We start from the raw sequence: 55,843 nt of genomic DNA, 5'->3' as shown, positions 1-55,843 counted from the left end.
TATTCCGTGCCGCATCAGTTGATCGGCAAAATGATCACCGTGCGCCTGACGCATCGGATGGTCGAAATATTCTTCAACCATAAGCGCGTCGCGTCCCATCGCCGCCGTTCCGAGCGCAACGGACACGTCACGGTGAAAGAACATATGCCCAAATCCCATCAGCGGCATGCCGGAATGAGCGCGGCAAGCCTGATCCGGCAGGCCAACGGCATCAGCACCAATACAGGAATTTTTGTCGAACGGGTCATCCGCGACAAACCACATCCGGAACAGGGATATCGCGCAGCGCTTGGCATCCTCTCCCTTGCCCGACGCTATGAACACGACCGCCTTGATGCCGCCTGCGAGCGGGCGCTTGTCATCAATGCGCTGACGTATACGTCGGTTCGTTCCATTCTTCAGTCCGGGCTCGACCGGGCGGGCACGGTCATGGAAACCGGCAAGCCGCTGCCCACTCATTCCAACATTCGCGGTCGCGGCTATTACCATTGAAATCGCTGGCAATAACGCTGGCGTCCTGCCTGAAGCCCCTGAGGCGCTACGCAATGTGGAAAGCTTCTCGCCCCAGGGGCCTCAGGCTTCATCGATCGAGCTGACAGCACGAAACGAAGTCTGTCAGCATCGCCAACCCACAGAAAGAAGGAATGACAATGTTGACCAATCCAACGCTTGACCACATGTACACGCTCGGTTTGTCAGGCATGGCAGCCGCCTGGCGAGAATTGGCGGAGCAACCCGAAGCCCGGGCGATGGAGAAGGAAGAGTGGCTGGGCCTCATGCTCGACCGGGAGATCGCCGTGCGCGCCGATAAACGGCTGACGGCGCGTCTGGTGGCGGCAAAGCTGCGCTTTCCGGAAGCCAGTGTTGAAGATATCGACTTCCATGCGGCCCGTAATCTCGACCGACGGGCGACAATGGCGCTGGCGCAGGGACAATGGCTTAAGAACCATGAGAATTTGATCGTTACAGGGAAGACTGGCACTGGCAAGTCGTGGCTGGCCTGTGCGCTGGGACGTCAGGCTGCCCGACACGACCACACGGTTCTCTATGTTCGTGCGCCCCGTCTCTTCGAAGACCTCGCCATGGCCAAGCTGGACGGTCGCTATCCAAGGCTCATGAACCGTCTGATGAAGGTCCAGTTGCTGATACTTGACCACTTCGCCACCCACACGCTCAACGATCAGCAGCGTTTCCATCTCTTTGAAATCATCGAAGAGCGATACCAACGAAGGTCGACACTCATCACCGCTCAAGTTCCTGTGAATACCTGGCACGACCTGATTGGGGATGCGACGGTCGCCGATGCGATACTGGACCGCGTCGTCCACAATGCTCATCGCATCAATTTAGAGGGGGATAGCATGCGAAAGGCAAAATCCGGCATTGACGCCGCGCCAGGCTTCAATCACGAAAACAACTGACAATGATCAAAGGACAGGCCTGAAAACGAGACGCCAAAAACTGTCCGCACTTTAGTGAAATCGCAACACGCGATTTAATGAAATCACTGTCCGTGTTCAGTGAAATACGCACTGATCATGAAAATGCGCGTGGCCGAGGTTCGCAACGAGCCGGGTGACGTGCGCGTCCTGGCGTTGCGTCATCCCCGCCGTTCCCTATTGCCCAGCTTTGCGCCGGGCGCGCATGTCGATGTGCACCTGCCCGATAGACGTGTCCGGCAATATTCGCTCTTCGGCGATCCTCAAGACCGGTCGCGATACTTGATCGCCGTGAAGCGCGAGAGCGGCGGGCGCGGAGGATCGAACTGGCTCCACGACAATGTCGTCATCGGGCAGGAACTGCCCGTATCGGCGCCGCGCCAACATTTCGGCCTGTCGTCGGAGGCGGACTCCCATATCCTGATGGCCGGCGGGATTGGAATAACGCCGTTGCTGGCGATGGCTCGTTCATTGCATTCGGCCGGACACAAGTTCGAGCTGCACTATTTCACGCGCAGCCGCTCACTGGCCCCCCTGCGTGACGACTGCCTTCCGACGCTGTGCATCTGCATATCGACGACGAACCGGAGACGCGCGCCGACCTGACGGGTCTGCTCGCCACACCGCGCCTGAAGGCCCATCTCTACTACTGCGGCCCGCCTGGCTTCATGGACGCCATCCGCACCGCCACCGTCGGATGGCGCGAAGGCACTGTGCATTATGAAGCATTCCAGCGGGCCTATGACGAGAACTTCGTGCCGCAGCCCTTTTCGCTGAAGCTCCGCTCGACCGGTCAAGTGCTCGAAGTGCCGGCTGATGCTTCAGCGCTCACTGTGCTGCGCGAAGCGGGTGTCCCCCTATCGGCGTCGTGCGAAAGCGGCGTTTGCGGAACCTGTGAGTGCGGCTATATCGATGGCGAGCCCATCCACCTGGACGCCGTGCTGAGCCCGGATGCTCAGCGCAATCGTTTCATTCCTTGCGTCTCGCGAGCGAAAGACCTGCTCACCCTGGATCTCTAGCGACGCCAAGGCTGCAGTCGCCCGCGCCGTGCCGTAGGGTCGAGCTATAACCTCGCGCGCACTTCGCTGCGCCAGCACCAGCCCGAGAGGCTCTGTTTCTAATCCGGCTTCTTGGCATAGAACTCGACGAACATCCGCATTGGCGTCGTTTCCGGTGAAACCTCATGCGGTTGACCAGGCCGAACGACCCCCGGCGTCCCCGGCTCAAGCACCACCTCGCTCGGCGGATCATAGATGCGATAGGTGAGCCGCCCTACAAGAACGTGGATTAGCGCCCAGGTTCACGGCTTGGTGCTGTGCTGCCGGCGCAGCGCCGACGGCAATGTACCCTGATCGAATTCAGGCGAGCGGCTATACGCCACGACATCCGATGGAAAGTCGCTCATGCCCGAAGCAGCCCCATGTCAGATCGATCCCACGTAATGCTTCTTTGGCCCTTAATCGCAAGATGTCGGCAGGTGTCCTTACCGCGCCAAGCCTTCCTTGACCGCAGACACGCCTTCAGACCTTCGGTTTCGACACTGCTTCAGCAGGCTTTCTAGATAAAGCCTGACTTCGGCTGTGCCCTGCATCGTGTAGCGCGCTGCCGTCGGCCCCTGCGGATTCACCCTGATCGATATGCCGCCCATTCCATTGACGACTTCGAATCCGCTTTCATCGGGCGCATCGTCGCCGATGAACAGAGGAACACGACCACGAAAAGGCGCGACGTTCATCAGTGCTTCAATTGCCTTTCCCTTCAGGGCACGCTTCGGCGCCAACTCGCAAACCCGATGGCCGATAATGACCATATAGTCGTCCCCTGCGACCGGCAGAGCCGCTGCAAGCGCTTGTTCGACATCGGGTTTAGCGGCAAGAGCAAACCGTGTATCCACGGCGAACACCGCGCCTTTCGGCTGAAAGATCAGACCGGCATGGGTCTTGAGGCGTTCTATCACCTCATGCGTAGCGGCCGGGAGGCTTGGCGGCGTGCTCGAAATCTCATTCGTCCCATGTCGGGCGACGCGACGCTCGAGGCCGAAAAGGCCGAATGTCGGAAGTTCCAGATCCCCGAAAATCTCATCGACCTGTCGCAATGAGCGGCCCGTAACCAGGCAAAGCGCTCCATCCACCGCGTCGTGAAGATCGCCCACCAACCCGCGCAAGCCGTCATCGACAACCACTACTTCGGCGCTGGTAACGCTGTCCATAAGGGTTCCGTCGATGTCCAACAGGACGGCAACATTACTGTCAGGAAGCTTTATTCCCGCCAAATCCGTGTCCTTGCATGCATAGTCGAGATCGGGACGGCCAGTATCTGCGACGATGCTGCGACGCGCCCATTCGAACAATGCGCGTTAAACCGGCCGGTCAGGAGAACCGGTTGCGAGAAGACGGCTGGGCCGCACATGTCTCAGGTGTCCGCAATCAGTCGAGGATATCGGCCATGGTGGCGAGCAACCGATCGCAATCCGGCCGGCTTCCGATGCTGATGCGCAGATAATTGCCCGTCCGCACGCCCGGAAAGTGACGGACAACGGCGCCTCGGGACTTCAACGCCGCGGCAAGCTCGGCTCCGTCCCGCTTCGGATGTCGGGCGAAGAGAAAATTGGCAGCGGAAGAAAGCACTTCGAACCCGGCCTCCCGCAGCGCCGAGCCGAGATACTCCCGGTTCTCGATGATCAGGTCCCGGTGCCGCTCGAACCACTCCCGGTCCTCCCAGGCCGCGACGGCACCGGCCTGCGCCAGCCGATCGACCGGATAGGAGTTGAAGCTGTCCCTGACCCGTTCAAGCGCCTGGATCAGCGGCGCCTGTCCGACCGCGAAGCCGACGCGAAGCCCTGCCAGGCCATGCGATTTCGACAGTGTCTGGACCACCAGCAGATTGGGACAGGTTCGTGTTAGAGGGATCGCGCTCTCGGCACCGAACGCCACATAGGCCTCGTCGATCACCACGACCTGGTCGCCATGTTCCGAGCACAGGGTTTCGATATCCGCGAGCGGCATAGCGATCCCCGTCGGTGTATTGGGGTTCGCAAGAATGATCGCGCCGCAGGGGCGCCTGAAACCCTCGACCCTGATCCGGAAATCCCGATCGAGCGGCACTTCGACGAAGGCGATGCCATAAAGCGCGCAATAGGTGCGATAGAAGCTGTAGGTGATGTCCGGAAACAGCAGCGGGCGTTGGTGATTGAGCAGCGCCTGAAACGTATGCGCCAACACCTCGTCGGAGCCGTTTCCGACGAAGACCTCTGCCGGATCGACGCCGTGATGCTGCGCCACAGCCAAGCGAAACCGCATGGCGGTCGGCTCGGGGTAGAGGCCCAGGGATTGATCAAGCGCCAGCGCAATCGCTGCAATCGCACGCGGCGAAGGCCCGTAGGGGTTCTCGTTGGTGTTCAGCTTCAGCACATCGGGATCGGCCGGCTGCTCGCCGGCCTTATAGGGCGTCAACGTCGCGACGTGCGGACTCCAGAAGCGGCTCATTGCGTTACTCCGCAGCCAGCACGCTGTCCGCTCCCTGCCGCAGGGCCTTGCAGGCGGCCTCGATCCGCGTGCAGGCGTTGATGATCTCCTTGCCGGTAATGATAAGGGGCGGCGCAAATCGAACGACGTTGTCACGCGCGGCAAGCGCAATCAGGCCCTCGTTGCGAAGCGCGGTGACGAATTGCCCCGCGTCAATCCCGGCCTTGAAGCCCTGCAACAGACCTTCGCCCCGGATCTCGCCGATCAAGTCGCCGTACAGGCGATGCAGCTCATCCAGGCGCCCTCTCAGTTCGCGCCCCCGGCGTTCGACACGCTCCATGAAGCTGTCGTTCAGCAAGATGTCGAGCACCGCATTGCCGGCGGCCATTGCAAGCGGGTTGCCGCCAAAGGTGGTGCCATGCGATCCAAGCGTCATCCCGACGGCCGCACGGCGGGTCGCCAGGCATGCGCCCATCGGAAAACCTCCGCCGATCCCCTTGGCGACGGTGGCGATATCGGGCGTGATGCCGCTCCATTCGTGCGCGAAGAATCGGCCGGTGCGACCCACGCCCGACTGCACCTCGTCGAGGATCAACAACAGGCCCCTCTCGTCGCAAAGGGCGCGCAACCGCTGGAGACCTTCGGCAGGAATGACCCGCAGGCCGCCTTCGCCCTGGATCGGCTCGATCATCACGGCGGCAGTCTGCGGGGTGATGACCGCCTCGAGCGCCGCCCAATCGCCGAAAGGCACCTGATCGAAGCCGTCCACTTTCGGACCGAAGCCGTCAAGATAGGGCGGATGTCCTGTCGCGGCAATCATCGCCAGGGACCGGCCGTGGAACGCGCCCTCGAAGGTGACGATCCGATAGCGATCCGGCCGGCCGAAGGTCGTGTGGAACCGGCGCGCCATCTTAACCGCGGCCTCGTTCGCCTCGCCGCCGGAATTAGCGAAGAAGACGACCTCGGCGAAGCTGTTGTCGACCATACGCTGCGCCAGGCGCTCCCCCTCGGGGATCCTCACCGTGTTCGACGTGTGCCAGAGCTTTCCGACCTGCGCCTTGAGCTCCCGCACCAGATGCGAATGGCTGTGCCCCAGGGAGCTGACGGCGATCCCCGACGCGAAATCGAGGTACGCCTCGCCGCTGGCGGTGTAGAGCCAGCAGCCCTTGCCGTGGTCAAATGAAAGGTCGATCCGTGAGGCGACCGGTAGAACAGCATCGTTCATTCGCTTATCCGAAAGCTCTTGGGGTTTCCTGTGGCCGCCGCCAACAGCGCCGCCCTCCGCGGTCGGCCGGCAGAGGCGAACAGGGTCTGGGTAAAGGAGCGCCGGACCGGGCTGGAGGGGCGGTTCACAAAAAGCCCGTAGGCCGGGTGACGCCCGCGCGCCTTCCGGTCTTCCGGCCCAGCGCATCGCTAGCATCCGGCTCTTCGATCATCTCCAACCGGCCCCTAAGCTCGCCTGGGATCTATATCTTCAGGATGAATGACGATGGCGCTAATCAACACCAAGATCAAATCTTTCAAGGCCGAAGCCTACCACAACGGCAAGTTTTCGACGGTCACAGATTCTGACATTGCAGGGAAGTGGGCAGTTTTCTTCTTCTACCCGGCTGACTTCACATTCGTCTGCCCGACGGAGCTGGAAGATCTCGCCGATAATTACGCCGAGTTCGAACGGCTCGGAGTCGAGGTGTTTGGCATATCCACCGACACCCATTTCTCTCATAAGGCATGGCATGATTCCTCGCCGGCCATCGGCAAGATCCGCTATGCGCTGCTCGGCGATCCGACAGCGACCCTTGCCCGCAATTTCGATGTCTTGCGGCCCGAGGAGGGTCTGGCCGACCGCGCCACTTTCCTCGTCGATCCCGACGGCGTGATCCAGTTCACCGAAGTGACCGCCGAAGGGATCGGCCGTAACGCCGCCGAACTGCTGCGCAAGGTGCGCGCCGCGCAATATGTCCGGGCGCATCCCGGCGAGGTCTGCCCGGCGAAATGGGAAGAAGGCGAGACGACGCTCGCCCCCTCGCTCGATCTGGTCGGCAAGATCTAGCTCAAGCCCGCCAGGATCGACGCAGACGATACCCTCATAGCTTGCAATGCAGTCCCACGGACTGCCGAACCACATCAGAAAGAGGCCGTCATGTTGGACGCCGCGCTCAAATCCCAGCTCAAGACCTATCTCACCAATATCGTCCATCCGATCGAACTGCTCGCGACCCCCGGCAGCGGGCCCAAGGCGCAGGAGCTCATCGCGCTTCTCGACGAGGTCGTCAGCCTCTCAAACGGCAAGGTCGTCCGCGGCGCCGATGCGGATAACGATCGCCAGCCAAGCTTCCTGATCCGGCGGCAGGGAACCGGGATCGGCGTGCGTTTCGCGGGCATTCCGCTCGGTCATGAGTTCACGTCGCTGGTGCTGGCCCTGCTGCATGTCGGCGGGCATCCGTCCAAGGCCGCGAAGGACATCCTGCGGCAGGTCGAGCAACTCGAGGGCGACTATCACTTCGAGACCTATTTCGCCCTGTCGTGCCAAAGCTGCCCCGACGTCGTCCAGGCCCTGAACCTAATGGCCGTTCTCAATCATCGGATTCAGCACACCGCGATCGATGGCGCGCTGTTCCGGCAAGAGGTCAAGGACAGGCAGGTGATGGCCGTCCCCGTCGTCTTCCTCAACGGTCAGAGATTCGGCCAGGGGCGGATGGAGCTGGAGGAAATCGTCACCAAGCTCGACACGGGCGCTGGACAGCGTGCCGCCGAGCGAATCAAGGCGAAAGAGCCCTTCGACGTTCTGGTCGTGGGCGGCGGACCGGCCGGTGCTGCCGCGGCCATCTATGCGGCGCGCAAGGGCATACGCACCGGGATCGTGGCCGAGCGTTTCGGTGGACAGGTGCTCGACACCGCCGCGATCGAGAATTTCATCTCGGTTCCGCACACCGAGGGGCCTCAACTGGCCAACCATCTCGAACAGCATGTCCGCCAGTACGACGTGGACATCATGAACCTGCAAAGGGCGATCAGGCTGGCGCCGACAAAGATCGATGGCGGGCTTCACGAGCTCGTGCTGGAGAATGGGGCGAGCCTCAGGGCGCGGGCCGTCATCCTGGCGACCGGCGCCCGCTGGCGGCAGATGAACGTGCCGGGCGAGCAGGAATACAGGAACAAGGGCGTCGCCTACTGCCCCCATTGCGACGGGCCGCTCTTCAAGGGCAAGCGCGTGGCGGTGATCGGCGGCGGCAACTCCGGTGTGGAGGCCGCGATCGACCTTGCCGGCCTCGTCGCTCATGTCACCCTGATCGAGTACGACAGCCAGCTCCGCGCGGACGCGGTGCTGCAAAGCAAGCTGGCCAGCCTGCCCAATGTCAGGATCGTCACCTCCGCCTTGACCACCGAGTTGTCGGGTGACGGCGAGCGGGTGACCGGATTGATCTACAAGGACCGCAACTCGGACAACGTGCAGGAGGTCCAGCTCGAAGGCGTCTTCGTCCAGATCGGGCTGGTGCCCAACACCGAATGGCTGCGTGGAGCCGTGGCCTTGACGCCTCATGGCGAGATCGAAATCGATCACCGCGCCGACACCAGCCAGGCCGGCATCTTCGCGGCAGGCGATGTGACGACCGTCCCCTACAAGCAGATCGTCACCGCTATCGGCGAGGGGTCGAAGGCGGCCCTCTCGGCCTTCGACTATCTTATCCGGACCGTCCCGGCCGAAGAAGCCGCCGCCGCATAGCGGATTCCTGCCGATTCCGCCGAATCTGACGGGCCGCACTTCGCGGCCCGCTCCATTCCAGCGCCTTTCAACCCTTCAGCGCCTTTCAATCCTTGAACGACTTGTAGAGCTTGCTGGCGATCTCGAAGATCTCCTCGGGTTCGTATTCCGGCGTGAACGCGGCCGAAATACCGGCGAGGTCCGGGATTTTTCCTCCGTCGGGCGCGCCGTCGACCAGCTCCAGAGGCCCGGCCGGCTCGTCCGGTAGGGCCTGCTCGCCATTGCCCTAGATCGCCGCGAGCTCGGAATAGTCCTTCGACCCGAAGCGATAGAGCCGCCGATGAACGCCCTCGTCCATGTAGCGGCGCGCTTCCGGTATCTTGTAGGTCGGGATGTTGGGGATCGGCAGCATCTTGTCCATCTCGACACTCGTCAGATGCTTGAGCGCCAGTGCGTAGGCACGCGCATGCACGCCGCCGCGCACCAGGAGGTATCCGCAGATCTCCCGGGACACCGGATCGCTCACCGTCTCGTAGACCCGCAGCTTGTGCATCCGCGCGCCGTTCTCGAGGAAGAAATTGTGCAATATAGGTCAAGGATCAGGTTGGGGCCGAGCTGATGATTGGCGAGAAGAAGCCCCGTCAGCATCGCCACGATCCAGCCGAACTCGATAAGCCAGCGCTCCCCATGGGACATGGACTTGAAGAGGCCGAGAACAGCGACCTGCAGCGGAACAAGACCCAGCGTAAGGAGGATAGTGATCGTCGTCACCTGCCCAACACCAACGCCGGTCGCCGCCACTGCAAAAATGGTCCAATGAGAAAGCAGCAGAGAAGGCTCTCCGCCGACGTAGTGCCTGATCTACGTCTTTCAGATTGTCGGCGAAGGCGGCACCATGCGTCGGCGATACGACCCCTCGGAAGAACAAGCCACCGATTATCACCGCTCCGACGAGCCAAGTCAGCCAAAGCCCCTTGGCCGCTGCCTTAAGGGCGGTTTCGATCGTTAGGTTGGAGGGAGCGGCCGTTACGGCGATAATAACCGCCAGCACGGCGCCAATCACTCCCGCCGCCAGAGCTGTGACGCGGCCGCTTGCCAGCATGGCGACGACAATAAAAAGCGGTGAAGCCCATAGGAGGTATGTCACGCGTCACCAGGTGGAACTGGAAGCTCGCGCCGAGCATAAGCGGTTGCGATCAAATCGGCCTCTCTTCGCTCCCGGCCATCACGCCTATAACCCCTGTAAACGCCCGGGCTCAAGTATCCTAGGCAGCGTCAGTATCATCCTGTTGCAGACCGAAGAACGATCCGACCTCGTCGTGAACGTCGTGCAGCATATCAGCCGCCTCCGGGGCAGACTCATGCAAGCAGCCCTTCAATGAGCACAGCGCCGAACAGGGCAAAGAGCCAAAGGATCGAATACCGAAACAGCCCCTTCGCCGGGGCGTTGTGAGGTGCGCCAGGACCATCGCCTTCGATATCGGCGCCGGCCGAACTGCGATAGACGCGCCAGGCGTGAATAAGGAACCACACGCTTCCGGCGCTCGCCACGATGCCATAGCGGAAATCGACGATCGCTTTGCCTGCCGCAGCAATGGGTTGAACCGCCAGCACGCCCACCCTTTCGCCATAGGTCGACAGGTGAAACGAACCGGCCCGCCTCTCCGCCCTTTTACCGCGCTCCGGCCCCACGACGGCGACGCGCGGCCGGGCGCCCCGACGAACTTCGATGAAACCCTCGGCCAACAATTGGTCGTAGGCGACAGAGACCGTCGACCGCGAAACCCCCAACTCCTGGGCAAGGGCGCGCGATGAAGCCAGAGGGCCTTCTGTCCCGAAAACGCCGCCGAGGATTTGTTGCTTGAGCGCCTCATAGATTTCCCGGGCGCCCAGCCAGCCGCGATGCCCAAGCCTGCCAGCACAAGGCGCAACCGCTGAAACTGGCCTATCTAGGTTCTCATCAACTGGCTGGTCTAAGCAAGCCAGTCTGGCGATATGAGTAGAGGTGTCGACAAGACTCGGACGCTCGATAAGCAGCGGGGCCCGACGAACAATCTTGCTGACGTGGTCACGTCGCTGACGGCCTTGCCGATCCGCGCTTGGATTTGGAGAACATGAGATGGGTTTCCATCCAGTTGCGCCGGATTGGCGCACCAGCGAATGGCTCAACACGCCCGAGCCGCTGACACTTGCAGCATTGCGCGACCGCGTTGTCATGGTCTGCGCTTTCCAGATGCTGTGTCCGGGCTGTGTGTCCCAGGGCCTACCCCAGGCTCAACGCGTCGGCAGCCTGTTCTCACCATCCGAGATTGCCGTCATCGGGCTCCATAGCGTCTTCGAGCACCACGATGCGATGGGGCCGAATGCGCTTCGCGCCTTTCTCCATGAATACCGCATCGGCTTTCCGGTCGGGATCGACGAGCCCGATGGCCTGTCGCTGCCCCACACCATGCGCACCTACGGATTCGAGGGGACCCCGACGACCCTGCTCATCGACCGCGACGGACGCCTCCGACGTCAGACCCTGGGCCACGTCCCCGATCTCCACCTCGGCGCAGAGCTCATGGCGCTGATCGGCGAACGTCCATCCACGGTAACCCGGGGCGACACTACGCCATCCGGGGTCTGCACGCCCGATGGTTGCTCCTGACAGCAGAGAAGTTCACGACGATGATCGACTCTGACACGCCTCTTTCCGAAGCCGACCTCCAACGCTTCGGACCTGACCCGCTCACCGCCTTCCGCACCAATCTGGCGTCGGTGGAGACGCGCATCAGCAATGCCTGTGCACGCGCCGGGCGCGAGCGCGCCTCCGTGCGCCTGCTCCCGATCACCAAGACGGTCCCCGCCCATGTATTACGCTACGCCTATGCGGCCGGCATCCGTTCCTTCGGCGAGAACAAGATCCAGGAGGCGACGACCAAGCTCGATATGCTGCACGATCTCGCCATCGACTGGAGTATTGTCGGTCATCTCCAAACCAACAAGGAGAAGTACCTGACCCGCTTCGCCTGGGAGTTCCACGCCCTCGACAGCCTACGGCTTGCCGACCAGCTCAACAAACGCCTGGAACGCGAAGACCGCTTCCTCGACGTATATGTCCAGGTCAACACCTCGAGCGAGGAGAGCAAGTTCGGCCTCCATCCGGACGCGCTCATGCCTTTTGTCGATACGCTCGACCAGTTCACGCGCCTCAAGCCGCGCGGCCTGATGACCCTCACGCTGTTCAGCTCCGACATGACCAAAGTCAGGCCGTGCTTCGCGCTGCTGCGGGCGCTGCGCGACGAGGCTGTCAAGCGCCATCCGGACCTGACCGGACTTTCCATGGGCATGACCGGCGATTTCGAGGGAGCCATCGAGGAAGGGGCGACCGTCGTCAGGGTCGGGCAGGCGATCTTCGGCAAGCGCCCGATGCCCGACAGCTATGACTGGCCCGAGGCGCAGGTGACCCCATGACGCACGTCATCTCGATCCAGAGCCAGGTGGTCTACGGCCATGTCGGCAACAGCGCGGCGGTCTTCCCCCTGCAGGTCAAGGGGTGGGAGGTCGCGGCCATACCCACAGTTCTCCTCTCCAACAATCCGCATTACCCGACCACACATGGCAAGGTGCTCGAAGCGGATCTTGTCGCTGAACTGCTTCAGGGCCTGGAAGAGCGCGGATGCGTCGACACGGCGCGCGTGCTTGTTACGGGCTATCTGGGTTCCGTCGAGAACGGCGAGCTGATCTCGGAATTCGTCGCGCGGGCGGTCGAGCGTAACCCCAACCTGATCTATGTCTGCGACCCGGTCATGGGTGACGACGATCTCGGGCTCTACGTCAAGGAAGGTCTGATCGACACGTTCCGGCAACATCTCACTCCAATGGCGTCTGTCATCACCCCCAATCAGTACGAGCTCGAATTGCTAGCTGGACACAAGGCGCGGTCGGCCGAAGGCGTGAGCGCGGCTGTGCGAATTCTCTCGGAGCGTGGTGTTCGCGGCGCCGCGGTCACGGGATGCGTGCTCGACGATACCGAGCCGGGCTTCGTCGAGACCGTCATATGGTCCAACGGGGGTCTGACGCGGATACCCGTCCAGCGTCTGCCCATTCGTCCCACCGGAACAGGGGATCTCTTCACCGCGCTGCTGGTCGCCAAGCTATGCGAGGGAATAGCGCTTGCCGAAGCCGGCATTGCCGCGACGGAGGAAATCCGCGCCGTGCTCGAAAGAACCCATGCCGACGCCTCCAGGGAAATGCGCATAACCGGCTTTCCGTTTGCGGCGGCAAGACATCCCAAACCGGTCGCCTGACGCGAAGACGCCGCAGGAGACGGACTAAATTGGTCTATCTTATATGGAGCTTGCCCGCGCTCGCGGTCATCGCTGCGCTTGCAAGCGGTCGGATCGGTACGCTCGCCGCTTCGCTGATTGGTGTCGCCATGGCGCTTGTAGTCTCTCTCGTGACAGCGCCGGAAGCATTTCGAATCTCCGAGGCCGTCGTCGCCATGGTGCGTGGTGCTTGGATCGGCTGGATAGTGGTCCCCTATATCCTCGGCGGCCTGCTGTTCTGGCAGATGGCGATCCGGCCCGGCGACGCGGCCATGCCCGTCGAGACATCGCTGCCGGACGCGCGTGCGCGGCGACGCCTGCTGTTCACCGCGTGCTTTCTGATCGGCCCCTTTGCCGAATCCGCGACCGGCTTCGGCGTCGGCATCATTGGAACGATGATGCTGGTGCGGCGACTCGAAATGTCGCCTGTCTATCTGCTCGTCTTCAGCCTGCTCAGCCAGACCATGATCCTGTGGGGCGGCATGGGCAGCGGAGCAATCGTCGCTGCAGCCTTCGCCCGCACTGACCCGACAACACTCGCCGTAAACTCCAGCTTCTTCCTTGTCGCCTTCAACATCCTCTGGTTGCCGATCTATTGGCGTATGGCCGACAGTGCGGGGATCAACGCCGGCTGGCGCGAACGATGCAGCGAAGCTGTTTGGCTTGGCGCCAGTCTCGCCTTCGTAATAGCCGCCACTTCAATACTCGGCCCGGAAGTGGCGATGCTCGCCGCCTATGGCCCCATCATCGTGCTACGCTTTCTGATCGATGAGCAGCCGGACCCCGCGACACTGGCGCGGGCCTTCAACCGGATGCTTCCTTTTGCCGTTCTGATCGGCTGGCTGGTCATCACGCGTCTTGTGCCACCGCTTACGAACACCCTCGAACAGCTTGGCCGTCTTGAGCCGTTTGAGGGTGCACCGGAATGGTCGCCGCTTTTTCACGCGGGCACCTGGCTCGTAATCGCCGCGATCCTGACTGCGCTTTTGCGCGGCCACACCGCCGCCTTTCCGGCGGAGATCAAGGCGGCCTGGAAGACCGGCCGGCTTGCCGTGCTCGCCATTATCACCTTCTCGATGATGGCCGAACTACTATCGGGCTCGGGCATCGCGCGCGGGCTTGCGTCCGGCCTGTTCGAGGCTCTCGGCAGATGGTCTGTCGTTCTGACCCCAATCATCTCGTCGGTGTTCGGCGCCCTGTCCAATAGCGGGAACGCCGCCAACGGCTTGTTCATGGCCTCACAAGTGAGCCTGGCGACCGAGGCAGAACTGAATGCGGCTGCTATCATCGCATTGCAGCACATCGCCTCTCTGTCGCTGACCATGATCTCGCCGGTACGAATTTCGATCGTCTGCAGCCTCGCAGGAACGCCAGGGCGTGAACGTGAAGCCTATCGCGCCATGCTGCCTTTCGGCCTCGTCATCATTGCCGTGCTGCTTATAGCGTCGCTGCTTATTGCCCTAAGGGTCATCTGAGATGCGGTCAAAGACACACCGCTAATGCCGTTTAGCTTGATGATGATCGATATCGACCACTTCAAGCTGATCAACAATGCGCTTGGTCACCTGGAAGGCGACAGCGTCATTCGCGATGTCGCCCTATTGATTGTCAATCGGCGTTTAAACGGGACCCCTTATCGGCGTCCAAAAAGTACCCCTCCTTTAGGTTGCAAGGTATAGCGTGCGCGGGCCCGGAACTTTAAATTTAGTGCAGGGTCTGCGCGCGCGGATCGTTAGCGTTCTTCGGCTTTAGCTTTGAGAGCGATTTTTGAAGCGCCACGATTCATTTCCCGTTTCAACGATCTCGCAATGATGGGTAAGCCGGTCGAGCAGAGCGGCGGTCATTTTTGCATCGCCGAAGACTGTCGGCCATTCGCCGAACGTCAGGTTTGTGGTGACGATGATTGAAGTCCGCTGGTAGAGCTTACTGATGAGGTGGAACAGCAACTGTCCGCCGGCCTGGGCGAACGGAAGATAGCCAAGCTCGTCCATAATGACGAAATCGAGCCTGGAGATAAAGTCGGCAAGACGCCCCTGCTTACCATTACGCGCTTCCGTTTCAAGACGATTGACGAGATCGACGACGTTGTAGAAGCGCGCGCGCGCACCGTTGCGGATCAAGGCACGGGCAAGTGCGATGGACAAATGGGATTTTCCAGTGCCAGTTCCTCCAACGAAAACGATATTGTGCTGCTCGGCAAGGAAAGCTCCGCTCGCAAGCTGGCGCACCAGTCCTTCATTGACCGGCGTGTTTGTAAAGTCGAAGTCGTCGATGTCCTTGGCCAGCGGCAGCTTTGCGACGGTGATCTGGTATTTAATCGAGCGCGCCTGTTTCTCGGCGATCTCCGACTGCAACAGGTCGCCGACAATGCGCGGTGGTTCGTGCTGGCGCTTGATGCCAGAGGCCATGATCTCGTCATAGGCGCTGCGCATGCCGTAAGCTTCAGCGTGCTCATCATGTCGAAGATTTGGGATCGTTCCATATCAGCTTGCCCTCCTGAGGCTGTCATAACGTGCGCAGTCTGCCACAGGCTCATGGGTCAGGCGCAGCGCATCGGGGATGGAAAGAATGGCGGCGGGCTGTGGGTCTCGCTTGCGAGCCAGAATGTTGATGATCACAGCGGCGGAGAATACGCCTTGATCAAGCGCCTCCTGGCAGGCCGCTTCGACTGCAGGAAGGCCGTCGATACTGACACATTCCAGGATCGACACCATCTGCCGGTCCCCATCATGCATGGCCTTGAGCTTTCGCCGAACATGCTCCATGGAGGCTGGCAGGACCCAATCAAGGAATGGTGCACCGTTCCTCAGTGCTCCCGGCTTGCGCGTCAGGACCGGAACATAATGCCATGGATTATAAATCGTCTCGCCACGGCCGAAGCAGCGTTCATGCTGGCCGATCTCGACACCATTTTGCCGTATGACGATGCGGTCGGCATAAGCATGTATCTCGGCCGGGCGGCCAACGGCAGTCGATAGCACCGAATATTTGTTCTTGTCGAAACGCACGAGGCAGGTCTTGCCGATCGAGGCCTGTATTGCGTGGAAGCCATCGAACTTGCCGGGATAACCGACCAGATGAGCCTTCTCCTCTTCGAATACCTCCCAGATCGTGCGCTCCGTCTGATCGACATGCTTATGAGCGCGCGCGTAGCTGATGCATTTATCCAGTAGCCAGCCGTTCAACTCATCGTAAGATTTGAAGCGTAGCCGTGGCGTGAAGAAGCGTTCCCGGACCAGATTAACCTGGTTCTCGACCTGACCCTTCTCCCAGCCCGACGCCGGTGTACAGGCCACCGGCTCGACCAGAAAATGACTGCACATTTGCTGAAAGCGTCGATTGTATTGCCGCTCTTTACCGACGAAGGGCCGGTTGAATTCGGCGCAGTCATGCGAAATGACGGCCGCTCCGAAATTGTGCTGAACCATCGGTCGAGCTTTGGTCGTGTCTTTCGCCAACCAATCTCCTGAAGCCGGAAATCCAGATACCCCAGTGCGCAGCCGGCCGTGATGCCCGCAATGTTCAGATGATCTGAAGTCAGGTCCGAGCGTTCCAGCTGATCCAGTGCCTGATTGATGCGGCGCAACTGGCTTTCACACCATTCCTGGCTCCGCTCGGCTGTGCTGCGCCGGTTTTCAAAGCGCCACAATAAAGCGGCGTCCATGATGCCATCGGCCAGTGCCTGATCGCTCAGGCACAGCCATCGTGCCATCCCTTCCTTCGGGAACATGGACGGGCCCTCTGTCAGGCCGTCCAGATATTCGCAAATTACCCTGGAATCGAAAATCGAATCTCCGCCGGGCAGCGTCAGCACGGGAATCTTCATCAGTCCCGTTATCTGGGCCAAGGCGTCGTGTGCCGGCGTGTTCAACGGAACATGGGTGCCGACATTTGCGACGACCAGCTCAATGCGGTCTGTCAGGCCTTTTTCCTGCGCTAGCACACGCACTTTTCTGGAGAACGGCGATGCGGAGGTGTAGTGAAGTTGCATCATAACCCGACGCGCTCATTCATTATTGAATTTGACGGCGGGTTTGGGCTGGGTGTCCACATTGAGCTGGAACACGTCAGGCCGGCTGTAATGGCCGACCGGGTCGAAGTCGTACATCGCTTCGCTGATCAGGTTCAGATCTATCTCAGCGGTCAGGATGCCTTCCTTGTCCCATAGAGGGCCGGCCAGCACCTGCCCCAAGGGGTCAATTATGCAAGCGCCTCCCCGGCAGATAATGGTATCGGGATCTTCCGGGAGGTCGATCGGGAACCCGGCCGGGAAATCGGACCGACGATTGAACTGATTTGTCGACAGGACGAAGCAGCGCCCTTCCAGGGCGATATGCTGCATGCTTGGCAGCCAGGTTGGCCGCGCGTCTGCTGTCGGAGCGCAATACACCTGGATGCGCTGTCCATACATCGCCGCGCGCAGCATGGGCATGTAATTTTCCCAGCATATGACGGAGCCGACCCGGCCGCAGTCGGTTTCGAAGACGGGAAGGGTGGAACCATCTCCGAAACCCCAGACCAGACGTTCGCTTCCCGTTGGCATCAACTTGCGGTGCTTGCCGAGGTAGCCGGCCTCGGGAGAGAAAAACAGCACCGTGCAGTACAAGGTGCCTCCGTCGCGCTCGATGACGCCGATGACCAGGTCGACCTTGTTGGCTTGAGCAATGGTGGCCAGCGTTTCGACCGCCGGTCCGGGCACGTCAATCGCGGAATCCCAGTAGCGCTTGAATTCCTGGCGCCCCTCCTTCGTTCGCATGCCGATCACTGCGCCGAATGACGAGCCTCTGGGGTATGCGGAGATATATGCCTCGGGAAAGAGGACAAGCTTGGCGCCTTTGGCGGCTGCATCCGCCGTCAGATCGGCCACTTTCTCCAGCGTCTGCTCGATATTGTAGAGAATAGGCGATGCTTGGACGCAAGCTGCCGTATAGCGCGCCAATGCCTTTTTCGTAGCCATCATGTCAGCGGTCTCCGTGTCACTTGCTCTCTGGGTGACGGTACAATACGTAGTCCAGAGGTGCATTCATGTTTGTCATTCTAAACTGACATGTCAATAAGACATTTTGAAAAATTGGGACACGGGGCCGTGTTTCGCTATTTTTGGCCTTCGTCTTCATCGTTAATGGCGCTGCCGAAAGCTCGGCGGTGAACCACAATCAGGAGGTAAGGGCCTTGTCCCGTGACCAGATCTTGCTTGCCGATCAGGCCTATGACGCAATCATCGACCTGATCCTCTCCTATCAATTGCGCTTGGGGGAACGTACCTCCGTGGCCCAACTGGCCGAGCGATTGTCGCTGGGGAGAACCCCGGTGAAAGAGGCTATCGCCCGCCTGCAGGCGGAAGGGCTGCTTTCGGTAGCGGGGCGGAGCGGCACTACAGTCAGGGAAATCGATGTCACGACGGCACGGCAGCTATTTGCGCTACGCCGGAACCTCGAAGGCTTTGCAGTCGAGGATGCCGTGCGATTCGTGACGGAGAAGGACCTTCAGGACCTCCGGTTGCTGCTGGCGCAACTGCAATGGTCCCCCGATCCATCATCCAACCTGTATCAGATGGCCGCCCGCTATGTCAGGAGCAACGTGCGCTTCCATGCCACGATTGTCCGATGTGCACGCAACGCCACACTGGATCGGCTGTATGGCCAGGTTCAGATGCAGGCTCAAATTGTCATCTATCTCTATCACCTGGGCAGCGACCACGGCGCGATGGACAAAAAATATCAGGAACATGCCGCGATTTTGGCCGCCCTTGAACAGCGCGACGCAGCCACGTTGCGGCAATTGCTTGAAAGCCATGCGGTCGCCACCGAGGAGAGTGTCGTGAAATCTCTCGACGCCCTTCCTCAATCCAGGCAACGAGATCGGGGCTAGATATTGGTTCCCAGTTTTGGATCATCTTTATCTTCCGAATCATCGGACGCGCTTTGGCTAGGTTCCGTAACGGCCGTTCATCGGCGAGATAACGAAGGACGATCACCGGGCCATAGGCCGCCAGCATCGCGGTTTCGGGTCCGACCAGCGCCGTGGCGCCGATCACAAGCCCCAGGCTCCCTCCAAGCCAGAAAGCCTCGCTGATCCCCTCTCTATGGACGGCGAGGCTCGTCGGGTCGGTCCGGGCGAAAGCCGCGGCGACGATCGCGCCGCTTCCCATTCCGCCCCACAGGATCATGGTCTGGCTTAGAAGCGAAAAAGCCAGGAGATGGATCCGTTCGATGTCGAGCCGGCGGACCAGCATGAGCGTTCCGATGATACCGATACCGGGGCCGGTTGCAGATTCGGCGAAAGGGCCGAGGAGAAAATAGGCGGTGAAGAGCAGCGTGCGTCTGGCGCGCTCATCTCGCGTTGGCGACTCCACAGGCACAGATGCATTTCCAGGCCGGATGGCCATCTGCCAGAAGAGCAGGCCGCCCAAAATATAGGGCACGACGATCCACCCAATCCAGACTCCGCGGAGCACGGCAAGGCCCGCATCTTGCGGAGCGAAACGGATCGGAGCGCAAGTGAGCGCGACCGCCAGCGCAATTGCCAAGCCTATCACCTACGCGAAGAGCGTGCCAGCGCGTCCGGTTGCGATCAGCCCGAGTGACGGGAGCGCCGGAAGTGTCCAGATAAGATAGGTCAACTCACCACTTCACGGCCGCCCTTCGGGAAGCTCATCCTGCGCGTTTCGGGATATTTGTGCTGGCGAACGGAAAACCGACGAGGCTCATTTCCGCAGATCCGGCTGTCTGCGTGCGCTCGAGGACAGCAAGAATCTCTGAGGTGGCGAGTTCACTGGCGCGCCAGAGAGTTTCACCATTACAAAGGCGAGAAAGCAGCAAGGCGGTGAAGAGATCGCCCGTGCCGCAGGGCCGGATAGGCAGGCGGGGCGCGACGGTGCGTGTCAGGTTCTCTGGAGTCCAAGCGACAGTCTCTACCGATCCGGTCGGCGTGTCATCGAGAACGCATCCGGTCACCACAGCGGCTTCAGTACCGAACTGGGACAGAGTGTGCATGGCTTGAGCAATCCCCTCGGCCGAGCGCGCCTTCGTTCGCGCGAGTAGCTCAACCTCATATTGATTGGGAGTGATTACTGAGGCAATGGAAACCAGACGATCGCGAAAGAGGCCAATGAGGCCTTCATCGACGAACAGCCCGAGATCGTCATCGCCCATGACGGGATCGCAGACATAGATCAGATCTGGGTTCTTCGCCCGGGCGCGAGAGACAAACTCGGCGACCACCTCGCCGTTCTCGACCGAGCCGAGATAGCCGGTGACGATGGCAGTGGTCTGTTCGAGTAGGCCGCGCTCCTGTATGCCGCGGAGCAGGCCTGCGACGAGTTCGGCGGTCAGCACCTGCCCATACATCGTCGGGTAATGGGGATGGTTGGAAAGCAGAGCCGTGGGCACAGCCGCAACTTCGATCCCCTTGGCCTGCATCGGCAAGACGGCGGCGCTGTTGCCCACATGGCCGTACACGACTTGGCTTTGGATGGAGATGACACGCATCAGCCATCTCCCGCGGCATCGGATAAACCGTAGGATTCTGGCGTCGGGCGCTTGCCAAAAATCTCCTGCCCGACGCGGACAACGTTGGCACCTTCCTCTATCGCTTCTTCGAAGTCCCTGACATGCCCATGGAAAGCTCAGAAGCCGCGTCGTTGATTTTCACCGCCGCGTCTCGGAGATCACGCAGCAGACGGAAGCATGGACGGACCTTGATCATGTCCGAACTGAACAGCGCCAGCGTCATCAATCCGCGAGGGCGAAGTCGTGGATAATTGCCGAGCATTTGGACGAATGGAAGCACGTCATCGGGGGCAAGGCCGAATTTGCTCTTCTCACCGGAGGTATTGACCTGAACATAGACGTCCAGGAACCGATCTTCGCTTTCAAGGCGAGCGTTGATGAGCTCGGCGAGCCTAAGACTGTCCAACGCGTGAAACTCGCGGGCGAAGCGGGTGAGATACTTGACCTTATTGCTCTGGAGGTGGCCAACGATGCTCCATTCGATGGCGAGGTCGTCGAGGAAATCGCGCTTGCGGATCGCCTCCTGGATCTTGTTCTCGCTGAAGGAGCGAATGCCAGCCGCGAACGCGTAGCGCAGCACATTGGCGGGCACCGTCTTCGTTATAGGAAGAAGGCGCACGGATGCGCGTTGGCGGCCGGCGCGCTGGCAGGCCTGCACGATACGCTCCTCGACCCTGGCGAGGTTGGCGCGGAATGCGGCAAGCGGATCCTCGCCGAACCGGGCGATATCTTCAGGTGTGAGGGGGGCATTGTCTGGGACGGAGAGACGCAAGGCGGTGCACCGCAGGACCGATCACTGTAGCGGCCGCCAATACCTTCGTCCTAGAGGGCCAAGAACTCGGCTCCCTACGAATATCGTGAGCCGGGTCAGGCCGTTGAAGCGCCGGATGTGGTAACCGAGATGGGCCGGTAGGCTCCACCACACGATCATGGTGAGTGAATCGGCCTACGGTTCCACATTTGCCCTACCAAATCCGACGACCGATGTCCTGCCAGCCGCCGGCATTTGCTCCGATAGGGGACGATTTGCTGCGGATCGCTTCTTCGCGCAAACACCGCGTCGAGGGCCTGAGCCACAAGGCCTCGATTGTGCTTGACTTATTGTTAGGACTCCTAAATAATTCGCTGATGGAACACGCTGATCATCCAGAGCCATTGTTAGAACGCCTGCGCGACGGGTTCGATCGCATCGCACTCGTATCGCGTTCGGACCTCTGGTCAGCTGCGAGTGCTTCGGGGCTCAATGCTGCGCAGGCGCAGGTTCTTGGTCTGCTTGTGAACCGGCCGTCAGGTTTGCGGCCGAAAGAGATTGCCGCGCATCTATCCGTCACGCCCGCAAGCATCGCTGACACCTTGAGCGCCTTGACGCGCAAAGGCCTGGTCAAGCGCGAAGACGATCTCACCGACGCCCGCGCCGCGATCATAACGGCCACGCCGGGTGGCTTGCGGTTGGGCGCTGATCTGGCCAGATCCGAGTCAAAAGTCGCCGAGGCTTTGGCGGGACTGACTCCGACGATGCAGGGCGAATTGCTGCTCGCCCAGATCGCGCTCATTCGCCAATTGCAGAGCGCGGGCGCGATTCCGTTGCAGCGCATGTGCGTCTCGTGCCGATATTTTCGCCCGCAGGCCCATCCTGGCGCGGCAAAACCTCACCACTGTGCCTTTGTGAATGCCGCGATCGGTGGCCGAGAGCTCCGGCTGGATTGCGGCGAGCACGAAGCGGCTGCTCCCGACGTTCAGGCTGCCACCTGGACGTCCTTCGCCAGGGCTCGCCGTCTCTCCAAGCCTAACCGTCAAATCGAGAAGGATCATATATCATGAGAGCAACGAACACCTGGGGTGCCTGCCTTGCGGCGGCCCTTTACTGCGCCTCCGCAGGCGCTTACGCGCACAGCATCCAGGCTGACCCGGACGAATCCGTCATGGCCTCGTTCGACATCATCGAGACAACGATCATCACCAAAGGCGACACCGCCGTATTCACGACGCGCGTGCGCGGTGAAGCCGGAAAGGACAAGCCCGACGCCACCGGTAAGTTCGAGGGCTCCAGCGTCTACGCCTATGTGTGGCCGACGACGCTTGACAGCAGTGAGATCGGCTTCGACGCAGCGCAGGGGATTGTGGCGCTCGCCGTCACCTTCCATCCGGATTTCGACGATGCCGCCTATGGCGGCAGCAATAGACACATCTGGCATCCGCACTGGGTCGTTTTGACAAAGGATGCTGCCTGCCGCGGCGGCCTGAAGGTTGTCGATATTCCCGAGGGCTCTAAGCCCAAGGTTCCCCCGACCTGGCCGAACGTGCCGCTGTTGATCGATAGCCCCGAATATCCGACGAACTTCAAGGGCGACACGGTCGACGTCGAAATACCGGTGGCCCTCATTTCCGGGATTCAGGGTGCGTCTTTTGATGGCGTGACCTCTGGCCTCAAGGTCAACGGAAATCTCCATGCCCCGCTGCTCTGCGTCAGCGACGTCTTCAAGATAGCCTCAGGTGACTTGTCGCTGCCAGGCAAGGTCGTTCCCGGCAAATAATACCGGAAACAAAAGCGGTCCGACGACTGCCATCGCCGGACCGCCCGATAATCCCCCTCCAAGCTCTAGAGAAGGAAATCTACTATGGCACAAGTAAACCTCATCGATCCAGCCTCGTCCGCCGCCACGGTCAAGCCGACACTGGACAAAATCAACGGCGCCTTCGGCGTGGTCCCGAACATGTTCAAGGCGGTTGCGAACTCGCCGGCAGCACTCGCCAGCATGTGGGGCTCGTTTGGCGCTCTGGCCGGCGGCAAGCTTGGCGCGCGGCTCGGCGAGGAGATCGCCGTGGCGGTCGCCAACGCCAATAACTGCGAATACTGCCTGGCGGCACACACGGCGTTGGGTCGCAAAGCAGGCGCCTCGTCCGACGAGATGGCGGCAGCACAGATCGGCGAGTCTGCCGATCCCCGTACGCAGGCAGCACTGACCTTTGCCTTGAGCGTCGTTCGCGACCGCGCGGCTGTCACCGATGTAGACGTGGCCGCTCTCAAGGCGGCGGGCTTCGATGATGAAGGCGTGGTTGAAATCATCGCGCACATCGCGCTCAATCTCTTCACGAACTACGTGAATGTCGCGCTGAACGTCCCGGTCGATTTTCCGGCCGTCCAGTTGAAGCGCGTGGCTTAAATCATCCAGGACCGGGCCCTCCGATGAGGGCCCGGTTCCATTTCCTTTTTTGTAGCCAGGAGGCGATGGTCATGAACTCTCGCATTGCACCGCCGCTGCTCACCAGCGGTTGGCTCAACACTTCCGAGCCGCTCGACGTATCCGATTTCCGAGGCCGAGTTCTTGTCATCGAAGCCTTTCAGATGCTCTGCCCGGGCTGCGTGTCACAGGGCCTTCCCCAAGCGCAGCGCATCGCTCAGACTTTTCCAGCGGACCAAGTTGCTGTCATCGGTCTCCATACGGTCTTCGAACATCATGAAGTCCAAGGCACGCGCGATGCGCTTGCTGCCTTTGTGCATGAATATCGGCTCAGTTTCCCCGTTGGTATCGACCGGCAGAACGGACGGCTGCCCGCAACGATGACCGCCTACGAGATGCAGGGCACGCCGACCCTAGTCGTGATCGACCGCAGTGGCGCTCGTCGGTTCCAGCAATTTGGCCATGTTGATGATCTCAGATTGGGCAGCATCATCGGCATGTTGCTCCGGGAGACGGCAGGAGGCGTGGAACGGCCGTCCGAAGACGGGGCGACCTGCAACGAGGTGGGATGTCCTGTCCCATCAGGGTCATGATGGAGCGAACCCGTCAAGTGCATCCTCGAGCTTGGAACGGCGGTCGCAGACTTACGCTGCCGCGGTGAGTTGTTAAAGGGTCAGGCAATGCTTGGCAGTACGCCCTTCGCCTCCTGGCTTGGTGCGTGCGAAATCACAAGGCACGCTCGTGCCTCTCAAAGGAGTAGATTTGCGGACGCCTTGTCCGGACTGGCGGGAGTTAGCGGAGATGAAACCGAGCCCAACCGGTTTCGATGCTGATGATGCATTGTCGATGGAGGCCGGTCGCGAGCGCTTCGATGACCGATGCCAAGCCGATGGAGCTATCGTCGCCGGAGGTCGGGCTCTTGAAGGCGCGCAACATCCAAGTCCTACGTTCCAGAAACTGCGTGCTTGGCCCTCGGGCATATGCACGTCAGAGCCAAGCGGATCGCCGATCAAGGCTAGTTGCCGCTATACCCGCGCGCCGGACGCTAGTGCATCCGCGCTCTTGAATTACCTCATCGTTCCGATCCGCGGAACCGGTGCCAGTTAGGCGCGATACTGAGGCCGGCATCAACGCGAAGAATATCGGAGCAACTCCAACGGAGCCACAGGCTCCGATCGCCCATTTGGCGCTTCTGGACGCCTCGGTATTGAGGGTCAAAGGTAAGGTCCGCAACTGTTTTGCCGATTGGGACGTTCGTGCTTCGGCGTTCCGGCATACCGGCTTTTCATGAACCGGCACTCGCAGTCCGATAACCCTTGTTAGAGCCTTCTGGGTCGAAGTAACCGAAGGAAAAATCCATGGTTGACGACCTATCCAATGGCTCAGACTCGCCACCATTCTTCGCGCGCTGGTTCTACTCGACCAACCACAAAGACATCGGCACTCTCTACCTCATGCTCTCGCTCCTGTCAGCGATTTTGGGGACGGGATTGTCCGTCCTGATGCGCCTGGAGTTGCATGAGCCTGGTATGCAGATCTTTGCGGACCCGGCGGTCTACAACGTGGTAGTCAGCGCCCACGGCCTGGTCATGATTTTCTTCGTGCTTATGCCGGCGCTCATCGGCGGATTCGGAAATTGGATGGTGCCGATTATGATCGGTGCGCCAGATATGGCGTTCCCCCGCCTCAACAACGTTTCCTTTTGGCTGTTGGCGGCATCGCTTGTGCTGTTTCTGATTTCGATGTTTGTCCCAGGACCAGCTGGTGCTTTGGGCCATGGCGGAGGCTGGACGCTCTATCCACCCCTTGCGACCGACGGCCAGCCTGGACCAGCCGTCGATCTCGTGATCCTGGCCATCCACCTGTCAGGGGCTTCGTCAATCCTCGGAGCGATCAATTTCATCACGACCATCTTCAACATGCGGGCACCCGGCATGACCCTTCACAAAATGCCGCTCTTTGCCTGGGCTATGCTGGTAACGGCATTCATGCTGCTGATGTCTCTGCCTGTGCTAGCTGGTGCCATTACAATGCTGCTCTCGGACCGAAACTTTGGCACTGCCTTCTTTAACCCAGCGGGTGGCGGAGATCCTATTCTCTACCAGCATCTGTTCTGGTTTGTTGGCCATCCGGAGGTCTACATCATGGTTTTGCCGGGCTTCGGCATCATAAGTCACGTGATTTCGACCTTCTCCAAGAGGCCAATTTTCGGTTACCTGGGCATGGCATACGCCATGGTTGCTATCGGTGTGATCGGCTTTCTGGTCTGGGCGCACCATATGTTCACGGTCGGGCTGTCACTCGACACGCTGCGCTTTTTTGCTTTCGCTTCGATGGTTATCGCCGTACCCACGGGCATCAAGATATTCTCCTGGATCGCGACCATGTGGGGTGGCTCGATCACGTTCAAGACACCGATGTTGTGGGCCACCGGTTTCATACCGCTGTTCACCATCGGCGGCGTGACCGGCATCCAACTCGCCAATCCCGGATTGGACCGGCCCCTCCACGACACCTACTACGTCATTGCGCATTTCCATTATGTCCTGTCGCTCGGGGCTGCCTTCGCGATCTTTGCCAGTTTCTACTACTGGTTCCCGAAGATGAACGGCTACATGTACAGTGAAGCGCTGGGCAAGCTGCATTTTTGGCTCATGTTCGTCGGCGTCAACCTGATTTTTTTCCCACAACATTTCCTTGGGCTCGCCGGCATGCCGCGGCGCTATGTGGACTATCCCGATGCCTATGAGGGTTGGAATGCCGTCTCGTCCTATGGATCCTACATATCCGCGCTGGCTCTTCTACTATTCTTCTACAATATCGCCGAAGCGTTCTGGAAAAAGCGTGCCGCAGCTGCAAATCCGTGGGGTGAAGGCGCCACTACATTGGAATGGCAGCTCGCTTCGCCAGTCCCTTTCCACCAATGGCAGCGGCTGCCACGTATACGATAAAAGCCGTGGTTCACCTCACAACACTCTGGGCGATTGTGCGGCGCCCAATCCTTGGTGTTTGTCAGTTGTTTCCGGAGGAAAGGAGGCGATCGACTGTGGGCACTTGCTTCGTGACCTTTGCGCTCGCTCGGCAGCAAACCGGCCCCTCCCGGCTGTGCTGGCGTTAGACCGTCCCGATGCGCTCGATGGACTGTACGTGTCAACATCGGCCTGCCCACTTTGAGCCGGCGATGCCCATGAGGCAGTTCATCCTTAAACGAAAAAATCCGGCGTGCTGACTTGAATGATGGCTTACTCACTGTCGGTTCGGGTTTTGCTTGTTGCGCACACCACTGTTTACAGACAGGCTCAGCCAACAGACGTAGCTGTACTCGACAAGATCGTCGTGGACCGCGCAAGTTCAGCGGTGCCGGAGCCGAGGGAAGAAAGCCGCCTTCTGTCACAGACCAACTACGTACAACTCGCGACCGAAAGTCAGCTCGGCATCCTCAGTAATCGCGATGCCATAAGCGCCATCCAGTTGTTACCGGTCGTGTAGCAGCCAAGTGGCGCGTTCACTCCATCGCTGCAGGCTTCCATGGTTTGTAATTGAAGTGCTCGTCACTGGCGAACAAACATTTGCCCCGAACGTGATCGACGCGACATCGCGAGATCCGGATGAAACGTGTTGCGTCATTAAGGTCAGAGATCCAGAGTGAGGATGCCCTTCGCTCGCGAAACGCAGGGTATAAAGCGGCTGGCACGCGCGCTCGGACTTAGCACCGCATCGAGATGGATGGGTTCACCCTCAACATACCCGCACTCGCAGGTTCCGCAGACGCCGTTCTCGCACGAGGAGAAAAGTGCCACACCTGCGGTACGCAGCACTGAGAGCGCCGTGGCATCGGCGGGGACGTCAAGCACTTGGCGCGTCGAGCGCAGCTTGACAGAAAAGCGCTCCGGCACGAAATTCTCGTCGTAGGCCGATTGAAAAGCCTCGAAGTGCATGCGCTCGTCCGGCCACCCGACTGCGCCGGCGCGGACCGCGTTCATGAACCCGGGCGGTCCGCAGTAATAGAGATGGGCATCGCCAGGCTGCTTAGAAAGCTCAGAGGCGATATCAGCGTGCGTTGCAGGCTCGTCGTCGAAGTGCAAATGACGCGCTGCGCAGGAAGGTTCTGGGCGATCTCCGCCAGCAACGGGGCCAACGAGCGGCTGCGTGCGAAGTAGTGGAGTGCGAAATCTCCCCCGGCGGCGTCGAGCGTCCGCGCCATCGCCAGCATCGGCGTGATCCCGATGCCGCCTGCCATCAAAATATGCGAACCTGCCTCTGCCGACAGGCCAAAATGGTTGCGGGGGGCAGAGACGGGTAGTTCATGACCAGCAGCGACATTGTCGTGCAAGCAGCCTGATCCGCCACGACCGCCGGCCTCGCGCTTCACGGCAATCGAATATTGGGAGCGGTCGCGGGGGTCTCCGAAGAGTGAATACTGGCGTACACGGCCGTCGGGCAGATGGACGTCGACATGGGAGCCAGCCGAAAATTCAGGCAACACCGTACGGCGCGGATGACGCAATATGAAAACGCGCACGTCACCGGGCTCGTCCCGGATCTGCACAACCTTCATCTTCATGATGAGCCTGGGGCTTCCCATCGCTTAGCTCCCCAGCGGCTCGATTGGATCGCCAGGCCGGATCGTTCCTCCGACCTCGATGGCACAGTTTAGGCCGGAGCGGTTCGTAGAGCCGGGGGATTCCAAGTAGTTCTTCAATGTACTTGCAGGGGAAGTTGAGACGCGCACCGTAAAGTACGGTTTCGCCAACCCTGAAGCGTCGTCCCACCAGATGGTTCAGCGGCACGCCCACCGTGGTCAGATTGCGGCGATGATCCTCCGGAGCGAGGCGGACCTTGATACCCGGCATTTTCGGCTCACCCTGCTCAAGGGTCTCCAGTACTTCCATCTCGATCAGTGTGACGTCGCGCACACCCGGCTTGGGCGAGTAAGTTCCGGTTCCGAAGAAGTAGCGGTCACCTTCGATCCCGCGGCCTGCCACGAGCTTCGCCTCGGCGAGCTCTTCCATTTCGTAAGATGCGGAAGTGGCGATATGAATATGGGCAAGTCGCCCGGACCAGTTGGTTTTCATGGCTGTATGTTTCATGCTCAAAGGATAATTTGGCGCCATCCTAGGCTTCGTGCGATGGGGATGATCTCAATCGGAATGTGGATCCATGATCGCCTTCAGCAACCACGGGGTGTTTCGTCGCGCTCCAAGGAGTTGAAGCGCTACGTTGGTGCTGCGCCTGACGACAACGCGATCATGACCCGTCGCCGCTACGCAACGCGTGAGCCCCGGTCGGCACGCGCACGATCCTTTCCCCCAGCATGTCGAGCCTGTCCTGGCCCCAGAACAACTCACCATCAAAGATATAGGATGGGGAGCCGAACACACCGGCCCGGCTGCGACCGCTGCATCAGTGAAGCGTCGGTACTGCGCCTCCGTCTCCGGCTTCTCCGCTTCCGCGCCGATGGCCTCTGCATCCATGCCCATGCTGCGTGTTTCACTAATTACGGGACAGGTTTTTCAGTAAAGAGCGATCGCGGATTTCACTAAGTCGCGGACAGCGTTTTCACAAATGTGCGGACAGTTTTGGCGCAAGTTTTGCGGGCGCCGTTTGAGCGTGATTTCTTCTTGATTTTAGTCAGGAGAGGCCATGCCGAAGCGGAAGCAAGCGAGACGCATTACGATGAGGGATATTCGATCTATTTTGCGATTGACCTTTGAACAGGGCTTATCTGTTCGAGAGGTTTCAGAACGTCTTCGAATGGGGAAGACCACTGTTTCCACCTATTTGTACAGGGCCCGTGAAGCGGGTCTCTGCAGCTGGCCTTTGCCTGTGGCCTATGACGATGACGCGCATCTCGAGAAAGTGGTGTTCAAACGAACGGGTCGGCCACCTCGGGACACGCAGGCTCCAGATTTTGCCTACGTTGCGCGAGAATTGAAGCGCAAGGGTGTGACGCTGACGCTGTTATGGCAGGAATATCGCGCAGTTCATCCGAACGGTTACGGCTTTACGTGGTTTGCGACCCGGTTTGCAGCTTTTGAACGCAAGACATCTGCAACCTATCGCAACCGGCATGAGGCCGGAGCGACGATGCAGACCGACTATGCGGGCCAGACGGTACCGATCGTTAATCCACAGACCGGAGAGGTCCGTCAGGTGCAGATTTTTGTCGCCGTTCTTCCGGCATCCAATCTGACCTTCTCCTATGCCAGCCTGAGCCAGAAGTTGCCGGACTGGATCGAAGGGCAAAAACGGGCGCTGAACTATTTTGGTGGTGTTACGAAGGCCATTGTCTGCGACAATCTCAAGTCAGGTGTCGCGGTTGCCCTGTGGTTTGAGCCGACGATCACCGCGACATTTGAAGCCTTTAGTGAACATTACGGCACGACAATCTTGCCAACGCGGGTAAAAAAGCCCCGGGACAAGGCCAAAATTGAGGGCGCGGTTTTAATCGCAGAACGCTGGATTCTGGCACGGCTTCGCAACCAGACCTTCTTCTCGCTGGAGGATCTGAATATCGCCATTGCCGGTCTTCTTGAAGACCTCAATGGTCGCGTCATGCGTCATTACGACAAAACCCGCCGTCAGTTGTTCGAAGAGATAGAGCGCGAGGCTCTAAAGCCGCTACCGGCGACAGACTTCGAATATGCGGAGTGGAAATCAGCCAAGGTCCATCCCGACTACCACGTCGAGGTGGCAAAGACCTTCTATTCCGTGCCGCATCAGTTGATCGGCAAAATGATCACCGTGCGCCTGACGCATCGGATGGTCGAAATATTCTTCAACCATAAGCGCGTCGCGTCCCATCGCCGCCGTTCCGAGCGCAACGGACACGTCACGGTGAAAGAACATATGCCCAAATCCCATCAGCGGCATGCCGGAATGAGCGCGGCAAGCCTGATCCGGCAGGCCAACGGCATCAGCACCAATACAGGAATTTTTGTCGAACGGGTCATCCGCGACAAACCACATCCGGAACAGGGATATCGCGCAGCGCTTGGCATCCTCTCCCTTGCCCGACGCTATGAACACGACCGCCTTGATGCCGCCTGCGAGCGGGCGCTTGTCATCAATGCGCTGACGTATACGTCGGTTCGTTCCATTCTTCAGTCCGGGCTCGACCGGGCGGGCACGGTCATGGAAACCGGCAAGCCGCTGCCCACTCATTCCAACATTCGCGGTCGCGGCTATTACCATTGAAATCGCTGGCAATAACGCTGGCGTCCTGCCTGAAGCCCCTGAGGCGCTACGCAATGTGGAAAGCTTCTCGCCCCAGGGGCCTCAGGCTTCATCGATCGAGCTGACAGCACGAAACGAAGTCTGTCAGCATCGCCAACCCACAGAAAGAAGGAATGACAATGTTGACCAATCCAACGCTTGACCACATGTACACGCTCGGTTTGTCAGGCATGGCAGCCGCCTGGCGAGAATTGGCGGAGCAACCCGAAGCCCGGGCGATGGAGAAGGAAGAGTGGCTGGGCCTCATGCTCGACCGGGAGATCGCCGTGCGCGCCGATAAACGGCTGACGGCGCGTCTGGTGGCGGCAAAGCTGCGCTTTCCGGAAGCCAGTGTTGAAGATATCGACTTCCATGCGGCCCGTAATCTCGACCGACGGGCGACAATGGCGCTGGCGCAGGGACAATGGCTTAAGAACCATGAGAATTTGATCGTTACAGGGAAGACTGGCACTGGCAAGTCGTGGCTGGCCTGTGCGCTGGGACGTCAGGCTGCCCGACACGACCACACGGTTCTCTATGTTCGTGCGCCCCGTCTCTTCGAAGACCTCGCCATGGCCAAGCTGGACGGTCGCTATCCAAGGCTCATGAACCGTCTGATGAAGGTCCAGTTGCTGATACTTGACCACTTCGCCACCCACACGCTCAACGATCAGCAGCGTTTCCATCTCTTTGAAATCATCGAAGAGCGATACCAACGAAGGTCGACACTCATCACCGCTCAAGTTCCTGTGAATACCTGGCACGACCTGATTGGGGATGCGACGGTCGCCGATGCGATATTGGACCGCGTCGTCCACAATGCTCATCGCATCAATTTAGAGGGGGATAGCATGCGAAAGGCAAAATCCGGCATTGACGCCGCGCCAGGCTTCAATCACGAAAACAACTGACAATGATCAAAGGACAGGCCTGAAAACGAGACGCCAAAAACTGTCCGCACTTTAGTGAAATCGCAACACGCGATTTAATGAAATCACTGTCCGTGTTCAGTGAAATACGCACGCTATACCTTGCAACCTAAAGGAGGGGTACTTTTTGGACGCCGATAAGGGGTCCCGTTTAAACGCCGATTGACACGATAGAAGAGCGGACTATGATTTCGGTATGATTGTTAGCTCGTGTAGCTCCCAATAATCTAGTCTATTGGCCGCGATGCACCAGCATCTGAACTCGGAGCTATCGGCACGAATGGACAATCCTGACCGGCTTCTGCGGCATTTCCTCAAGATCGCCGAACTGAAATCATTGTCGAGGGCGGCCGACGCGCTTGATCTCACCCAATCTGGCCTCAGCCGTTCCCTCGCTGCACTCGAGGCCTATTTGGGCAAATCCCTGTTTTTGCGAACGGGACGCGGCGTCGAACTCACTCAGGCGGGAGAGAAGCTGCTTGAAGCGGCAATACCCGCCTACACCAGCATCGATGCCGCCTTGCAGGCGGTTCGGGACCGCGAAGGCATCAGCGAAGGGCAAGTCCGCCTCGCCGTCATCCACACCTTGAGCTATTACTTCATGGCCGACATCGTCGCCGAATTCGTCAGCAAGCACCCACGTGTGAACCTGTCGCTGCTGGGACGAAGTTCGTCGGAAGTTGTCGCGCTCGTCGAGGGCGGCAAGGCGGACCTCGGCTTCCTTTACGACTCGGCGGTCGATACCGATACCGTTGCGTCGACTCCGCTCTTCGAAGACGAGATGTGCATCATCGCGTCGGCGGATGAAGCTCTCCCGGATGAACTCGACCTGACCAAGAAACGATTTCGGTTCGTCGCGTTCCCTGCCCATTACGCGCTTGGAAAAATGCTCCAGACCAGCGGTCTTGGGCCCGAAATCGTCGCCGAGGCGGAGACCGTCGATGCCATGCTGCGGCTCATCTCGTCGCGCGTCGGCATCTGCGTCTTGCCCGAACGAATTCCGGACCGACTGATTGCCGACTATCGCCTCAAGAAGAGCCGCATTATCCGACCTCGGATGAGCCGGCTTGTCGTTGCCATCGTGAGCAACAACAAAGCTCCTCCACCGCTAGTATACGATCTCATTCAGACCGCCCGGGCCAATGCCGGATGAGCCGACCTTTGCCGGACTCCACCTCATTTCTGCTATGAGCCCTGCTGCATGGCCATCACGGCATCTCGGCATCCATATTGCCTTCGGCAAAAAATAAGCGCTGAACAGTTAGGGAAGAATTAGATGACCCAGGCACTGAGGTCCAAGGAATATTTTGACGACCGCGCGACGCGTGAGATGTCTCAACACCTGAAGAAGGGAAAGCGGACCGACAAGGAGACCCTTGCATATGCCTGCAGGATCTTGGCGATGACGGGGCAGGAGGCGGGACTGGCCGGTCAGATCAGCTTCCGCTCCGAACGGCCAAACGCCTATTGGACATTGCGCTTCGGACTCGGCTTTGACGAGGCGACGCCAGACGACTTCATCGAAGTCGATCGCGATCTCAACACGCTGACGGGCGACGGCATGGCCAATCCCGCCACGCGCTTCCACCTCTGGGTCTACGACGCCCGCCCGGACGTGAACGCGCTGATCCATACCCATTCTCCATGGGCGTCGGCCTTGGCGGCGGCGAGGCAGCCTCTCGTCATTTCCCAGATGGACATGACGCCACTCCATGATGATTGTGCCTTCCTCGGCGAATGGCCGGGTGTGCCGATCGCCGACCAGGAAGGCGTCCTGATCTCGGAGGCTCTTGGAGGCAAGCGGGCGATCATCCTCGCCCATCACGGCTACCTTACTGCAGGCAAGTCGGTCGAGGAGGCCACCTATCTTTCGGTCTATCTCGAACGGGCGGCGCGCATGCAGATCAGGGCGCAGGCCTTCGGGCCGCTCACGCCGGTGGACGACGCGCTCGCGCGGGAGGCGCATGACTATCTGCTAAAGCCATCGATCGTGAACGCCACCTTCGACTATTGGTGCCGGCAGACGCACAGCGCGGTTCCCACGCCGATCGCCCGATAGTCCACAATTAACTGGCAAGAGCCAGTCGCCGATATTGTGCATGCGCCGCCCCTGCTCGAGCAGGGGCGCACAAATCCAATTGAAACAGGGAGGAACTGAGATGGGATCACGTAGTCCGTCAGGAGAGGCTGCCTTGCTACCCCGGCCAAAAAAACAATATGTGACCGCCGGCATTGCCAGCATGATTGGCACGACGATCGAATGGTACGATTTCTTCTTGTACGGCACGGCCGCCGCACTGATCTTCAACAAAATATTCTTTCCAGACTTCGATCCGTTCATGGGCACGCTGGCAGCCTTTGCCACCTATTCGGTCGGATTCTTCGCTCGGCCGTTGGGAGGCATCATCTTCGGACATTTCGGCGACCGCGTCGGACGCAAGTCGATGCTGCTCATTACCTTGATGTTGATGGGCGTGCCGACAATTCTCATCGGCCTGATCCCGTCCTATGAGACGATCGGCTATTGGGCAGCATTGCTGCTCGTTATAATGCGCTTTCTCCAGGGAGTTGCAGTTGGCGGCGAATGGGGCGGGGCTGTGCTGATGGCGGTCGAGCATGCTCCTGAGGGGAAGAAAGGGTTGTTCGGCAGCCTGCCACAGGCAGGCGTTGCGCCCGGACTGATCCTGTCTTCACTGGCGATGGGCCTTGTGGCCAAATTGCCGGAAGGAGACATGCTGGCCTGGGGCTGGCGCATACCGTTCCTCGCCAGCGTCGTCCTGCTCGGCGTCGGCTGGTTCATCCGCATGAAGATCGCCGAATCTCCCGATTTCGAACGGATGGAAACCAAGGAAGAGAAGTAGACGTTCCCTTCTTCGAAGTTTGCCGCAACTATCCGCGGGAAGTGCTAACGGTGGTCGGTGGCCGGCTTGCCGAAGTTACCTGGTTCTACACGGTGACGAGTTTTGCTCTCGCCTATGCAACGACCGCCCTCGCCATCCCTCGCAAGGTCATCCTTGACGCGACGATCTGGGGTGCAGCCGTAGCGTTCTTCGTCATGCCCCTCGCCGGGATGATGGGAGACAGAATAGGTCACAAGCGAATGTTCATGGCAGGAGCTGCAGCAATTCTGATCGCTGCTCCTGCATTTTTCGGTCTGTTGGCCACCAAAGAGGCATTCTGGATCAACATGGCGATGATCCTTGCCACTGGACTGGTCTACTCCTGCTTGTACGGGCCCGAAGGGTCGCTGTTCTCAAGCCAGTTTTCGCCTGCGGTACGCTATAGCGGCATCTCTCTTGCCGTGCAGGTGTCGGGCGCAATCGGCGGCGGTTTGGCCCCGATCATAGCCACATGGCTGCTGTCGCTGAATGACGGCGATCCGCGATACGTTATCTGGTATCTTGTGGGACTCTCCATCGTCGCCTTCATCAGCGCGTGGCGGATGCATAACGCGGAGCACTTCACTGTACCGCGGCCAGCCAAGAGGGGCAATGAACCGTCGACCGCTCCCGCAGGTGCCTCATGACGGCGATTGACTATTACTTCTGGCTAAATTCCGATTGGGCCTATCTCGGGGCGGATCGCCTCGTAAAGATCGCTTCCGACCACGGCGTGCGGATCAACTGGATGCCCGTCGACCTTCCTGACGTCTATCGACGCACGGGAGGCGTGCTCCTCAGCGAGCGCGCACCCGAGCGCCAGGCCTACCGGGTGGTCGAACTGAGGCGATGGTGCAGGAGACTCGGGCTCGAAGTGAACCCGAGCCCACGATACATGTGCCCCGATGCGGACCTGGCATCGCACATATTTATCGCCGCAAACAGGATGGGGCTTTGCGTTCATCCGATCCACCAAGCGATCCTGCGCGCCGAATGGTGCGAGGATCGGGACATCTCGGATCCGGACGAGTTGGATGCAATCTTGCGCGGCATGGGTGCGTATTTCACTGAACACGGACAGTGATTTCATTAAATCGCGTGTTGCGATTTCACTAAAGTGCGGACAGTTTTTGGCGTCTCGTTTTCAGGCCTGTCCTTTGATCATTGTCAGTTGTTTTCGTGATTGAAGCCTGGCGCGGCGTCAATGCCGGATTTTGCCTTTCGCATGCTATCCCCCTCTAAATTGATGCGATGAGCATTGTGGACGACGCGGTCCAATATCGCATCGGCGACCGTCGCATCCCCAATCAGGTCGTGCCAGGTATTCACAGGAACTTGAGCGGTGATGAGTGTCGACCTTCGTTGGTATCGCTCTTCGATGATTTCAAAGAGATGGAAACGCTGCTGATCGTTGAGCGTGTGGGTGGCGAAGTGGTCAAGTATCAGCAACTGGACCTTCATCAGACGGTTCATGAGCCTTGGATAGCGACCGTCCAGCTTGGCCATGGCGAGGTCTTCGAAGAGACGGGGCGCACGAACATAGAGAACCGTGTGGTCGTGTCGGGCAGCCTGACGTCCCAGCGCACAGGCCAGCCACGACTTGCCAGTGCCAGTCTTCCCTGTAACGATCAAATTCTCATGGTTCTTAAGCCATTGTCCCTGCGCCAGCGCCATTGTCGCCCGTCGGTCGAGATTACGGGCCGCATGGAAGTCGATATCTTCAACACTGGCTTCCGGAAAGCGCAGCTTTGCCGCCACCAGACGCGCCGTCAGCCGTTTATCGGCGCGCACGGCGATCTCCCGGTCGAGCATGAGGCCCAGCCACTCTTCCTTCTCCATCGCCCGGGCTTCGGGTTGCTCCGCCAATTCTCGCCAGGCGGCTGCCATGCCTGACAAACCGAGCGTGTACATGTGGTCAAGCGTTGGATTGGTCAACATTGTCATTCCTTCTTTCTGTGGGTTGGCGATGCTGACAGACTTCGTTTCGTGCTGTCAGCTCGATCGATGAAGCCTGAGGCCCCTGGGGCGAGAAGCTTTCCACATTGCGTAGCGCCTCAGGGGCTTCAGGCAGGACGCCAGCGTTATTGCCAGCGATTTCAATGGTAATAGCCGCGACCGCGAATGTTGGAATGAGTGGGCAGCGGCTTGCCGGTTTCCATGACCGTGCCCGCCCGGTCGAGCCCGGACTGAAGAATGGAACGAACCGACGTATACGTCAGCGCATTGATGACAAGCGCCCGCTCGCAGGCGGCATCAAGGCGGTCGTGTTCATAGCGTCGGGCAAGGGAGAGGATGCCAAGCGCTGCGCGATATCCCTGTTCCGGATGTGGTTTGTCGCGGATGACCCGTTCGACAAAAATTCCTGTATTGGTGCTGATGCCGTTGGCCTGCCGGATCAGGCTTGCCGCGCTCATTCCGGCATGCCGCTGATGGGATTTGGGCATATGTTCTTTCACCGTGACGTGTCCGTTGCGCTCGGAACGGCGGCGATGGGACGCGACGCGCTTATGGTTGAAGAATATTTCGACCATCCGATGCGTCAGGCGCACGGTGATCATTTTGCCGATCAACTGATGCGGCACGGAATAGAAGGTCTTTGCCACCTCGACGTGGTAGTCGGGATGGACCTTGGCTGATTTCCACTCCGCATATTCGAAGTCTGTCGCCGGTAGCGGCTTTAGAGCCTCGCGCTCTATCTCTTCGAACAACTGACGGCGGGTTTTGTCGTAATGACGCATGACGCGACCATTGAGGTCTTCAAGAAGACCGGCAATGGCGATATTCAGATCCTCCAGCGAGAAGAAGGTCTGGTTGCGAAGCCGTGCCAGAATCCAGCGTTCTGCGATTAAAACCGCGCCCTCAATTTTGGCCTTGTCCCGGGGCTTTTTTACCCGCGTTGGCAAGATTGTCGTGCCGTAATGTTCACTAAAGGCTTCAAATGTCGCGGTGATCGTCGGCTCAAACCACAGGGCAACCGCGACACCTGACTTGAGATTGTCGCAGACAATGGCCTTCGTAACACCACCAAAATAGTTCAGCGCCCGTTTTTGCCCTTCGATCCAGTCCGGCAACTTCTGGCTCAGGCTGGCATAGGAGAAGGTCAGATTGGATGCCGGAAGAACGGCGACAAAAATCTGCACCTGACGGACCTCTCCGGTCTGTGGATTAACGATCGGTACCGTCTGGCCCGCATAGTCGGTCTGCATCGTCGCTCCGGCCTCATGCCGGTTGCGATAGGTTGCAGATGTCTTGCGTTCAAAAGCTGCAAACCGGGTCGCAAACCACGTAAAGCCGTAACCGTTCGGATGAACTGCGCGATATTCCTGCCATAACAGCGTCAGCGTCACACCCTTGCGCTTCAATTCTCGCGCAACGTAGGCAAAATCTGGAGCCTGCGTGTCCCGAGGTGGCCGACCCGTTCGTTTGAACACCACTTTCTCGAGATGCGCGTCATCGTCATAGGCCACAGGCAAAGGCCAGCTGCAGAGACCCGCTTCACGGGCCCTGTACAAATAGGTGGAAACAGTGGTCTTCCCCATTCGAAGACGTTCTGAAACCTCTCGAACAGATAAGCCCTGTTCAAAGGTCAATCGCAAAATAGATCGAATATCCCTCATCGTAATGCGTCTCGCTTGCTTCCGCTTCGGCATGGCCTCTCCTGACTAAAATCAAGAAGAAATCACGCTCAAACGGCGCCCGCAAAACTTGCGCCAAAACTGTCCGCACATTTGTGAAAACGCTGTCCGCGACTTAGTGAAATCCGCGATCGCTCTTTACTGAAAAACCTGTCCCGTAATTAGTGAAACACGCACTGTGCCGGAAGGAAGTGCGAACGCTGTCACAAACACTGACACTACGCTATGATAAAGTGCTGTTCATCCTGGAACCGAGCGAAGTTGCAAAGCGGCTTGCGCGGCAGAAGGTCATTGTCTGCGACTATCCCGATGGACGTCTGGAGATCATGCACGGTACGGACACCCTGCCCTATACAACATTCGACAAGCTTCGTTCCATTCATCGCTCACCTGTTGTCGAGAACAAACGGCTGGATGACATGCTGTCGATCGTCGCTGAGATGCAGGCGGGACGGGAGCAGCAACGCAGCAAAAGCGGTCCGCGTCGTACCGGTCAGGCCAACCATATGTTTGGTATACCTGACGGCAGTGTCGGGAACGGGTATCAGAAGCGAGAGCGTAAATCGCGCACAGCTTACATGAACGACCCCGCCGTCATTGCCCGGCGAGAACAAGCTTTATTGAGACAGCCAGCGCCGGAATAGAGGGCGTCAATGGACGCCGATATCACTTTGCGTATCTGACTCCAATTGCAGGCAAGCTGTCCAGAGCGGTGTTTTGTGGAAGGTTCCGTCGTCAAGCAAGTTGAGCCCTTCTCTTGCCTCAAAAAGCAGGCCGAGCCAGCATAAGCGTCGCAGGACATCGTATTGAAGCTCGAATTTCAGGTCCCAGGCATCGACGGTTATTTCAGTGTCGGACAGATGAGCGGTATCCGGATAGAGTATTTTTACAATGTCCATCGCATTACACCCTTCTCTGGTCTTGATATTGAGAAGATTGAGATACATACGCCACCAACGTAATCGTGTCTGAATCGCCTCTTTACGTTCGGTGGCATGAATATACGAATAGAGATAATCGGTGGCGATCAGATCGAAGAAGGCTTGCGGACTTACCAGAAACTCCAGGCCACGTTTGGTTGGCAGCAGTACATTTTTCCTACGGCGAAGAAGCTTCAGATAACGGGTCAGGTCGTGCACGACACAAAGCGGTGGCATGTCGTTTTCATTGAGCACCTTGTGCATGCTGTAGAGGTCTTTGGCTGTGAACCTAGGCCAGAGGAAGTTCTCAGCAGCCCAGTGTACGAATTTGCGGTTCATCGCGCCGGTTGCCGTTAATCCGATGCCGCCCTCGCGCTGCGCGTAGGCGATTGCAAGTAGCATACCGCGAAGCAGTGGTGAGAGTGCAGCGATATCGACATCACCTTGCAGGCAGATTTTTGGTAGCATTGTACGACTTGGATCCCTGTCCTGCCCGATGCAGGTGAGCCGAGTATCAACTGTTGACAGAGCAATTGCTACTGAGAAAGCTAAAGCCGGAGAGGTGGATATTCACCCGCCCCCATTCCTCGTTTGCAACCCCGACCAGCCTCTCGGAATGGGGGCTGAACGTCAGCACCTGTCGCATCTGTAATCTGCTGGGAACGTCGCAACTTTAACTTGCTAAAACATCGTTTGTAAGCTGGTGGGTTCTAGCTTGAAGTGCGACTTGCAAGCGATAACAATGAGTTATCCCAAGCAAGGAACCTGTCATGCAAAGGACCTACTCGCATATTGACTTGGATGAGCGGCGCAAGATCGCGCGCTGGCGTATGGAAAATATTTCTGTCGAAACTATCGCCGAGAAACTTGGCCGTCACCGTTCAACCATTTTCCGTGAGCTCAAGCGCAATCGGTTTAACGATGATGAGATCAAGGATCTGACCGGTTATTACTGCACGGTTGCGGATCAGAAAGCGCGTGAGCGGCGATCGCGGCAACGCAAGCTCATTCGTTTTGCTCATTTGCGTCAATCGGTTGTCGACCGCATAAGCCATGGGTGGTCACCACAACAGATTGCCGGCAGAATGCGGTTGGAACGTCACCCCATTTCTGTCAGCCATGAAACGATCTATCAGTTTGTCTATTCTGCCGAGGGTCGGAAAGATGGGCTTTGGAAGCATCTGCCCGAGCGCCGTACCAAACGACGGCCACGACATGCAAGACGACGTCATGGACGCCGTTTTTCGCCGGAACTGAGCATCCTGCACCGTCCAGACGTAGTGGCCAAACGCAAACAGTTTGGGCATTGGGAATGTGATTTGATCCAGTTTCGCAAGAAGTTCGGCAAGGCCAATGTAACGTCTCTGGTCGAACGGGTCAGCCGCTTTACCGTCCTGTTGCGCAACAATGATCGTCAGTCCCGTGCTGTCATGAATGGACTGATTACCGTGCTGCAACCCCTTCCCCGTATTGCACGCCGGTCGATCACCTTTGATCGGGGCACCGAGTTCACGGAATGGGCCTATCTGCAGGCCGGTATCGGATCGCAAACATGGTTTTGCGACCCACAATCACCCTGGCAAAAAGGCACTGTCGAAAACACCAACAGACGCACCAGACGCTGGCTTCCAAGAGACATCGATCCGCTGGCAATAACTGACCGGGATCTGACATTCATTTGCAGTCGCCTCAACAATACGCCGCGCAAATGTCTGGGTTACAAAACACCGGCAGAGATCTTCCGTCAGAAACTTGTCGCAAACAGACATTGATATGAATAAACTCTAACTCTAAAAGTCGCGGTTCAGCATGAACTCACAGCTAGAGAGTCGCCGAAGGTTCCACAGATCCGATTCTGATCCCAACCAAGTTCATTGTTTTTAGAGGGAAGAAAGGGCTCTGCCCTCTCTCCCCACAAGCATCGCCTCGACCTTTCGATGCAGCAAGTCGGTCGCACCATTTCAGGTGCAACCGCGTTGCGCACCATCAGGCAGGGCGGGCTTTGCCCGCTCTTCGCCGCTGCTTGCCCCCTCTCTCCCGGTCTCACTTGCGACGCCGCAGGTGCAGGAGCGGGGCTCCTGCCCCATGGGCAAGAGCAAGACCGCTTCGCGGGAAAAGGGAAGATGGAGATCGAAATGGTAAAAAGTGGCGAGGAAATGCCTGTCAGACTCGTCGTTGTGACGGATGCTCACATGCAGGCTTTTGGTAAGAGAACGGGTCAGCGGGTCGTTGGCGAGAACTCGGATGACCTTTTCGATGCCGATCACGCAAAACGGCTTCTGGAACTGGCGGCCGCCGAGACGAATGCGCGACGCGTGGTAATAGACTACAGACCGGGAAATGTCGCTGACGCTATCGATAAGCTGGTCTATATCGCGGCTTTTCTGATTTCTGGTCGATCGAAACTGGCAAAGGACGAGATGAGAAAGGTGCTGAGGAGTGTCGAGAATTTGGACTGAGATGGGCAAGAAGCCCGCTCAATTGCGGGCTTTGCCAGATTATATTTTGACCTTCAATGAGAAGGTCAATGCAGAAACGATATCATCATCGAAGTCATAGGACGCATCCAGATAAGGACGGCCTGTTGCAGGGTTGACGACCTCATTCGAGACTTCACCGCCGGTAAGCACTCCTATCAATCCACCAAATCGAAGCTCAACGCGTTCATTTGGCGTGTAAGATGCTCCACCAGCCAGCGTCCAGGTATCGGTCTGGCTGCCAATCGTTGTCGACGTACCGCGATCCCAAGAGATCTGCACTGCGCCGGTCCACTGATCGCTGAATTTATGGCCAACACCTGCCGTTACAGTCCACCCGTCGCGATAGAGTAGATCCAGCGACGTTGCTCGTACGCCCTTATAATAGAATGGAATATCCTGCAGAACGCTCCAGTCGGTCCACTTTAACGACCCGAAGGCAAGCCAATCCGGCGCAATTCCCGACTGCATTTTCAATTCAAGGGATTGTGGCAGCTTGGCGGATCCGTTTACATCCCATGATCCGCCTGCGAGCGGATTTCCGCCAGCGCCAGGCGGGAGACCTGTGAGATCGAGCTTACCGGTGATCTCATCAAGTTTAACCTCGGAATTATAAACCAAGCTGGCACGAAATGCGTATTCCGGAATCTCGTAGGCGACACCACTGCGCCATCCCCATCCGTCTGCTTCCAGCGTTAATCGACCGAGACCGTTCCAGCCAAACGGGTTAGCCGGGATAGGCGCGACCAGCTGTTCTTTGAAGCCGTCCATGGATTGGTAAAACACACCACCGATGAGCCGAATCTGGCCCTTCTCGCTGACGTCGAATTTATAAGAACAGGTTCCGGAATAGCCATCGCTATTCATTTTGGTTTCGGTGTTGTCGTTGGCGCCAGCCCAGTTTCGACCGGGATTTGTATGTGCGCCCCATGGCTGCGAATAGTCGAGAAGGCAATCAAGGGAATCGGTGATACCGACCTTGAGACCGATCCGCGGAACCCAATAAGCCTCAGATTCCTTAACACCGTCGGTTCGTCCCCCACCGACTGGTCCGTCCCACGGACTGCTATCTCTGACGTTATTTAGTTTCCTGTTTGGCATGACATAGATGGAGGTCGCCTCCGTGGCGAAGCGATCCGGATTAAACAGAAGGTCGATGTTATAGCCGCCACGTTCCAGTCCGCCGGCAGAAACCTGACCTGCCATTCCCAATACAACGCAGCTCGTACAAAGCAGGGCCTTCAAAGGCAGTTTGACCATTAATTCCCCTCCGAGATGGTGAAATTGATCCCCTTGATTAGGGCCAGCCCCCTGCCCTTGATGATGAATATTTACAAAGGTTAGGTCATGTCCGGCGATCTGATTTGCCAGACTGCGACAAAAACCGTTTTAGATTAATTCCGGCGAAAATTATGTACGGCGGAATTGCCAGTGAATAGTGACCACAGTTTAATTGCAGAACATCGGGGTTTACGCCAGCATTATTCAGACTTTCCAACAGAGCAATTGACACTTCTGGCAATACAACCTTGTCTCGCTTTCCCAAGACGATCTGAATATCCAGATCAGGACGGGCGAGACTGAAAGCGTAGTTCCCCAGATCAAGCGGTGCCCAAGCCCTTTGTAGATGAGTAAGGTCTATCGTGGGCTCAAAGCTCTCGCGTATGGCTCGCGTTGCTCGACCGGTCCAGACCATTTCGGCCAGACTGCCGCCTGTGAGAAACAGCGAGGCTTTCTTAACGTTGGTATCATGAGCTGCGACCAGTCCTGCGACCCATGAACCGAGGCTCATTCCGAGTACGGAGATTTCTCGATATCCTTCGCTTTTCAGCCAACGAATGAGCTTCTGTCCATCCCACACGGCCTGCCGTAGTGACTCGATCGTTCGGCCAAGATTTGCGCTTAGCATATAATCAGCGTAGTCGGCCCCCGGACGGCTCCTTTCAAAATGATACGGCATAGCAATCTCAACGACTGTGATGCCCCTTTTGGACAAGTAACCCGCTATCTGTTGGTTGCGGGATCGTGCGTTCCAATGATGAAAGATTACCAGTGCCTTGTCGCGCGAGCCGCTATCGGTGATCTTCGACCAGACCAGGTTATTTTCCTCAACGTCTGTCGAAATATCAGATGGAAATTTGAGGAAGTCCCCTGCCCGCTCAAAATCGTTGTCGTTGCCGAGTGGCGCTCTGAAGTACGATGGCGTGGCAGTTGCCTGCACCCCGAGCTTGCAGAATTCTTCGATGTTGGAAACATTCGCAGCGCCCGGAAACCCGCGTTCTGCATCAAGACTGACGATCGTTGCTTTTTTAGCATCTTCACCGCGTCGTGCCCGTTTCTCATCCCATTGATCAAGCCAACTATGAAACACTTTGATTGCTAACCTCACTCGCACGCCCGCGCCCGAAGGCCGGATCAAATAAGCAGTAAATAGCGATTAGGAGCCCGGCACACATCAGGACCGTAAAGCCGGAAAACGCGTCGATAGACAAATAGCTTGCGAAAAGCAGCGCCACAACTGCGGTCATTTTCCAGAGAGCGACTTTAAAATGACCTCCGGATCCAGCGCGGATCACACCATATAGAAAAACAAAACAGGTCGATATTGCGATGAGCAGGCTGCTATAGTGTGTCGGCATCCGATAGCTAATGCGACTGTGCACACCTGTACGGTCGAATACGATCGATGACAGGTCGCTAATCACCCATGCAACGATGCTTGGGCCATTTGACGCCAGATAAGAGCTTTGAAGCTTCATAACGGTAGCGATCAGCATACCCAAGAGTGTGCAGCGGAAAACCCACTGCATAACCCAAAACCCGGTATCGCTTAGATCGTCCACCTCCAAACGGGCCCTTGAATTTACCGCGTCACGGATTTTCCAAAAGTCATTAATGACCGAATAAAGCAGAATAAGACCGGCGAAAAAAAGATAAAACGAAAAGCTCATATAGAGGTAAGCGAGCGCCGTGAAAAAGATTGCAACAGGTATCGTTACGATTTCAGGCCGCACTATCGCGACTGTGCCCCAATCGGTCGCGTAATTACCTCCGCCTTTGATGAGAGGCATCAAACAGACGCCAATCCACTGAAAAACACCCGCAAACAACAAGCATATTAGGAACACTGCCCAGAATGAACCGGACGAAGCGTCAATAATTCGCTTCCATGCGATGTCGCTGTCCTCGATTGCGCCATCGACAAACCCCTTCCGTTTTTCGTGCTTCCACGAATTCACCAGTTCAAAAACAAAGGCCAGGAACAGCGGAAGGAAAACCATGAACACTAATGTCCAGTTCGCCGCCCAAAGGAAGCCGACCTGCTTGATGACCCCATCGGATCGGGTGAATTTAACATTGTGAATGCCTATGATGAACGAAAGAAATCCAAGGGCGGACATTCCCGCAAAAACCGAGGCAGACAGATTCAGTTGAGAACCTTCGCTCAGAAGCTTCTCAGACCATCTTGGGAGGTTCCATAGCGAGACATCCTTATCCCTTACGGAATCCGATGTTGCTATTCGAGCTGCACCCTGGTCTGGCTCCGATGGCCCAACACTTCCGGCCCTCTTCATCTCGCGTCTTTTGGCCACCAACCGGGATTGAGCGGCGTTAAGCTCCATTATCCATTCGCTTCTGGCAGCCGTGTCACCGCAGCTTAGAACTCTCGCCAGCAAACCGATGTTGGTAGTGCTTATGCCTTTCTCATTCTCCTGAAACCAGAGCTGTACAGTTCGCAGATCAACGCCGACCTGCTTGGGATCGACAAGCGTTATGGCCTCCGCAAGTAGCTCCGGCGTCCATGGGCCAGTGCGAGCGCCGTCGCTACCGAGCGAGCGACCTGCGCCCTCAGCGGCGATGCGCTTGAACAATTCCTTGAAATCGCTCCCATCGTTCGGTGGAACGAAAAAAAACTTTCCGTTTTTTATCAATCTCTTACCGGCTCAAATTTCGTTGCGTTTCGCTTGGTTTCGTATCCTAGCGTGCAAGATACCTTAATCAACGTTTTTATCATTTAAATTTTGGGATGGCTGTTTCGTCAGAAATTAGTGCAGGGAGGCAAGAAACTGAGCATCGTACAGTAAGAGGCATGCAATCGACTAATGGACATGCTTCCTGCTGCTATCAACTAGGCGTCAGTTTTGAGAATTGCACTTATGAGCTTAACCCATCTTCTGAAAATGACTTGCGGAGGCCATTATGGATGCGATTGGGAATGCGATAAGTTGGAAAAACAAAAGGGGCGGCGTTCCAGAATGTAACGCTGGCCCGACAAAACGACTGCTGGAATTATCGTCCCTGGCTGACGATCCTCGCCGGATCGTTGATTATGAGCCACAAGATTTAGATGACGCAATCGGCAAACTGGTCTATCTCGCAGCCTCTATTATCTCAGGACGGCTAACCCTCGCGAAAAACGAAGTGGCCACAGTTTTGAAGAGTGTCGAAAATATCTAACTGTGATGGAAGCCCGCTCGCGGGCTTCATTATTTGCGGTCTGTCGCAATCCATTCGCCAGATGATTGATCCTTGGCAAATCCAACCGTCCTCGCAATAGCTTGCGCTGACGGATTTTTTTTGACGTTGGTAACGCATTCGACCATGCCGTTGGCACCTTCAACAGGCCAACAATTCGCTAGTGAGACTGATAGCTTTTCAAGTTCACTTCTGTCCCACAATAGCGGATTTTTTTCTTCCAGTTTCTTCACGGCAATCAGTGCTTCAGCTTGAGTTGGTACATCGAGTTTAGCGCTCGATGCTGGCTCATCTGGAACAGGACAAAGTGTCGGGTCGGCGTTGATGGCCGCAACGATATCGGCCTTAGCAACTGCTTTTGCGTTGCTAGAAGAGTTGAAGACTACGAACCAAGTGCCGCCCGCACCGACTGCGATGCCGGCACTAGCTGCCAGTGCGAGAAGTGCATTCTGATTCATTAGAGCTCCTCAAAGTTTCAGGTTGAACCAATAGCGCCGCTTAAGACCTTGATAATCGGGAATATCAAAAAAGTAAGGGTCTTTTCGCATAGGCCGGGCAATGGAGACGACCTTTCGACAACTATTTCCTCGATCCGAATTGCCAATGTCTCGATATTGAACATCCTTGTATTGCTGAAGTTCTTTATTCTGTTCCCTGATCTTGTTGGTGCAGGTGTTGATTGTCTTTTCGCAGCGGTTGGACAGCATTGCGCCGCGATCACTCATATTGCTGGCTTCCTTGAAACCAGATGGACAATCCTCGTAAGGCTGATATCCGGGTTTGCCAGACTTTGCCTCATGGCAAATGGGCCATGAGAAACCCGGTTTTGCCATGGCCTTGATCAGTTTGGTCATGGGCGGGACGCAATAAGGTACGCCATGCCACGAAGGGTTTGAGGATGCTGCGCACAAAAGAACCTGGCAACCCCAAGATGGCGTCCCTCCCGTGTCCTGTGCAATTGCAGCGGATGGCATCACGGCGATAGTGCCAAGGCCAGCGAGTGCAAACAGAAACTGCTTCATTTCAGGTCATCCTCATATTGTAGCTGTTGAAACCAACCCGGTAGGCAACATGTCTCGGGCGTGAACGGGGGACCGTGTGATGAGATCTCCGGCCGCGTAGCTGCATAGGGCGATAAGTGTGAACGCAGAAAACCAGTAAATTCCAACTCGATAGACCAAGAGCTAATTGGGAATGTCGCGGCATACCGCTGGATAGGCAAAGACGCCGATCAAGAACGCATCGAACGACATTTGCCTTTGTTCGTGGAAAAACAGCGATACGGTGAGGAAAAGGGCAGCGATTATGCCGTGGACCCACCAGATTTTCGACGACGGGATGATAAGCAAAAACGATAGCAGGATGGCCAGCAACAAGCAGGCCATGGGATCGCGCGCGAAATTGAGCGCAATATGAGCGATCTCCGACAACTATCGGTCTGTCCTTTTTGGTTTTCTGCGCGCGTCGGCAAACGGGGGAGAGATCTCGCTTTTGCGCTCTACGAGTAGGTTGAAATCCGCGATTGGCTGACGATCGAGCGTTTTGTCGACGGCCTTGCGCCGCCACTCATTCATATCCAGAACATAAGTCGCCCACATGCCATATCGCGCCGACATGGCGGCACGCTGATAGCCTATATATTGAGGGTGGCTGAGGTAGGGTGAATCTACCCTCGCCCAACCCACGCGAAGCATTTCGAGAGCTAGGTCGCGTCCCCGTGATATGCATCTTGCTCGTGCCATGCCTTCAGCATCATAGCCGACGACAGCGCAGGAGACGGCGGACGCCCCGATCGTTCTTTTGAGCCAAGCTTTTGCAAAGGGTCCACAGGGTACAGGCGGCGGTGCTTTCGTGACGTCCCTGTTCGTCCATTTCGGATCAAGCGCCCATTGAGGCAATTCGCACGCGTCAATATCCGCAAGCCGAACTCGTTGGGCATAAGTGGGAAACCAGAGGGTCCGACCATCAATAACCGCGACACGACCCTTGAGGATTGGAAGCGGTGCCGGCTGGCTAGGTTGAACCGGTACGCTGGCAGCTGGCGCGCGTTTAATAGCATCAGCTGCGAATGCTGGTGTCGATGCGAGGGCAAATGACATTGCTACGATCAGATATTTCATTGTTGGGCATTCCTCGTCCGTTCGTTTGCCGATTTGCTCAACAGGATGGCAGGATGCTGAACGTCTTCGAATTGCCAGAGGCCTGCCCGCTTCTCACGAGCTTCCTGTTCGGCCACTGCGTATGCTGGATAGTAGGGAAGCCCGTCAGCCTTCAGCGCGGCAAAGGCATAGCCGCTCGTAATCAACACCGTCGCTAAATCGAGGCGATTTCCGCCGATTGTGGCGTAGCAAATGACATAAGAAGTATCGGCAGTTTGCGCTACGGGAGCGCACACCGGTTTGGTGTCTTTGATATAAGCGGCGAATACGGCAAGCGACGCCTCACCGCAGTCGTTCTTGTTTCCGGTCGTGTCAGTGAAAGCAGTTCCTCGAAGGCATGACTGAACACCATAGAGGCGATAGCGCTGGCCTTCTGAGACCCACGTATCGCCAGTTTCCAAAGTAACGCCCGGCTGGAGGTCGAAATATCCCTCCGGGGCTGCAAAAGCCGTCGTCGATAAAAGGACCATGCAGAGCGATAATAGGGCTGGCTTCATTGGGCCTTCACCCGCGGATCGGCCCACATACCATAGGAGCCGACTTCTCCAATCTTCTGCGCGTTCTCCAGATCGGGACGATCTAGCTTCCCGTCTTTCGATTTCGCAATGCGGAGCGCGCCAAGAGAGAGCAATTGCTCTTCGAGCATATCAACCGTGTCCAGGCTCCCGGGGTAATTGTAATAGCCGTAGCACGTCACATTTTGTTTGGGTGCGCTCTCTTCACTTACAAATGCCCGACAAAAGAGAACCTTCGGCGACTGCAACATGATCTGCAGCTGCTGCTTGGCGTAGTCAGTGCAAGAACCAGCAAAATCATCCTTGCGATTGACCATTTCGCCTTTGCAGGCTTCTAGCCCGTACAGATTCAGAAGGGTCTTATCATCAACCCGAAATTCGGTCGGTGAAGTTGCCTTATAGCCCGAGGCGGATGCAAACCCCTTCCGAGCCGTAACTTTTCCGTCTCCGTCATAATACTCAATGACAAGCACGGTCTTCCCCGGCGATGCCAGCGACTTGATGTAATCCTTGTTGATTGCAGGCGCTGCGATTGCGGCTGTTGCCAACATACAACTGCTCATTGCGATTGCGATGGTTCTCTTCATTTTCTAGCCCTTACCGTCTTGCTTATTCGTTTTCCCTGTTCATAGGGGGTTTATGATTTGCAAAAAAGCATGTATCACTTAGCCAAATCGGTATCATGCTATATGAACTTAATCGGTTTTCGCTGCAACCTCAACAGAGCATGTGAGGTCTGCGACAGGAGCTAAAGGGCTAGAATGGAGAGGCTTTCAATCAAAGCGCTACTGCTAAGCGCCACATTGTTCATCCCGTTCGGGATTGCCGCCACTTGCGCAGAAGAAAGAGGCGCAATTGCGCCTTTCGCGCAAGATGGCGACGCCGAGGCCGCAACTCACAAGGCATCCGGATCACGCTCGGATTTGACTGTAATCAACCGCCGCTGGACAAGCGAAAGCAAAGAATTTGTCGTGGGTTCTGATGGCATCGTTTCTGCGGAAGATAAAAGCGGCAACGGCACCAACACGAATAACCATATTGGCAATGTATCCAGCACCGTAATAGCAACTGGCTCTCTCGCCGATATTACCGATCCGGCTATCTCTCTTCAGGACGAATCTGCCCGTTTAGGTGATATGCGTTCTACTAAGCAGGCCGCTGTATCCACTCCCGAATGCGGCCCCTCCCCGCTAACACCAGAGGAAATCAAAACTCTGGTCGAACAGGCCGCTCGCCGACATCAAGTCGACGCTCTGTTTGCTACCGCCATCACCTGGGCAGAAAGCCAGTTCGATCGTTCCCGCAATTCAGACAAAGGCGCACGCGGGCCGATGCAGCTCATGCCGGGAACCGCTGAGCGCTTCGGCGTCCGCGACGTCTGTGATCCGGCGTCAAATATTGAAGGCGGCGTTAAGTATCTCCGGGTGCTTTTGGACGAGTTCCAAAACCCCCTGCTTGTTGCCGCTGCCTATAACGCAGGCGAAGGCCGCATCTATGAGTACGGCGGCGTTCCACCGTTCAAGGAAACCGTCGGATACGTCGCAAAGGTCGTCAATTACCAGCTTGGCGTAACCATGCCAGCGCCGAAAAAGAAGCTCGTTGCGAGCGGTCGCAGATCCTCGCCGGTCATGGCGAGCGAAACTCAATCCGGGGTCATTGCAGTCAAGAAAACCGGCACCTTCGTTGGTGGCGTGATGCATTTTTAAAGGAGAGAAGGATGATCAACGAACAGAATAAGGTTTGGCATATCAGCGCTTCAAAGCTGGCAGTCTGCCTTGGTTTGCTGGCTGCTGCGCAAATTGTCGGGGCGGATTTGGCGTTTGCACAGTCAGGTGGCGTTAATGGTGCCTTCGCGCCGGTTCAGACAGTATTTCAAGCTATCGTTGATTTCATTAGCGGCCCTATTGGTCGTCTGTTTGCGATCATCGCTGTTATGGCGCTCGGTTTCCTCGCATTTGCTGGCCGACTGTCTTGGTTTCTTGCGGGCGGTGTGATCCTCGGAATCGGTCTTGTTTTCGGTGCTCCATCAATCGTCGACGAGCTGATTAGCACGGTTGGAAACTAGCGATGGCTGAGTACGAGGATGTAAAGCCGCAGCTGACACCGTTGGTAATCGGGTTAACCCGATCTCCCACCATGTGGGGTGTCCCGTATATGGCAGTCGTCGTCGTTATCGGCATCACAATCATAGCATGGCTGGTCAGCAAGTCGTTCTGGACCCTGCTCCTGGCCCCGATCAGCTATGCGGTTCTGTTCTCCCTTTGCGCTTGGGACAACAAAATTCTCGATGTGCTTGAAGTCACCGCGCGCAAAACGCCTCGCACACGCAACAAGTCCTTCTGGGGAACAAATTCGTACGGACCTTAGCTAATGTTGAAAGTCGTCAGAGAAGAACTCGGATTTGGCAAGGTCGCTCATAATGAGCGGCCTATGGCTTCGCATATCCCATATCTGAGGCATATGTCGGATACAGTGATCGGCTTGGAAAACGGCGCACTCTTGTCGGTCATCAAACTCGACGGTCTCTTTTTCCAAACCGAAGATCAAGCCGAACTGAATATGCGCTCGAATGTTCAAAATACGATCATTCGAGCGCTTGGATCGAGCCGCTTTTCTGTCTGGTCGACAGTAATACGCAGACAGGTTGACTCCGAAATCGGCGGCGCATTCGATGATGCGTTCTGCGAACAGCTGAATAACCGCTATATGAGCCAGTTACGCCATAAGCGCATGTTCGCCAATGAAATTTATCTCTCGATCGTGCGGACTAATATGCGTGGCGCCCTCGGCCTCAGCGACATAGTAAGTCGTGCATTTACCCGTTCTGGAGGCGCTGAGGTTCGAGATCAGCAAACGCGTGAAACAGTGACCGAACTCGAAGAGCTCGTTTCCAGCATGACGCGCGAGCTGCAGAAATATGGCGCGCGCGAGCTCGGTATAACTTATCGCGATGGAGAGCCACATTCCGAACCGTGCGAGTTCATAAACACCATTCTGACCTGCGGCGTGCCACGCAAAATGCGTCTTCCCCGGATGGGAATTCGAAATTACGTCGGAACGTCACGCCTACATTTCGGTAAGCGAGCGATGCAAACGCAAGCCGCCACCGATGAGGACAATCGTTATGGCGCGATGCTCTCTATCAAAGAATATTCGCCATACACCGGTCCCGGAATGCTGGATGGACTGTTGCAGGTGAATCATGAGTTCATCCTGACACAAAGCTTCACAATTTCCGACAAACCCATTGCGCTGGAGCGTATCACCCGGCTTCAGCGCCAGATTGCCGCGTCGGATGAGTCCGGAAGTGCAGTCGAAAGCGATATCGACTTCGCGCTTAACAGCCTCATGAATCAGGAGGCTGTTTTTGGCATTCACCATTTCTCTTTGCTTTGCCTGTCTCGCGACCTTGAAGGTTTGAGCAAAGCAGTTTCCGAGCTTGGTAGCTGCCTGACCGACATGAACAACAACTGGCTGCGCGAGGATATGAACCTTGAAGCGTCCTTCTGGGCACAATTGCCCGGCAACCATAGCTATCGTGCGCGAAAGGCCATGCTGTCTTCGGCAAATTTCTCCGGCCTGTCATCGATGCACAATTTCGCGACCGGTCAATCGGACAATCTTCATTGGGGTCTGCCGATCACGATACTAGAGACCACCTCGCAAACCCCATACTGGTTCAACTTTCATCGTCGCGATATTGGTCACTTCCTTGTCACTGGCCCTACTGGCTCCGGTAAGACCGTCGCCCTGACATTCTTGCTGGCGCAGGCGATGCGCATCAGCCCTACCCCTAAAGCTGTCTTTTTTGACAAGGATAGAGGTGCCGAGATTTTCGTGCGTGCCATGGGGGGAGCTTACGAAGTTCTCTCCCCGGGAACACCGACTGGTTTCAATCCGCTTCAGCTGGAAAACACCGGCCCCAATCGTGATTTTCTGCTTCGCCTTTTGAAATCAATGTTGCGATCTAGCGATCAACGCGACTTCAGCCAGGAGGACGCAGACACGCTGGAACGGGCAATTGCCCGTATCATGGAAGAGCCGGCAGCTCAGCGCAACTTACCAAACCTTTCGGGACTCTTGGTAGGCAGATCGCGGGCAGATGCGAACGACCTGGCGTCAAGGTTGCGTCCTTGGATCGATGGCGAAAAAGCGTGGCTGTTCAATGCGCAGCACGATGTGCTGTCATTCTCCGGGCGTAGTGTCTTCGGTTTCGATATGACCAGCATCCTCGGCAACGAGGATATCCGAACCCCCGCACTGATGTACCTTTATCACCGTCTCGATGAGCTTCTGAACGGCGATCCTGTCATGTTCTTCATGGACGAAGGCTGGCAGCTGCTTATGGATGAAACGTTCAGTCATTTCATCATCGATAAGATGAAAACCATCCGTAAGCTCAACGGAATTGTAGGTTTCGGAACTCAGTCGGCAGCGGATATTGCCAAAGCAAAGGCGTCTCACACCCTTATTGAGCAATCGGCCACGAATATTCATTTCCCGAACCCGCGCGCTGACGAAGAGAGCTACATCAAACGCTTTGGCCTGACGGTTAAAGAATTCAATTTCATCAAAAACACCCCGCCTGAAAAGCGCACGTTTCTCGTCAAGCACGGGAATGACTCAGTCATTGCCCGTCTCGATCTCTCGAAAATGCCTGATCTCGTCAAAGTGCTGTCGGGTCGAAAAGAGACCGTCGAAGAATGTGCTGCGCTGCGGGAACGATATGGCGATGAGCCTGAAAACTGGTTGGCTGAATTCTGCGGATGGGAGAGGAATGATGCATAAGAAAACTGCTCTATGCATATTTTTGGCGTCAGCGACCATGCCTTTGTCAGCATTGGCTGGTGGCGTTCCTGTCATTGACGGGTCAAATTTGTCCGAAAGAACGGTTCGTGATCAAAAAACGTCCGAGATCGAGCAGACGAATAAAGACCGGTTTTCCCTCAACAAGAGCGTAACATGTGCCGTCTACCGACCAGGGCGCAAGGACGATCCCGTTGCAGCCGCCAAAGCCAATCCAGAAATTTCCGGGTTGGTCAAACGAGTGGCGCGCGAAGAGGGTGTAGACGAGAATCTGTTTCTAGGACTCGTTTATCAGGAAAGCCGCTTTAATCCATGCGCGAAATCGGGCGTGGGAGCTATCGGTTTGGCTCAGTTGATGCCTGATACCGCTAAAGAGTTGGGCGTAGATCCCCATAACATTGAACAGAACCTGCGCGGTGGTGCTCGTTATCTTAAACAGCAGCTCAAGCGTTTCAACGGCAACGCCAACCTCGCCCTTGCAGCGTACAATGCTGGCGCTGGCAACGTTAAAAAATATGGCGGCATTCCCCCGTTCAAGGAAACGCAGGGGTACGTCCGGAATATCACGCAGAAATGGACTCCGGCGTTCGGCGGATCAAAGGACCTGCCCATGAACTACGGCGGCGGCGATACAGCATATTCCGGTATGCGGGATTCGACCATCAATTCGATGGCAACGACGCAGGCAACACAGGAAAGTACCGCCAACGTCGCCTCATGGCTTCAGCAGCTCGGCGGTATCCAGTCCGGCACAATTCAAGACAGTTGGGATCACAACGCCGGCGCTCGAAATGCGAACCTCGAAATGGTCAACCAGGTGATTGTCCTCGGCAATTCAATGGCCGACCTGCTCAACAGCCGCAATGCAGTTTCAGCCAGTGGCATTTCTGGCGCATCTCAATCGTCTGCGTCCAAGAAGAAAGACGACAAGCCCCGAGAAACGACCGGCGTTTGTGATCCCCGTACCGGCCTCGAATGGAATCCGGAAGAAAAGGCTTGCGTTCAGCAGCGTGAACGCGAGGCGAACATCAAACTTAACCTCGATCCTCAATAAGGGAGATTATTATGAAACGACTGATCATTTCGGCGTCAGCGATTGCCGTAGCTTCGGCATCGTTCGCTCCCACGGCGGCTTATGCAGGTGGTGTCCCGGTCATCGATGCTGCCAATTATGAAGTGGCAAAACAAACCTCCGTCACGACTGACAAGATTCTCGGGACAAACAAGGAAATCCTGACAACGGTCGAGGAGACATTGAAGGCCGTTACCGGTGATCGCGGCGGCGATGCCAACCAGATGCAAAACCTGGCCGTCGGGAACGGCTTTAGCGTATCGTCAATGCCCTCTTTTGACAGCCTTATGTCCGGCGGGGTGCCAAATTTTGGCAGCATGGGCGGTGACATCGCCAAGGTGGCATCCACTTTCATCAACGGGCTTCAGCTCGTTAAGAACTTATCGGGGCAAGAAAATAGCAGCTTCAGCGGAGACAAGTCCTATGAACAGATGGTCAACACTGTGCTTGGTGTCGCCGCACTCGTAAATGGTTCGCAACAGGCGGTAACGACGCGCCAAAGCGCTTTTGAACAGGCCGGGCAGAGTATCGGTCAGGCAAAGGACCTTAAAGGTTCCATCGACCAGAACACGCAGCTGCAAGTCCAAGCAGGGCTGACCATCAATGAACTGATCGGCGTCATGAACGGTGCCGTGTCGTCGTTGCAGACTGATAATCAGCGCCGCCTCACCGACATTTCCAATTCCAAGAAGGTGTTGACGTACAGTGCAAACTAATATCGCAAACATCTTCCTGAAGTTCTTTATCCTCACCGCCATCGCAGCCGGTGTTGCCGGCTGCGGAACGGTCAAGGAAAAGGACTGCTCCGTGCAAACGTCCAGCAAATCTCACGTCTTTTGCCGAAGACATTCGGCACGACTGCGGACCTATGGCCTTTATCAATGGCGATCCAGCGACCGCCATTGCTGCAATCAATTCGATAGCGTCGGAATAGTCGGGGGCCGCTATGCATGATTTCTTGAGCGATCTTTTGGAGAGAATTGATAAGTCCGGCGAGAATTTTTCTTCGCAGGCTTACAATATTTATCGGCTCTGAAATCACGCCGCTGCTCAAGGTGATGTTCGTCGCCTATGTTGGATATTACGGTATCCAAGTAATAATGGGGACTTTCGCCGTATCAGCGTGGCCGAAATTGTTTACTCGCGTA

General features: G+C 57.4%; 57 protein-coding genes and 8 pseudogenes (1 of these 65 cut by a window edge). 37 read left to right on the top strand and 28 right to left on the bottom strand.

Annotated features, from left to right (window positions below; translation table 11 throughout):
• The 4 genes from istA (CQZ93_RS25145) to CQZ93_RS27160 form a co-directional block, all read left to right on the top strand.
• Positions 1–492 carry the 3' portion of an IS21 family transposase gene (istA, locus tag CQZ93_RS25145; protein WP_105545323.1) on the top strand. It extends 1,062 nt beyond the left edge of the window, so only the last 492 of its 1,554 coding nucleotides appear in the window; its start codon lies off the left edge, out of view; its stop codon occupies positions 490–492.
• 158 nt (positions 493–650) lie between these two features.
• A complete protein-coding gene (istB, locus tag CQZ93_RS25140) occupies positions 651–1,421 on the top strand; it encodes an IS21-like element helper ATPase IstB (protein ID WP_105545324.1) in 771 nt (256 codons plus the stop codon).
• A 117-nt stretch (positions 1,422–1,538) separates the two neighbouring features.
• Positions 1,539–2,045 carry a ferredoxin reductase gene (locus tag CQZ93_RS27165; RefSeq protein ID WP_286154306.1) on the top strand — a complete coding sequence of 169 codons (507 nt, stop codon included), beginning with the start codon at positions 1,539–1,541 and terminating at the stop codon, positions 2,043–2,045.
• Positions 2,000–2,458 (top strand): flavin reductase family protein, encoded by a 459-nt coding sequence (locus tag CQZ93_RS27160; RefSeq protein ID WP_286154305.1) that lies wholly within the window; start codon positions 2,000–2,002, stop codon positions 2,456–2,458. Before CQZ93_RS27165 ends, CQZ93_RS27160 begins: the two co-directional genes overlap by 46 nt.
• Positions 2,459–2,556: 98 nt before the next feature.
• Here the strand turns inward: CQZ93_RS27160 and CQZ93_RS27335 are convergent, their stop codons facing one another.
• The 4 genes from CQZ93_RS27335 to CQZ93_RS25115 all read right to left on the bottom strand — a co-directional run bounded on the left by CQZ93_RS27335 (position 2,557) and on the right by CQZ93_RS25115 (position 6,128).
• On the bottom strand, positions 2,557–2,727 hold the full coding sequence (locus tag CQZ93_RS27335) for a TehB-like domain-containing protein (RefSeq protein ID WP_210201143.1): 171 nt from the start codon (positions 2,725–2,727) through the stop codon (positions 2,557–2,559).
• 195 nt (positions 2,728–2,922) lie between these two features.
• The gene (otsB, locus tag CQZ93_RS25125) at positions 2,923–3,789 is read right to left on the bottom strand and encodes a trehalose-phosphatase (protein WP_105545344.1); all 867 of its coding nucleotides are present in this window, start codon (positions 3,787–3,789) and stop codon (positions 2,923–2,925) included.
• A gap of 76 nt (positions 3,790–3,865) precedes the next feature.
• A complete protein-coding gene (gene hisC / locus CQZ93_RS25120; RefSeq protein WP_105545343.1) occupies positions 3,866–4,924 on the bottom strand; it encodes a histidinol-phosphate transaminase in 1,059 nt (352 codons plus the stop codon).
• A gap of 4 nt (positions 4,925–4,928) precedes the next feature.
• Entirely contained in the window at positions 4,929–6,128 is a 1,200-nt protein-coding gene (locus tag CQZ93_RS25115) for an aspartate aminotransferase family protein (RefSeq protein WP_105545342.1), read from the bottom strand.
• 264 nt (positions 6,129–6,392) lie between these two features.
• Between CQZ93_RS25115 and ahpC the strand changes: the two genes are divergently transcribed.
• Together ahpC and ahpF are read left to right on the top strand one after the other, a co-directional pair.
• On the top strand, positions 6,393–6,956 hold the full coding sequence (ahpC, locus tag CQZ93_RS25110) for an alkyl hydroperoxide reductase subunit C (protein WP_105545341.1): 564 nt from the start codon (positions 6,393–6,395) through the stop codon (positions 6,954–6,956).
• Between the two features lie 90 nt (positions 6,957–7,046).
• The gene (gene ahpF / locus CQZ93_RS25105) at positions 7,047–8,630 is read left to right on the top strand and encodes an alkyl hydroperoxide reductase subunit F (protein ID WP_105545340.1); all 1,584 of its coding nucleotides are present in this window, start codon (positions 7,047–7,049) and stop codon (positions 8,628–8,630) included.
• Between the two features lie 85 nt (positions 8,631–8,715).
• On the opposite strand, the pseudogene CQZ93_RS27440 reads toward ahpF, so the two are convergent.
• The 3 genes and pseudogenes from CQZ93_RS27440 to CQZ93_RS27330 form a co-directional block, all read right to left on the bottom strand.
• Positions 8,716–9,198: pseudogene (locus CQZ93_RS27440) on the bottom strand (manganese catalase family protein); the annotation flags it as partial.
• Positions 9,132–9,410 carry a hypothetical protein gene (locus tag CQZ93_RS26495; RefSeq protein ID WP_181153527.1) on the bottom strand — a complete coding sequence of 93 codons (279 nt, stop codon included), beginning with the start codon at positions 9,408–9,410 and terminating at the stop codon, positions 9,132–9,134. The gene CQZ93_RS26495 and the pseudogene CQZ93_RS27440, both read right to left, overlap by 67 nt.
• Before the next feature lie 558 nt (positions 9,411–9,968).
• Positions 9,969–10,826, bottom strand: coding sequence for a GntR family transcriptional regulator (locus tag CQZ93_RS27330; RefSeq protein WP_105545339.1), 858 nt, complete (start codon positions 10,824–10,826; stop codon positions 9,969–9,971).
• On the opposite strand from CQZ93_RS27330, the gene CQZ93_RS25090 reads away from it, so the two are divergent.
• Genes CQZ93_RS25090 through CQZ93_RS25070 form a run of 5 tightly spaced genes read left to right on the top strand, consistent with a single transcriptional unit; the run spans position 10,729 to position 14,598 of the window.
• Entirely contained in the window at positions 10,729–11,259 is a 531-nt protein-coding gene (locus CQZ93_RS25090) for a peroxiredoxin family protein (RefSeq protein WP_146114495.1), read from the top strand. The genes CQZ93_RS27330 and CQZ93_RS25090 overlap by 98 nt on opposite strands.
• A 20-nt stretch (positions 11,260–11,279) precedes the next feature.
• Positions 11,280–12,065, top strand: coding sequence for a YggS family pyridoxal phosphate-dependent enzyme (locus CQZ93_RS25085; protein WP_105545338.1), 786 nt, complete (start codon positions 11,280–11,282; stop codon positions 12,063–12,065).
• Positions 12,062–12,901, top strand: a complete 840-nt coding sequence (gene pdxY, locus CQZ93_RS25080) for a pyridoxal kinase (protein ID WP_105545337.1) — start codon at positions 12,062–12,064, stop codon at positions 12,899–12,901. Before CQZ93_RS25085 ends, pdxY (CQZ93_RS25080) begins: the two co-directional genes overlap by 4 nt.
• 29 nt (positions 12,902–12,930) lie before the next feature.
• Entirely contained in the window at positions 12,931–14,394 is a 1,464-nt protein-coding gene (locus tag CQZ93_RS25075) for an L-lactate permease (protein ID WP_105545336.1), read from the top strand.
• A gap of 24 nt (positions 14,395–14,418) precedes the next feature.
• On the top strand, positions 14,419–14,598 hold the full coding sequence (locus tag CQZ93_RS25070) for a diguanylate cyclase (protein ID WP_105545335.1): 180 nt from the start codon (positions 14,419–14,421) through the stop codon (positions 14,596–14,598).
• Between the two features lie 69 nt (positions 14,599–14,667).
• On the opposite strand, the pseudogene istB (CQZ93_RS25065) reads toward CQZ93_RS25070, so the two are convergent.
• The 4 genes and pseudogenes from istB (CQZ93_RS25065) to CQZ93_RS25050 all read right to left on the bottom strand — a co-directional run bounded on the left by istB (CQZ93_RS25065) (position 14,668) and on the right by CQZ93_RS25050 (position 17,879).
• Positions 14,668–15,401, bottom strand: a pseudogene (istB, locus tag CQZ93_RS25065) (IS21-like element helper ATPase IstB).
• 1 nt (position 15,402) lies between these two features.
• Positions 15,403–16,284: pseudogene (locus tag CQZ93_RS25060) on the bottom strand (Mu transposase domain-containing protein); the annotation flags it as partial.
• A gap of 68 nt (positions 16,285–16,352) precedes the next feature.
• Positions 16,353–16,910 (bottom strand): annotated as a pseudogene (locus tag CQZ93_RS27325) (glutathione S-transferase N-terminal domain-containing protein); the annotation flags it as partial.
• Positions 16,911–16,925: 15 nt separating this feature from the next.
• On the bottom strand, positions 16,926–17,879 hold the full coding sequence (locus CQZ93_RS25050; RefSeq protein ID WP_339561770.1) for a carbon-nitrogen hydrolase family protein: 954 nt from the start codon (positions 17,877–17,879) through the stop codon (positions 16,926–16,928).
• Between the two features lie 212 nt (positions 17,880–18,091).
• On the opposite strand from CQZ93_RS25050, the gene CQZ93_RS25045 reads away from it, so the two are divergent.
• The gene (locus tag CQZ93_RS25045) at positions 18,092–18,790 is read left to right on the top strand and encodes a GntR family transcriptional regulator (protein WP_105545517.1); all 699 of its coding nucleotides are present in this window, start codon (positions 18,092–18,094) and stop codon (positions 18,788–18,790) included.
• A 782-nt stretch (positions 18,791–19,572) separates the two neighbouring features.
• On the opposite strand, the gene pdxY (CQZ93_RS25035) is transcribed toward CQZ93_RS25045, so the two are convergent.
• Together pdxY (CQZ93_RS25035) and CQZ93_RS25030 are read right to left on the bottom strand one after the other, a co-directional pair.
• Positions 19,573–20,409, bottom strand: a complete 837-nt coding sequence (pdxY, locus tag CQZ93_RS25035; RefSeq protein ID WP_105545333.1) for a pyridoxal kinase — start codon at positions 20,407–20,409, stop codon at positions 19,573–19,575.
• Positions 20,409–21,202, bottom strand: a pseudogene (locus tag CQZ93_RS25030) (YggS family pyridoxal phosphate-dependent enzyme). Before CQZ93_RS25030 ends, pdxY (CQZ93_RS25035) begins: the two are co-directional and overlap by 1 nt.
• 356 nt (positions 21,203–21,558) lie before the next feature.
• Here CQZ93_RS25030 and CQZ93_RS25025 point away from each other — a divergent pair.
• From CQZ93_RS25025 to CQZ93_RS25000, 7 genes are all read left to right on the top strand, one after another.
• On the top strand, positions 21,559–22,251 hold the full coding sequence (locus CQZ93_RS25025; protein WP_181153526.1) for a MarR family winged helix-turn-helix transcriptional regulator: 693 nt from the start codon (positions 21,559–21,561) through the stop codon (positions 22,249–22,251).
• Positions 22,248–22,964 carry a hypothetical protein gene (locus tag CQZ93_RS25020; protein WP_105545331.1) on the top strand — a complete coding sequence of 239 codons (717 nt, stop codon included), beginning with the start codon at positions 22,248–22,250 and terminating at the stop codon, positions 22,962–22,964. Before CQZ93_RS25025 ends, CQZ93_RS25020 begins: the two co-directional genes overlap by 4 nt.
• 84 nt (positions 22,965–23,048) lie before the next feature.
• Positions 23,049–23,594: a carboxymuconolactone decarboxylase family protein gene (locus tag CQZ93_RS25015; protein WP_105545330.1), complete on the top strand. Its 546-nt coding sequence runs from the start codon at positions 23,049–23,051 to the stop codon at positions 23,592–23,594.
• 71 nt (positions 23,595–23,665) lie between these two features.
• Positions 23,666–24,205 (top strand): redoxin domain-containing protein, encoded by a 540-nt coding sequence (locus tag CQZ93_RS25010; RefSeq protein ID WP_105545516.1) that lies wholly within the window; start codon positions 23,666–23,668, stop codon positions 24,203–24,205.
• Positions 24,206–24,413: 208 nt separating this feature from the next.
• Entirely contained in the window at positions 24,414–24,719 is a 306-nt protein-coding gene (locus tag CQZ93_RS26490) for a hypothetical protein (RefSeq protein ID WP_146114494.1), read from the top strand.
• A gap of 251 nt (positions 24,720–24,970) precedes the next feature.
• Entirely contained in the window at positions 24,971–26,563 is a 1,593-nt protein-coding gene (ctaD, locus tag CQZ93_RS25005; protein ID WP_105545329.1) for a cytochrome c oxidase subunit I, read from the top strand.
• Positions 26,564–26,846: 283 nt separating this feature from the next.
• Positions 26,847–27,101 carry a hypothetical protein gene (locus CQZ93_RS25000; protein WP_105545328.1) on the top strand — a complete coding sequence of 85 codons (255 nt, stop codon included), beginning with the start codon at positions 26,847–26,849 and terminating at the stop codon, positions 27,099–27,101.
• A 143-nt stretch (positions 27,102–27,244) separates the two neighbouring features.
• Here CQZ93_RS25000 and CQZ93_RS27140 read toward each other — a convergent pair whose 3' ends face one another.
• From CQZ93_RS27140 to CQZ93_RS24990, 3 genes and pseudogenes are all read right to left on the bottom strand, one after another.
• Positions 27,245–27,595 (bottom strand): 2Fe-2S iron-sulfur cluster-binding protein, encoded by a 351-nt coding sequence (locus CQZ93_RS27140; protein WP_286154302.1) that lies wholly within the window; start codon positions 27,593–27,595, stop codon positions 27,245–27,247.
• Positions 27,592–28,197: a ferredoxin reductase gene (locus tag CQZ93_RS27135; protein WP_286154301.1), complete on the bottom strand. Its 606-nt coding sequence runs from the start codon at positions 28,195–28,197 to the stop codon at positions 27,592–27,594. Before CQZ93_RS27135 ends, CQZ93_RS27140 begins: the two co-directional genes overlap by 4 nt.
• A 3-nt stretch (positions 28,198–28,200) precedes the next feature.
• Positions 28,201–28,687 (bottom strand): annotated as a pseudogene (locus CQZ93_RS24990) (MOSC domain-containing protein).
• A 568-nt stretch (positions 28,688–29,255) separates the two neighbouring features.
• Between CQZ93_RS24990 and istA (CQZ93_RS24985) the strand changes: the two are divergent.
• The 7 genes from istA (CQZ93_RS24985) (at position 29,256) to CQZ93_RS24960 (ending at position 35,719) form a co-directional block, all read left to right on the top strand.
• Positions 29,256–30,809 carry an IS21 family transposase gene (gene istA / locus CQZ93_RS24985; RefSeq protein ID WP_105545323.1) on the top strand — a complete coding sequence of 518 codons (1,554 nt, stop codon included), beginning with the start codon at positions 29,256–29,258 and terminating at the stop codon, positions 30,807–30,809.
• Between the two features lie 158 nt (positions 30,810–30,967).
• Positions 30,968–31,738, top strand: coding sequence for an IS21-like element helper ATPase IstB (istB, locus tag CQZ93_RS24980; protein WP_105545324.1), 771 nt, complete (start codon positions 30,968–30,970; stop codon positions 31,736–31,738).
• A 298-nt stretch (positions 31,739–32,036) separates the two neighbouring features.
• Positions 32,037–32,909, top strand: coding sequence for a LysR family transcriptional regulator (locus CQZ93_RS24975; protein ID WP_105545327.1), 873 nt, complete (start codon positions 32,037–32,039; stop codon positions 32,907–32,909).
• 123 nt (positions 32,910–33,032) lie between these two features.
• Positions 33,033–33,815, top strand: a complete 783-nt coding sequence (locus tag CQZ93_RS24970) for an aldolase (RefSeq protein ID WP_105545326.1) — start codon at positions 33,033–33,035, stop codon at positions 33,813–33,815.
• A 100-nt stretch (positions 33,816–33,915) separates the two neighbouring features.
• Entirely contained in the window at positions 33,916–34,617 is a 702-nt protein-coding gene (locus tag CQZ93_RS27125; RefSeq protein ID WP_286154300.1) for an MFS transporter, read from the top strand.
• Between the two features lie 50 nt (positions 34,618–34,667).
• The gene (locus CQZ93_RS27120; RefSeq protein WP_286154299.1) at positions 34,668–35,282 is read left to right on the top strand and encodes an MFS transporter; all 615 of its coding nucleotides are present in this window, start codon (positions 34,668–34,670) and stop codon (positions 35,280–35,282) included.
• Positions 35,279–35,719: a 2-hydroxychromene-2-carboxylate isomerase gene (locus CQZ93_RS24960; RefSeq protein ID WP_105545325.1), complete on the top strand. Its 441-nt coding sequence runs from the start codon at positions 35,279–35,281 to the stop codon at positions 35,717–35,719. Before CQZ93_RS27120 ends, CQZ93_RS24960 begins: the two co-directional genes overlap by 4 nt.
• 83 nt (positions 35,720–35,802) lie before the next feature.
• On the opposite strand, the gene istB (CQZ93_RS24955) is transcribed toward CQZ93_RS24960, so the two are convergent.
• On the bottom strand, positions 35,803–36,573 hold the full coding sequence (istB, locus tag CQZ93_RS24955; RefSeq protein ID WP_105545324.1) for an IS21-like element helper ATPase IstB: 771 nt from the start codon (positions 36,571–36,573) through the stop codon (positions 35,803–35,805).
• Positions 36,574–36,731: 158 nt separating this feature from the next.
• Positions 36,732–38,285: an IS21 family transposase gene (gene istA, locus CQZ93_RS24950; protein ID WP_105545323.1), complete on the bottom strand. Its 1,554-nt coding sequence runs from the start codon at positions 38,283–38,285 to the stop codon at positions 36,732–36,734.
• 158 nt (positions 38,286–38,443) lie between these two features.
• Between istA (CQZ93_RS24950) and CQZ93_RS24945 the strand changes: the two are divergent.
• A pseudogene (locus CQZ93_RS24945) lies at positions 38,444–38,914 on the top strand (ISNCY family transposase); the annotation flags it as partial.
• A gap of 6 nt (positions 38,915–38,920) precedes the next feature.
• Here CQZ93_RS24945 and CQZ93_RS24940 read toward each other — a convergent pair.
• A complete protein-coding gene (locus CQZ93_RS24940) occupies positions 38,921–39,658 on the bottom strand; it encodes a hypothetical protein (protein WP_105545322.1) in 738 nt (245 codons plus the stop codon).
• A gap of 302 nt (positions 39,659–39,960) precedes the next feature.
• Here CQZ93_RS24940 and CQZ93_RS24935 point away from each other — a divergent pair, with 302 nt between their 5' ends.
• Both CQZ93_RS24935 and CQZ93_RS26750 read left to right on the top strand, forming a co-directional pair.
• Entirely contained in the window at positions 39,961–40,962 is a 1,002-nt protein-coding gene (locus CQZ93_RS24935) for an IS30 family transposase (RefSeq protein ID WP_105545321.1), read from the top strand.
• Positions 40,963–41,127: 165 nt separating this feature from the next.
• On the top strand, positions 41,128–41,649 hold the full coding sequence (locus CQZ93_RS26750; RefSeq protein ID WP_181153524.1) for a hypothetical protein: 522 nt from the start codon (positions 41,128–41,130) through the stop codon (positions 41,647–41,649).
• Positions 41,650–41,688: 39 nt separating this feature from the next.
• On the opposite strand, the gene CQZ93_RS24925 is transcribed toward CQZ93_RS26750, so the two are convergent.
• The 3 genes from CQZ93_RS24925 to CQZ93_RS24915 form a co-directional block, all read right to left on the bottom strand.
• Entirely contained in the window at positions 41,689–42,927 is a 1,239-nt protein-coding gene (locus tag CQZ93_RS24925) for an OmpP1/FadL family transporter (protein ID WP_105545319.1), read from the bottom strand.
• 85 nt (positions 42,928–43,012) lie between these two features.
• Positions 43,013–44,038 (bottom strand): RcgR family putative quorum lactone hydrolase, encoded by a 1,026-nt coding sequence (locus tag CQZ93_RS24920; RefSeq protein WP_105545318.1) that lies wholly within the window; start codon positions 44,036–44,038, stop codon positions 43,013–43,015.
• Entirely contained in the window at positions 44,028–45,599 is a 1,572-nt protein-coding gene (locus CQZ93_RS24915) for an RcgA family putative transporter (RefSeq protein ID WP_105545317.1), read from the bottom strand. Before CQZ93_RS24915 ends, CQZ93_RS24920 begins: the two co-directional genes overlap by 11 nt.
• A 268-nt stretch (positions 45,600–45,867) precedes the next feature.
• On the opposite strand from CQZ93_RS24915, the gene CQZ93_RS24910 reads away from it, so the two are divergent.
• A complete protein-coding gene (locus CQZ93_RS24910) occupies positions 45,868–46,125 on the top strand; it encodes a hypothetical protein (protein ID WP_105545316.1) in 258 nt (85 codons plus the stop codon).
• A 29-nt stretch (positions 46,126–46,154) separates the two neighbouring features.
• On the opposite strand, the gene CQZ93_RS24905 is transcribed toward CQZ93_RS24910, so the two are convergent.
• The 6 genes from CQZ93_RS24905 to CQZ93_RS24880 all read right to left on the bottom strand — a co-directional run bounded on the left by CQZ93_RS24905 (position 46,155) and on the right by CQZ93_RS24880 (position 49,404).
• Positions 46,155–46,601: a hypothetical protein gene (locus CQZ93_RS24905; RefSeq protein ID WP_105545315.1), complete on the bottom strand. Its 447-nt coding sequence runs from the start codon at positions 46,599–46,601 to the stop codon at positions 46,155–46,157.
• Between the two features lie 9 nt (positions 46,602–46,610).
• The gene (locus tag CQZ93_RS24900; protein WP_105545314.1) at positions 46,611–47,165 is read right to left on the bottom strand and encodes a hypothetical protein; all 555 of its coding nucleotides are present in this window, start codon (positions 47,163–47,165) and stop codon (positions 46,611–46,613) included.
• A gap of 162 nt (positions 47,166–47,327) precedes the next feature.
• Positions 47,328–47,573: a hypothetical protein gene (locus CQZ93_RS27115; RefSeq protein ID WP_286154298.1), complete on the bottom strand. Its 246-nt coding sequence runs from the start codon at positions 47,571–47,573 to the stop codon at positions 47,328–47,330.
• The gene (locus CQZ93_RS24890; protein WP_105545313.1) at positions 47,574–48,263 is read right to left on the bottom strand and encodes a thermonuclease family protein; all 690 of its coding nucleotides are present in this window, start codon (positions 48,261–48,263) and stop codon (positions 47,574–47,576) included.
• A complete protein-coding gene (locus tag CQZ93_RS24885; RefSeq protein ID WP_105545312.1) occupies positions 48,260–48,799 on the bottom strand; it encodes a thermonuclease family protein in 540 nt (179 codons plus the stop codon). Before CQZ93_RS24885 ends, CQZ93_RS24890 begins: the two co-directional genes overlap by 4 nt.
• Positions 48,796–49,404 (bottom strand): hypothetical protein, encoded by a 609-nt coding sequence (locus tag CQZ93_RS24880; protein ID WP_105545311.1) that lies wholly within the window; start codon positions 49,402–49,404, stop codon positions 48,796–48,798. The genes CQZ93_RS24885 and CQZ93_RS24880 overlap by 4 nt, the downstream gene beginning before the upstream one ends.
• Before the next feature lie 216 nt (positions 49,405–49,620).
• Between CQZ93_RS24880 and CQZ93_RS24875 the strand changes: the two genes are divergently transcribed.
• The 7 genes and pseudogenes from CQZ93_RS24875 (at position 49,621) to CQZ93_RS27110 (ending at position 55,629) form a co-directional block, all read left to right on the top strand.
• On the top strand, positions 49,621–50,523 hold the full coding sequence (locus tag CQZ93_RS24875; RefSeq protein WP_286154297.1) for a lytic transglycosylase domain-containing protein: 903 nt from the start codon (positions 49,621–49,623) through the stop codon (positions 50,521–50,523).
• 11 nt (positions 50,524–50,534) lie between these two features.
• The gene (locus tag CQZ93_RS24870) at positions 50,535–50,882 is read left to right on the top strand and encodes a TrbC/VirB2 family type IV secretion system protein (RefSeq protein WP_105545309.1); all 348 of its coding nucleotides are present in this window, start codon (positions 50,535–50,537) and stop codon (positions 50,880–50,882) included.
• A gap of 2 nt (positions 50,883–50,884) precedes the next feature.
• Positions 50,885–51,184, top strand: coding sequence for a VirB3 family type IV secretion system protein (locus CQZ93_RS24865; RefSeq protein WP_094544258.1), 300 nt, complete (start codon positions 50,885–50,887; stop codon positions 51,182–51,184).
• A 3-nt stretch (positions 51,185–51,187) separates the two neighbouring features.
• Positions 51,188–53,605 (top strand): VirB4 family type IV secretion/conjugal transfer ATPase, encoded by a 2,418-nt coding sequence (locus CQZ93_RS24860; RefSeq protein WP_105545308.1) that lies wholly within the window; start codon positions 51,188–51,190, stop codon positions 53,603–53,605.
• Positions 53,598–54,677 (top strand): lytic transglycosylase domain-containing protein, encoded by a 1,080-nt coding sequence (locus CQZ93_RS24855; protein ID WP_422616118.1) that lies wholly within the window; start codon positions 53,598–53,600, stop codon positions 54,675–54,677. The genes CQZ93_RS24860 and CQZ93_RS24855 overlap by 8 nt, the downstream gene beginning before the upstream one ends.
• An 11-nt stretch (positions 54,678–54,688) precedes the next feature.
• Positions 54,689–55,411, top strand: coding sequence for a type IV secretion system protein (locus CQZ93_RS24850; protein WP_105545306.1), 723 nt, complete (start codon positions 54,689–54,691; stop codon positions 55,409–55,411).
• Between the two features lies 1 nt (position 55,412).
• Positions 55,413–55,629: pseudogene (locus CQZ93_RS27110) on the top strand (hypothetical protein).
• Positions 55,630–55,843 lie beyond the last annotated feature (214 nt).

Source organism: Ochrobactrum vermis (assembly GCF_002975205.1).
In the GTDB taxonomy this organism is placed as follows: domain Bacteria; phylum Pseudomonadota; class Alphaproteobacteria; order Rhizobiales; family Rhizobiaceae; genus Brucella; species Brucella vermis.
Note: the sequence above shows the minus strand (reverse complement) of the source record. Positions and strands in the feature narration are given on the sequence as shown.

Bases quoted from the DNA above. Each gene is read 5' to 3' on its own strand.
- ahpF (WP_105545340.1), top strand. From the start codon at position 7,047: ATGTTGGACGCCGCGCTCAAATCCCAGCTCAAGACCTATCTCACCAAT.
- CQZ93_RS25085 (WP_105545338.1), top strand. From the start codon at position 11,280: ATGATCGACTCTGACACGCCTCTTTCCGAAGCCGACCTCCAACGCTTC.
- CQZ93_RS26490 (WP_146114494.1), top strand. From the start codon at position 24,414: ATGAAACCGAGCCCAACCGGTTTCGATGCTGATGATGCATTGTCGATG.
- CQZ93_RS24900 (WP_105545314.1), bottom strand. From the start codon at position 47,165: ATGAAGCAGTTTCTGTTTGCACTCGCTGGCCTTGGCACTATCGCCGTG.
- CQZ93_RS24865 (WP_094544258.1), top strand. From the start codon at position 50,885: ATGGCTGAGTACGAGGATGTAAAGCCGCAGCTGACACCGTTGGTAATC.
- CQZ93_RS24970 (WP_105545326.1), top strand. From the start codon at position 33,033: ATGACCCAGGCACTGAGGTCCAAGGAATATTTTGACGACCGCGCGACG.
- CQZ93_RS24855 (WP_422616118.1), top strand. From the start codon at position 53,598: ATGCATAAGAAAACTGCTCTATGCATATTTTTGGCGTCAGCGACCATG.
- CQZ93_RS25010 (WP_105545516.1), top strand. From the start codon at position 23,666: ATGAACTCTCGCATTGCACCGCCGCTGCTCACCAGCGGTTGGCTCAAC.
- istA (WP_105545323.1), bottom strand. From the start codon at position 38,285: ATGCCGAAGCGGAAGCAAGCGAGACGCATTACGATGAGGGATATTCGA.
- CQZ93_RS25020 (WP_105545331.1), top strand. From the start codon at position 22,248: ATGAGAGCAACGAACACCTGGGGTGCCTGCCTTGCGGCGGCCCTTTAC.
- CQZ93_RS24905 (WP_105545315.1), bottom strand. From the start codon at position 46,601: ATGAATCAGAATGCACTTCTCGCACTGGCAGCTAGTGCCGGCATCGCA.
- CQZ93_RS24885 (WP_105545312.1), bottom strand. From the start codon at position 48,799: ATGAAGCCAGCCCTATTATCGCTCTGCATGGTCCTTTTATCGACGACG.
- CQZ93_RS24975 (WP_105545327.1), top strand. From the start codon at position 32,037: ATGGACAATCCTGACCGGCTTCTGCGGCATTTCCTCAAGATCGCCGAA.
- CQZ93_RS27330 (WP_105545339.1), bottom strand. From the start codon at position 10,826: ATGACAACGCGGTCGCGCAATGCTGCAAGTGTCAGCGGCTCGGGCGTG.
- CQZ93_RS25000 (WP_105545328.1), top strand. From the start codon at position 26,847: ATGATGGCTTACTCACTGTCGGTTCGGGTTTTGCTTGTTGCGCACACC.
- CQZ93_RS24940 (WP_105545322.1), bottom strand. From the start codon at position 39,658: ATGCTACCAAAAATCTGCCTGCAAGGTGATGTCGATATCGCTGCACTC.
- pdxY (WP_105545337.1), top strand. From the start codon at position 12,062: ATGACGCACGTCATCTCGATCCAGAGCCAGGTGGTCTACGGCCATGTC.
- istB (WP_105545324.1), top strand. From the start codon at position 30,968: ATGTTGACCAATCCAACGCTTGACCACATGTACACGCTCGGTTTGTCA.
- CQZ93_RS24960 (WP_105545325.1), top strand. From the start codon at position 35,279: ATGACGGCGATTGACTATTACTTCTGGCTAAATTCCGATTGGGCCTAT.
- CQZ93_RS27125 (WP_286154300.1), top strand. From the start codon at position 33,916: ATGGGATCACGTAGTCCGTCAGGAGAGGCTGCCTTGCTACCCCGGCCA.
- istA (WP_105545323.1), top strand. From the start codon at position 29,256: ATGCCGAAGCGGAAGCAAGCGAGACGCATTACGATGAGGGATATTCGA.
- CQZ93_RS25090 (WP_146114495.1), top strand. From the start codon at position 10,729: ATGGGTTTCCATCCAGTTGCGCCGGATTGGCGCACCAGCGAATGGCTC.
- CQZ93_RS24935 (WP_105545321.1), top strand. From the start codon at position 39,961: ATGCAAAGGACCTACTCGCATATTGACTTGGATGAGCGGCGCAAGATC.
- CQZ93_RS25015 (WP_105545330.1), top strand. From the start codon at position 23,049: ATGGCACAAGTAAACCTCATCGATCCAGCCTCGTCCGCCGCCACGGTC.
- CQZ93_RS25025 (WP_181153526.1), top strand. From the start codon at position 21,559: ATGGAACACGCTGATCATCCAGAGCCATTGTTAGAACGCCTGCGCGAC.
- CQZ93_RS25070 (WP_105545335.1), top strand. From the start codon at position 14,419: ATGCCGTTTAGCTTGATGATGATCGATATCGACCACTTCAAGCTGATC.
- CQZ93_RS24925 (WP_105545319.1), bottom strand. From the start codon at position 42,927: ATGGTCAAACTGCCTTTGAAGGCCCTGCTTTGTACGAGCTGCGTTGTA.
- CQZ93_RS27165 (WP_286154306.1), top strand. From the start codon at position 1,539: ATGAAAATGCGCGTGGCCGAGGTTCGCAACGAGCCGGGTGACGTGCGC.
- pdxY (WP_105545333.1), bottom strand. From the start codon at position 20,409: ATGCGTGTCATCTCCATCCAAAGCCAAGTCGTGTACGGCCATGTGGGC.
- CQZ93_RS24850 (WP_105545306.1), top strand. From the start codon at position 54,689: ATGAAACGACTGATCATTTCGGCGTCAGCGATTGCCGTAGCTTCGGCA.
- istB (WP_105545324.1), bottom strand. From the start codon at position 36,573: ATGTTGACCAATCCAACGCTTGACCACATGTACACGCTCGGTTTGTCA.
- CQZ93_RS24860 (WP_105545308.1), top strand. From the start codon at position 51,188: ATGTTGAAAGTCGTCAGAGAAGAACTCGGATTTGGCAAGGTCGCTCAT.
- CQZ93_RS25050 (WP_339561770.1), bottom strand. From the start codon at position 17,879: ATGATGGCTACGAAAAAGGCATTGGCGCGCTATACGGCAGCTTGCGTC.
- CQZ93_RS25115 (WP_105545342.1), bottom strand. From the start codon at position 6,128: ATGAACGATGCTGTTCTACCGGTCGCCTCACGGATCGACCTTTCATTT.
- CQZ93_RS24890 (WP_105545313.1), bottom strand. From the start codon at position 48,263: ATGAAATATCTGATCGTAGCAATGTCATTTGCCCTCGCATCGACACCA.
- ahpC (WP_105545341.1), top strand. From the start codon at position 6,393: ATGGCGCTAATCAACACCAAGATCAAATCTTTCAAGGCCGAAGCCTAC.
- CQZ93_RS24880 (WP_105545311.1), bottom strand. From the start codon at position 49,404: ATGAAGAGAACCATCGCAATCGCAATGAGCAGTTGTATGTTGGCAACA.
- CQZ93_RS27140 (WP_286154302.1), bottom strand. From the start codon at position 27,595: ATGAACGCGGTCCGCGCCGGCGCAGTCGGGTGGCCGGACGAGCGCATG.
- istB (WP_105545324.1), top strand. From the start codon at position 651: ATGTTGACCAATCCAACGCTTGACCACATGTACACGCTCGGTTTGTCA.
- hisC (WP_105545343.1), bottom strand. From the start codon at position 4,924: ATGAGCCGCTTCTGGAGTCCGCACGTCGCGACGTTGACGCCCTATAAG.
- ctaD (WP_105545329.1), top strand. From the start codon at position 24,971: ATGGTTGACGACCTATCCAATGGCTCAGACTCGCCACCATTCTTCGCG.
- CQZ93_RS24910 (WP_105545316.1), top strand. From the start codon at position 45,868: ATGGATGCGATTGGGAATGCGATAAGTTGGAAAAACAAAAGGGGCGGC.
- CQZ93_RS27135 (WP_286154301.1), bottom strand. From the start codon at position 28,197: ATGGGAAGCCCCAGGCTCATCATGAAGATGAAGGTTGTGCAGATCCGG.
- CQZ93_RS26750 (WP_181153524.1), top strand. From the start codon at position 41,128: ATGCAGCAAGTCGGTCGCACCATTTCAGGTGCAACCGCGTTGCGCACC.
- CQZ93_RS24870 (WP_105545309.1), top strand. From the start codon at position 50,535: ATGATCAACGAACAGAATAAGGTTTGGCATATCAGCGCTTCAAAGCTG.